The sequence below is a fragment of the Cupriavidus sp. DF5525 genome (assembly GCF_040149425.2).
Lineage (GTDB): Bacteria > Pseudomonadota > Gammaproteobacteria > Burkholderiales > Burkholderiaceae > Cupriavidus > Cupriavidus pickettii_A.
In genome coordinates, this window is sequence record NZ_CP168267.1 from 740,650 (window position 1) to 797,498 (window position 56,849).

Genomic DNA, 56,849 nt, shown 5'->3' on the forward strand with positions numbered 1-56,849 from the left:
CTTCGCATCCAGAGCCAGATGCACCTTGCGCCAGGTGCGCCGCTTCGAATATCCGTGTTTGCGCACCTTCCATTCGCCTTCGCCGTACAGCTTTACGCCGGTGCTGTCCACCAGCAGGTGCATCGGCTCGCCGGCGTGCATGGCGGGCAACTTCACCGCGAGCTCCTGCGCACGACGGCTCAGCGTCGTGTAGTTGGGTACCGGCAGGTCGGGGAATGCGAGCTCGCGCAGGCTACACGCGAAGCCCTGAAGAGCCCGCAGAGGCAGATGGAAGACTTGCTTGAGCCCGAGCAGCATCTGAATCGCTGCGTCCGAGTAGACGTGCGGGCGCCCCCGCCTGGGCGATGTGTCCTCGGGCGCCGTGCGCAGTACGCTTTCGTCAATCCACATCGTCACGTCGCCTCTCGCAATCAAGCCAGCGTTGTAGCTCGCCCAGTTCCTGACACGATAGACACCTTTCGGCTCGCTTCGCTTGTGTTCGTCCTTGCGCATCTTCTCGGGAAAAAGTCGAGAATCTACGCAAGTCCCCGGAAAGTTAACAGACGTGCCGCCCTGGCTGTTGCGCGTAAACGTCAGCGAGCACACCCGGATTTATGCAACAACGCCCTCGAGATCTTTGGGATCGGACTACGCACTCCTGTGATAAGGTGAGGGCAGTTGTGCATTCCAGTTTTAATTCACACTGTCTTCTCTCAGACCTAAGAAAGGAAGAATCGTATGGCTACATATAAGGAGTTGATGGCCCAGAAGCGGGCGCTCGAAGGCCACCTGGAAGAAGTGCGTGCCAAGGAAGTAGCAGGTGCCGTCGAGCAGATCCAGACTCTGATGGCGGAGTATGACCTGACAGTCGAGGACATTACCAAGCGCCGGCGCGGACGCCCGGCGGGGAGCGGTGCAAGCAAGTCGAAGTCCGAGCTGCCTCCGAAGTATCGTGACCCCAAGACCGGAAAAACCTGGTCGGGTCGGGGCCGTGCGCCCGCCTGGCTGGGTAAGAACCCGAACCGGTTTCTGATTGCAGAAGAAGCTTAACTGCGCTCGACGCACGACTCGGTAGAATGCATTCGCCCCTGGACAGCTGCAGGGATATCGCTTTTTGAGAATAGCGTCATGTCCTTTGAAGCGATTCACGCCGAAATAATGCTTGCCCGGCCATATTTGATTCCCCGCGAGCGCACGGACAAAGGGATAAGGAACGGGTATTCGTACTGGCTGAAAGTTCCGCCCAGCAAGGAGTTGCGGGTTATCCGACTTTCGCAAGAGGGCGACAGCTATGAACTCGTGCGTTCGGCCAGCGAGCGAAAATCGCTTCAACGGGTACGACAGCGCTTCTTCGGCTCAATGGCTGAGCTCCTGGCCATCATCGATGAACAAGTAGAGATCATCCGTGAGCATGGGCCTTAGTTTAGCAGGCTGCTGAAGTACTCCCCGCACAAACGGTATGCTTTCCGCCTGTGCAGGTAAGCACTGCTTGATTTCACAATCCGAAAGCTACGCGCCCCTGAATCGAGTTTTTCGGCTGTTGGGCGCCCATTTCCGGCCTTCTTTGCCCGCTTACTGCAACTGCGGACGGATTTGTCCCAGCGAACGCATGCGCACGAGGTTGTAGGCGGCCATGCTCAGCACGAACATCTGGTCGACTCGCTTCAGTCCGCGCACCATCACCTGGCGCATGCGCCCAACCGTCTTGACCCAGCCGAAGCCTTGCTCGATCAGCTTGCGCTTTTGCTGCGAGATGGCATATCCCTCGCTGCGGGCAATGGCATCAGGAACCGCCGAGCGCCGACCCGAGGTGTTTTGCGCCACATGCGGCGTCACCTTCATCTCCAGGCAGGCCTCAATAAACTCCTGCGCGTCGTAGCCCTTGTCTGCGCCCACTGTGATTTCGGTGTCCGGATTGTCCGTCACCTGCCGGGCATCGTTGAGCATGATTTTGGCAGCCTCGCGCTCGGCGTGTCCATCAGCGGTGCTCACCAGGGCGCTGACCACCAGGCCGTGGCGGTTGTCACTCAACGTATGCCCCATGTAGCGCAGTTCACTGCCAGTCTTGCCTTTGCGATAAAGCTTCGCATCTGGATCGGTACTGGATTGATGCGTCTCGTTGCTGCGCTGGTGCCCCCTGAAGTTGCCGCTATCGTCGTCGCCGTCGCTTCCATCCTTGCGGACAAAGCTCTTGTGGCCTGCCCACGCCTGAATCAGCGTGCCGTCCACGCTGAAGTGCTCGCCCGACAGCCAGTTCTTCTTCTGCGCAAGGGCCAGCACCTCGTTGAAGAATTCGATTACCGCGTCGTGTTGGATCAGACGCGCGCGGTTCTTGGTGAATACCGTGGGCACCCAGACTGCGTCGTCCATCGACAACCCGATGAACCAGCGAAACAGCAGGTTGTACTGCGTCTGCTCCATAAGTTGGCGCTCGGACCGAATGCTGTAGAGCACCTGCAGCAACATCGCTCGCAGCAGCTTCTCCGGCGCGATGCTCGGGCGACCGCCCTTGATGTCGGCCTCATACATCCCCGCGAACAGCCGATCCATCTTCGCCAAGGCCTGATTGACCATGGTGCGGATCGGGCGCAGTGGATGGGACTTGGGCACGAAATCGTCCAGCCGCCGCATGGTGAACAAGCTTTCGGTGAAGGTGTCTGCGCCGCGCATGCGATGTCGGAGAGTGAAGTCGGAGAGTGAATCGTGTTGAGTTCTCAGATCAACGTTTCTACCTGTCGATGCGCTGACTCGGGGTCGAGGTACTTCAGCAGCCTGTTAGATTAGGCGAATCCATTTGGTGCTTGGGATTGGCGTCACGCTCGCAAGTCATTTCCTCTTGCACAGCACCGTCGGTCCCGTCCGCGGCGGGACCAGAGCGCGGATTTTAGGTTAGAATGCGAAGCTTGAAACGATTTCCGAGCGTATGGGGCTTAAGCGAAGGCAAATGTCTCTGCGAGAGTTGGAAGCCCTGAAATCCCGGACGCCAGGCAATATTGTTTCTCCCCAGCCGACGTGGTGAAATTGGTAGACACGCTATCTTGAGGGGGTAGTGGCGAAAGCTGTGCGAGTTCGAGTCTCGCCGTCGGCACCAAACAACTTAGAAGCAGGATGCAGACGGTCGCGGTTCTGGATTTTGAAACGACGGGATTGTCGCCAAGTCTCGGTGACCGAGCCACGGAAATTGCTGTCATCTTGCTGCGCGACGGCGAGATTGTCGACAGTTATCAAAGCTTGATGAACGCTGGAAGGCGTATCCCCCCGCAGGTTGTAAGCCTGACCGGAATCACCAATGACATGATCGCAGATGCGCCTGCCGCATCGAAGGTCATGAGTGAAGCGGCCCGGTTTGTCGGCAGACATCCGGTGGTAGCCCACAATGCCGGATTTGACCGAAGGTTTTGGCAAGCCGAGCTTGGGCTTCTGGACATCGCAGCCAATCAGCACTTCGCGTGTACGATGCTCACCTCCAGGCGTATCTACCCACACGCTCAAAATCACAGGCTATCAACACTCGTCGATTTGCTGCAATTGCCCAAGACCGGGCGCGCGCACAGAGCGATGGCCGACGCTGAAATGACCGGTCATTTGTGGCATCGACTGCGACACGATATCGCTCAGACGTACGGAGTGAGGCAGGTCGATTACGCGCTCATCGCCCATGTTCAGGCAACCAGCCGCGCGAAGGTACCGACGTTCCTTCGTTCGCTGGGCGAATAAGGCGGAAATTGTTCGCTGGTCGGCCCGACACTGATCGGCATGGTGCTGCCGCTAGACAGACAGCCTGGCGTTTTCCCGCTGAGCGCCGCCCGCTTCCTATCCGCATCGTTTATCGTCTATCGCCTCGGCATCGAGACTCGCGGCAAGTCGCTTGAGGCGATCTCGGCCCATTAGTCGGCGCGATGGGCCCGGCCATCGCACGCGCCGGTCCGCCTACAGACAAGCCCTGCTTTTCGCCGATATGCGTTCGATCGCCGACAAGAGGAAAGCCCTCGGCCAATTGGTCGAGGGCTATGAGTATTGACGGGTTGTTCGCAGACCTGTCACCGACATCATCACATTTACGCTCCATCCTGGGCTCCCCCTATTGGTGGGAGACCGAAACCTGCGCATAACGACACGGCAGCATCCTTTCGCCCCGGCCCGGCCAGCTCGGCTGGTGCCGACTGCACAATGTCTACCATCACGGTGCTGCTGTCCAACGACGACTGCCGGACGGTCACTGCCGTTGTGCTTTCGCCATCCTTCGACCCTATACAAGCGAGGGCGTACGTAGGGACGGCGTTGCCGGAACGCGGCGATAGACCAAGCTCGGAAAGACTTACCGAATGCTTCGGACGGCCTCGAGCATCGAATGTCCTTGGCTTGTCAGGCGGGGATAAGCATTGTCGCTATCATGCCCGTGTTCCATCGTGACCAGTTTGTGAGCCAGCAAGCCGTCCAGTTGTTCCAGATCATCGATATCCGGTGCATCGCCGAGCAGTAGTAATGCAGCGATTTCGTGCGGACTTAGCATGGTGGCCTCCTTTGCCGGGGTCGGAAAATGGAACCTACGACAGCTGGTCCGTGGATCGAATTCCACGAAGAGTGATGAGAACGGCAATCAGCGCCGCGGTGCGAGGGACGCGCGGGGGATGCGCACACCGATCCGTTACCGTAAACTTCTTTGCCACCGAGGGCGCGCTAGGTCTATGCTGCGTCGCAGCAGCAGCGGTATCAGGCAAGGGCCGGGCGCTGCGAATGCAATGGAAACAAGGCCGTCAAAGTCGTCCAACTCGTATCTGCCAACTGGCTGATGCGATCGGAGGCAATACCCGTGTGCGACCGCATTCTCAGAGGGAAAAACCGAGTAGCGTTCTTTGCCAGTGCTACAACGGCTTAGTCGCGGGTCCTCGGCTTACTGCGAAGAACACTGCAACGGCAAGCTTAACCGCTTGACCCAGCCTCGCAGCTCGGCTGCATGAAAGGATTGGAATTTCCCCGAGACCGCCAACAGAAGGTCCGTCTGGGATGTACCAAGAAGGGTAGCAGCCTGCGAGACCGTCAGCCCGGCACCTCGAATCCGGTCGGTGATGTCTTTCACAATGCCCGCCTTAAGCGGGATTTCATCGGCGTCCGCAAAGCCAAGCTGCGCATAAACATTGCTCGTTCCATACTCGAAGCAAAACATGTGGACACTCCTCTGTTCGTGGACGACAACGTCTCCCTGCACCGGCGTGATGGCGGCTGAGGGCGCGATTATTCAGGGAAGGCAATGTGAAGGCAACTTCGGGGAAATACCGAGGATCCCCAGGCGCCCTAGCGACTGTTGTGCCATGAATTTGACACAGAACGCGCGTCCGTGACTTGATCCACCGCAAGATCAAACAGTCGGTCCAGCCGCAAAAGCAAGGCACGCAGAAAATCGGGCCCACGACAAGACCATTGGCTCTCCAGCCGTCCAAATCGCCATGTGTTAAACAGGGGGAGGTGTGGCCTGAGACAAAAAAGCCTTTAGCTATTCATGGCTCTGCACCCGATGCCCATCGGCTTAGCGCGATGCTGCATTGCTGCAATCTCTGGTACCCGGCATCCCCGTTTCTGCGAGTCTGAGAACAAAGCAAATCGGTACAAGAAGCGACCGACTTTACTTCAGAACGCCATCCCCTTCACTATGTTCTTCGCCTTGACGCGCGCAAAGAAACCACGTTCGAATACAGCGTGCCAAATTGCATTCGGGGCCGACTTTAGACAGTGAATACCTTGCAGGTCTTCTTTGAAATGCGTATAAGTTAATGGTGATCGAAAAATTGGAGGCAAAAATGGCAACGTATCAGCAACTGCTGGAGCAAAAGGAAGCTTTGGAAGCGCAGATCGCAGAGGCGCGTTCGACTGAGGTCGCGGGCGTTATCGAACAGATTCGCGAATTGATGATTCGGTATAACCTCTCGCCCGAAGATGTGGCGCCTCGGCGTCGTCGTGGCCGGCCTGCCGGTGCAGCATCCGCTGGCACGGAGAAAACCCCGCTCCCGCCGAAGTACATGGATCCTAAGACCGGGAAAACCTGGTCGGGTCGCGGCCGGACGCCGGCGTGGCTGGGCAAGCGGCCCGAGCGCTTTCTTATCGAGCAGGCTTGAGCGAGGACACGCGCCCGAGCCGTTGACGACTACGGCGGGTCCGTCATGGGGTCTGCCCATGTCTCGTCTCCGGCGATCGGCGCGGAAAAAAGGCGGCTCTCGAGCCAGTAGCAGAGAGCCGCGGAACGTCCATGAAGAAATCGGGCAATGGTTGCATTACCCGCCCTCAGTATGACTCCGTCGCACCTTGCTAGGCAATCGACCTGCCCAACGGCTCGCCTACGTTCTGCCTTACCAAAAAAATGAGCCCGCATGCCGAGGGACGGTGAATGCGGGCGGTAGTAGGACTGCCCAGCAATCATAGAGTGTCGCGGTCAAAGAGAATGGTCTGCGGTGCGATCATCTGCACGCTGCCACGGCGCATTGCCGGTTTCACGCCGGCCGCCATGGCCAGCGGCGACGCCAAGTGCACGCGCTCCTTGTCCAGGACAGCAACCGCCAGCTCAGTGGACCAGTTCGGCCGAAAGACTTCGAGTGGCAGGGACGACAGGCGTAGGCAGATCCACAGGCGCAGCATGGCGATACAACTGAACGGGGGAGGGCTGCAGCGCCACGTCAAGCGGCGATTCCTGCTGCGGGCCTCGACGCTTAACGAACTGCACACGAATTCCGTCCGATGCGGGCTCCAGCGTGAGGCGCAGCGGCGCCGGCGAGGCATCGCGTGCACAGGCCGTCGGACGAACAACGAAGAAAAGGACATCCGAGGCTTGGGCAGCAAGATGCAGACGCCGAAGCGCATCGTTACGCAGGTGCGACTGCCAAAAGACGAGCGCTCCGCAGGTCCCCGGTGCGCAAGATCTGCTCCGCGGCCCACAAAGCATCAGCGGTGTTCCGGGTTTCGACCCAGAGAATCTGGGCGGGCGCGACACTCCAGTTGGCGAGTGCCAACGCTTGAGGCGCGTGCGGCGGCGCCAGAAACGCGACAGGGCGGTTCGCGCGCGCAACGAGAGCAGGGCGTAACAAGGGCAATTCGCCGATCCGGTTGACGCTGCAGCAACTCCGTCAGGCAACTGAGCGGCCAGCCGCCGCCCGGCAGCTCCTTGTCGAGCGACGGATACCCGGTCGGAACGGTGCGTGCGCTACCTCGGGCAAGCTGTGAGGCAAGCCATAGCGATGGATGAATGGATTCAGCGGCGACGGTTAGCATGGTGAGCTCCTTCCACCAGTGCACTGTATACCCATACAGTATTCACCTGTACGGAACGCCAGGCAGCAACCGCCTCCCTCGTCGCCGCTTCACAAGAAGCTCAAAATGGTTACGGACAAGAGTCGCACTTAGCCGTCGTCAGTTGTCACGTAACAATCGAAAACTGTGAAGGCGTGGCCAAAAGCGCGACAGGGCGGTTTGAGCGTCAACGAGAGCAGAGGCGACTCGCCCATACCCGGCTGGCGCTGCAGCAGGTTTCTTGGGCGACGGTTAGCATGGCTAACTCCAGTCGCCGCTGTAAAATGAGGCGAATAGTTAATATCTAGGATGCGGATGGTATGATATGAATGGGCGGTTTGTAGGGCGTGACTCTGTCCACCGCACCTAGGCCATCGCATCGCTCTAGAGCGATGCCAATTTATTGGCACGGCCAGCCCTGCTGCGGGAAGCGCATCAGGCCTCTTATAATTGGGGTGTTGCAGGCAAGCGCAGAGCTTGTAGAGGTCGTCGAAAGACGGCAGCCCGTCTTGGGTGGGATCCTCGAATCCGGGGCCTGCAACCGTCTTATTCTTAATTGTCGCGAACCGCGGCAATCACACGTTGGCGCTCAGCATCTTCTGTGTCGCCGCACCAGAACTTCAAACCATACCCGTCCACCTGCCCGTTGCGCCGGCACAGATTGCGCGCGAGCATGCGCAGGTAACGGTCCTCCGTCTGTGCAGTGAGCTACTTGTCGCCGTAGTGGTAGCGGCAGGCGGCGATGTAAACCGCGTCGTCGTCAGCCGTGTACACGAAGCGGTTGGCGTCATCGATGCGGCGTGACCAGACACCAGACAGGTTGCCCTTCAAGGGCTCCGGCTTTCCGATGCCCTCAAAGGGGTCGCGCTGGCACTCGACGATGAGTTGGTTGATGCGCTTGAGGATCTTCTTGTCCTGGGTCTGCCACCAGACATATTCCTCCCAGGCGTGCGGGGCAAAGATGACTTTGCGCGTCATTCAGCGTCCGGGTCGATCAATTGGCGCTCCACGCCCTTACCCTGGCGCAGCTGCGCGAGCGATTCCATCAGGCGCTGGGCGTTGGCCGGATTCGACATCAGGTACATTGTTTCCATCCAGCTGTCGTACTGCTCTTGCGACATGATGACGGCGTTGGGCGCGTCGCGGCGCGTGATCAGCACGGCATCGTGGTCGTCGATGGCTTGGTCGATGACCGCCTTCAGGTTGTTGCGGGCATCGGAGAAATGAACGGTGCGCATGCGCCTCTCCCAAAAGAACTTGTTCAACTACTGAGACAAGTATAGCAAACCTGCGCGCAGAAGGACGGGTGGATCTGCGCGCAGCCTGGGAGCGCGCCGGGAGGTGGTCAGACGGCCCAGAGCTGCTTAACGGCCCGAAGGCGCAAAATATTTAACATAACGATTATTATGCGTCTTTTGTTTGTTATGAATGAATGAACACACGCAAAAATTCGCTCTACGGGCGTTATGTTCAACCGCCTCTTGGCCCGCCCTCAGTTGGGCCCATCTGCCAAAGCGCAACTGAACTTTATGAATGAGCCGGCTCGCCATGCGCAGGACGGACCGCCAAGCGCATTCCCATCGCTTTGAGGATCGCCGAGAGATTGCTCAGTACGGGATTCCCGGTCGGAGACAGCGTGCGATAGAGTTGGGTCGGATTCAAGTGAGCTTGCTGAGCTACGGCCTGGACACCGCCGAACGCCTTGGTCAGCTGACGAAGCGTAATCATCAGTTCGGCTTGATCACCATCCTCGAGAATGGCGTTGAGTGTCTCTAAGGCGAAGGCCGGATCCTCGCGGAACATTTCGGCCATCGCGTCATCGTGGTGTCGGTCTTTCATTAGTTGGCCCTCCGTTGCCAGTCTTGCCAATACGCGCAAGCACGGTCAATGTCAGCGCTCTGCGTGCGCTTATCACCACCGCACAACAGCAGAACGATCTGCCCCTTTGCGATGCCGTAGTACACGCGATAGCCGGCACCCACGTCGACACGCAACTCCCAAACTCCATCTCTGCAAAACTTGTGATCGCCAAAGTTGCCCTGCTCGGCTCAAGCGGCGAACGACGGAGACCTTGGCGGTGCTGTCTTTCAAGCCACTAACCATTCGTAGAAGATGTCACGCTGATCCGGAGTCAGGTAGTGTCGAATCTCATACATAATCTATTTTCGTCTATAAACGAAAAAAGGTCAAGGCCGCTCGTTGCCTGCCCCACTATCGGCGCCAAGCAGCCGGTACCGCTCCAAGAAGGATACGCCCGTGGCAAGGTGCTTTTACTTCACAATGTGCGGCCACTGACTGCCTCTTTTGCTGTAACAGGCCTCGAACCGGGATACCCATCCCTCTCCACAGCGGCCGAGGGCTTACAGCAACTCCGGCAGTTGGTGCGGCTGTGCCGCCGACCTTGCCCAGTTTCGGCAACGCCCGCCGCAGGCTGGCTCGGCGCACCCTGAAGGCGGCCCCGTTCCGTCGAGAATTGGGTACTCCGTGCCACGAACTGCCAGCCGGCCTCACCAAACTCCCCCTCCCCGGGGGCGGCGCGTCGCCGCTTGATAAGCACAACGTTATCGAACCTTATTGCCGCGCCCTGGCAACGCCGGCGTCACGTGGATCCTGTCTACGCGCATGCGAGTTTGGAGGGAGCGCAGCGGCAGCAGCCGGCCAGGAAGCGACGGTCGACAGCACGCCCCGAACGGCGGCTCTACGCTTAGCTGCGGCCATCCAAAAGATCCTTCCTCATGTCCAGTTCCCGACCTACTTCTGCGCGACGTTCGTTCCCCGGAGCGGACATCCGACTGATACGTACGTCAAAGAACGCCTGAGCCTTCGCAGACGTCCTTGCAAGCTCCGGGTGTTCAGGAACCAGGTCGATGTCCGAGTTATGGCTCCATTCCTTCATCGTAGTGGGCGTGCACCCCTATTCCTTCGGTCTCCCGGCGCGTTCAGAACTTGTGCCTGACGCCGACCGCCACCCCAAAAATGTGATCCTTGTCTGTACCGAGGTAATAGCCGCTTGTGTAGCCGATCGCGGCGGAATAAATGTTCAATGCCGCATTGCGCGTGTACGCCGATACACATCGGTCCGCCTAGAGAAGCTGTAGTCCGCGATGAACATCCGGCCACGGATGACCGGTTGCTGGAAGCTGATATGGAATCGGACCGCAGGGGTCCGGGACAATCCGAGGTGGGTGGCCGCTGAGGTGCTTACTCGACGACGATCCCGCGCTCCTTGATCAGCGTTGACAGCCGCCTGCTCTCGTCAGTCAGCAGGTTTCGGAAAGCTGACTTGTCCAGTGCCACCGGTTCGGCGCCGAGTTGCGCGAACCGTTGCTTGAGCACTGGCGAGGCCAATACCTTCTTTAACGCCGCAGAAAAGCGCTCGCTGATGTCGGCCGGGACCTTATTCGGTGACCAGACACCGAACCAGACATCAAGACTCGCATTGCGGATGCCCAGGTCCGCGTATGACGGTGCGTCCGGAAAGAACGGCGACCTGCTCTCGCTCGCCACTGCCAGCAGCTTGACCTTGCCACTTCGGATGTGGGGGAAGCCAATCCCCGGGTCGAATACGACGTCCGTCTGACCGGCCATCACATCCTGCAGCGCAGGGGCGGAGCCTTTGTATGGCACCTGCGTGATCGACGTGCCGATGCTCTGGTTGAATAGCTCGGCGGCGAGATGCGGTGCCGTCCCGGTTCCGGCCGACGCGATGGTGATCTTGCTCGTTGCGACTTCGCCAAAGCGATGAACTGCTTGGCGTCCCTGGCCTCAAGCGTTGGACGGGCGACCAGATACATCTGGGCGCGTCCGATCGCCATGACGGGCGTTAGATCCCGGGACGGGACGAGATTCGACTTGAACAGATATGGGTTGGCCGTCTCAACCGAGGTGGGCGCAATCAGAAACGTGTACCCGTCCGGCGCCGCCCTCACGACTTCGCCGACCGCCAGGTTGCCGCTCGCCCCCGGCTTGTTGTCGACGATCACTGTCTGCCCTAGTGCTTCATTCAGCAACTGTGCAATCGCACGCGCCATCACGTCCGTTCCGCCGCCGGGAGCGAAACCCACCACTAGGCGGATGGGCCGTGCCGGCCACGCGGGACTCTGGCTCGCGGCCGGAAACGCTGCACCAGCCAGCATGACGGCAGCCAGCGCCAGTACCGCGCGGCGTGAACGGAAATGAGAAATGGGGCTGAAGCGGTGGGTCATGGTGGTTGTCTCCTGGGTTGTCTTTGCGGTCGGAAGCGACCGTCGGATCGAACCATAGACGGAGCGCTCGATGTTGTAAATAGGGTTTCATGGTTATCCATAGGATAATTTTTTCGGGGAGCGCCCCTTGCGTCACCTCTACAATAATTATCCTATGGATAACGCTTACACCCTATTTACAATCTCACTTCGATGTTCTACCGTTCGGTTCATTGGCAGCGGCCCTGCGCCGGTCGGCCTGCCGCAACGCAAATCAACGAGAGACAACGTGCTTGAAAAGAGACAATTCCATATCGATGGGGAGTGGGTCACGCCCGCACGTCGCCAAGACCTGGCGGTGATCGACCCATCCACCGAGCAACCCTGCGCGGTGATATCTGTCGGCGATGCGCTCGATGCCGACCGCGCGGTGCAGGCGGCAAGGCAAGCCTTCTCAGGCTGGTCTCGTACCAGCCCGGGCGAGCGCCTTCGGCTGGTAGAGCGCTTGCTGGAGATCTATGAACGACGCGCCGCGGAAATGGCGCGGATGATCAGCCTTGAGATGGGGGCGCCCGTCGACATGGCGCGGGCCGAACATGTCGGTGCCGGCGCGTATCACATGAGGAACTTCATTGCCGCGTTTCGCACGTTCTCGTTCGAACGTTCCCTCGGCACAGGTGCACCCAACGATCGGATCCTGATGGAGCCGATCGGCGTCGCCGGCCTCATCACCCCGTGGAACTGGCCCATGAATCAGGTCACGCTGAAAGTCGTGCCCGCTTTGCTGGCCGGATGCACCGTCGTGCTGAAGCCATCCGAGATCGCGCCGCTCTCCTCGATGCTCTTTGCCGAATTCATCGAGGACGCCGGCTTTCCGAACGGTGTGTTCAATCTCGTGAACGGGGACGGCACGGGAGTCGGCGCGCGCCTGTCGTCCCATCCCGATATCGACATGATCAGCTTCACGGGCTCGACCCGTGCCGGCATCGCCATATCAAAGGCCGCAGCCGAAACGCTCAAGCGAGTGGTGCTCGAGCTCGGCGGAAAAGGGGCCAACCTCGTCTTTGCCGACGCGGATGCGGATGCGGTCAGGCGCGGAGTGCTCCATTGCTTCAAGAACACCGGCCAAAGCTGCAACGCCCCTACCCGCATGCTGGTCGAGCGCTCGGTCTATGCGCGCGTAGTCGACGAGGCCCGGGAAATCACCGAGAACTTCGCGGCCGAGGCGGCGCGCGCGCCGGGGAAGTTCTTCGGCCCGCTGACCTCGGCGGCGCAATTCAGGAAAGTCCAGGAGATGATCGAGACAGGCATGGCGGAGGGCGCGCGACTTGTTGCAGGCGGCCCCGGGCGTCCCGAAGCGCACGAATGTGGCTACTTCGTGCGGCCAACCGTTTTCGCCGACGTAACCAACCAGATGACCATCGCCCGCGAGGAGATCTTCGGCCCTGTGCTCTCAATCATTCCCTTCGACACCGAGGAAGAGGCGATCGCCATCGCGAACGATACGCCGTATGGGCTGGCCAATTACGTGCAATCGACTGATGACGAACGATGCCGCCGCGTCGCGGGCCGGCTGCGTTCGGGCATGGTGGAGATGAATGGCAGGCCGCGCGCACCGGGATCTCCTTTCGGTGGCATCAAGGCGTCCGGACGTGCCCGCGAAGGCGGGATCTGGGGCATTGAGGAGTTTCTTGAAGCCAAGGCGGTTTCCGGCTGGACGGATCCTGCCCGTTCGCGCTGCCCCCACGCGAACCACCTTCATCGAACCGGAGAACACACAACATGAATGGCGCCGAAAGTCTGGTCACCACACTGCTCGAGTCGGGCATCGATACCTGCTTCGCCAATCCCGGCACCAGCGAAATGCATTTCGTCGCGGCCCTGGATCAGATTCCAGGTATGCGGTGTGTGCTGGGGCTGCAGGAGAACGTCGTTACCGGCATGGCCGACGGCTATTTCCGCATGGCTCGGAAGCCCGCGAGCACGCTATTGCATTGCGGCCCGGGACTTGCCAACGGCTGGGCGAACCTTCACAACGCTCGCCGCGCTAATAGCGCGGTCGTCAACATCGTGGGAGATCAGGCGACCTATCACCGCCCGTATGATGCGCCCCTCACTGCCGATACGGCCGCGCTTGCGGGCGCAGTATCGGCATGGGTCCGCACGAGCCAGTCCGCAGCCGACGTCGGTCGTGATGCGGCCGCCGCGGCAGCCGCTGCGCGCACCGCGCCCGGACAGATCGCCACACTGATCCTGCCTTCCGATACGTCCTGGGATGCGGGCGGCGTTGCCGCGCGCGCATTGCCCGTACCGTCAGCGCCATCGATCGATACATTTGCCGTCGATAATGCGGCGCGCATTCTGCGCCAGAACAGCAATGACGTGCTGATCCTGCTTGGCGGCGAATGCGCGCTGCCCGAAGCGCAGGCGCTCGCCTGGCGCATTGCCAGCGCGACGGGCGCGACCCTGAAGTACGAGTACGTGATGGGGCGGGTCTCGCGTGGACGAGGCCGTCTGCCGATCGAGCGGGTGCCCTACAACACCGATCAAGCCATCACGATGATGGCATCGTTTCGGCACATCATCCTGGTCAACGCCAGGCCACCAGTCGGATTTTTCGCCTACCCCGGCAAGCCGTCCCTCCAGTATCCGCGCGAAGCCCAGATCCATCATTTGTCGCGCGTCGACCAGCATCCCGAAGCGGCCCTGCTCGCGCTGGCGGAGGCGCTGAACGCGCCAGTGGTCGATATGCCGCCCGCGCAGCCCTGCCCGGAGATCGTTACCGGTGCACCCACGCCGGAAGGGCTGGCCCAGACGATCGCCGCCTTGATGCCGGAGAACGCGATCGTATCGGACGAAAGCATTTCGTATGGCCGCAGCTTCTACCGATTCACCCACGCTGCAGCACCACATGACTGGCTCTCACTGACCGGCGGTGCCATTGGCGACGGACTCCCGGTCGCAACCGGCGCGGCGGTGGCCTGTGGGGGCTCGAGACGGGTTATCAGCCTGCAGGCTGACGGCTCGGCGATGTATTCGCTTCAGTCGCTTTGGACGCAGGCACGTGAACGACTCCCCTGTACGACGATTCTGTTGGCCAACCGCAAGTACAACATCCTGATCGGCGAGTACAAGAACGTCGGAGCATCACCGGGACCCACGGCCATGAGCATGCTCGATCTGTCGAATCCCGATCTCGACTGGGTCAGGCTCGCCAACGGCATGGGGGTGGAGGCCGCACACGCAACGACGCTCGAGCAGTGCGCCGACCTCATGAAGCAGAGCTTCCGCCAGGACGGCCCCTTCCTGATCGAACTGTTGATCTGAGTGAAGGCCGGCACTGCAACGCTACCCGAAGCACACCGCACGCGGCACCAACTGGTAGACGCGGTGCGCGGAAATCTACCCAGATACGGAGACATACGAACGTGAGCGAGATTACCCACGTCGGCTTTTTAGGCCTTGGCAACATGGGTGCCGCGATGGCAATGCGGCTTATTCATCCCGGGTGCCGACTGCACGTCTACGACCCTAACGCGGAAGCCGTGTCGCGACTTGTGGACGCTGGCGCGGTGGCGCATGCCAGTCCGCGTTCGGTGGCGGATGCCGCCGCCATCGTCATGGCCTGCCTGCCAAGCCAGGCGGTATGCGAAGCGGCGATTTTCGGCCAGGACGGCGTGGCGGCCGGCAACGCGCTGCATACGTACGTCGAGATGTCGACGATCGGTCCGACTGCGGTGTCCTCCATCGCACAGAGACTTCATCGTCAGCATATCGCCACGGTGGACGCGCCAGTCAGTGGTGGGCCGTCCGCCGCGCGTGCGGGCACGCTGTCCATCATGCTGGCCGGCGCGAGCCATGACATTGCGCGCGCCATGCCCTCGCTGGCTCGCATCGCGAAGACGATTCACAACCTGGGCGATCAGCCCGGCCAGGCACAGGCGATGAAGCTGGTGAACAACATCATGCTGGCCGCCAACATGGCCGTTGCATCGGAGGCGTTGGCGATGGGCGCCAAAGCAGGCCTGAACGCCGACGCCATGGCCGACGTCATCCGATCCAGCACCGGCCAGAGCGCAGCAGCAGACATCCTTGCTCGCTTCGCCCTCCCTGGATCGTTCGACTTCGGGGCACACATGTCAATCCTCGCTAAGGATGTGGAGCTCGCCATCACAGAGGCCCGCAATCTGGGCGTCCCGGCGCGCGTTCTAGAGCAGGCCCGGGGCGTCTGGCAAACGGCAATGGAAGAAGGACGCAGCCAGGACGATTTCACTTCGATCATCAAGAGTGTGGAAGAACGCGCCAACGTGCTGGTACGCGGGGCACCACGGCGGCAACCCGCCAATCAGCAAATTTAACAACGACAACACCCACGGAGCAGACCATGGACTCATCCACCGAACACGTTCATTCCGCCACGTCGATTGCCGACGCCGAAGCGCTTGCGCAAAGGCTTTCCTATGCCACGCCCGAAACGGCGCCACTGGTGCCGGGACGCCGCTCATTCTTCAAGTATCGGGACCTGGGCGTGACGACTGCCACGGATGGCCGCATGCGCGCGCAGATAACTCTTGCAACGGGCGAAATGCAGCAAACCGGCTGGCACTATCACCTCTGCGATTCGCAGTTCATTTATACGCTGCGCGGCTGGGTCGACCTGGTCTTCGAGGACGGCCGCCATATTCGCGTCAGCGCGGGAGAATCGCTCCTGATCCCTGGCGGACTCAAGCACAACGAGCTGGCGATCTCACCAGACCTCGAGCTTCTCGAAGTCTCGATTCCGGCAAAGATGGGAACGGTGGCCTGCGACCCTCCAGGGAACTTCACCTCATCCTTCTGACGGGAGACGAAATGACGAAAGGTTACATTTTTGCCGAGGTAGACATCCATTCCCCCGGCGCGGAGTGGGATGAGTACGCCAGCAAGGTCCAGCCCACGCTGGATTCCTATGGCGGCGTGTTCCTGATTCGGGGAGGCACGCCCCACGTGCTCGAGGGCAACGCCAAAACCGGGACGTTCGTGGTTCTGGAGTTCGAGAGCCCCGAGGACGCCACGGCCTGGTACACCTCCACAGACTATCAGCGCATTTTGCCGCTCCGCCTGCGCAATGCCGATGCGCGCGTCATCTGCTTGCCTGGAGCTGGCTGAATTCCCGTGTCATCGCCCGTGATAAACTTAAAGGCCGTTCGCGCACCCTGAATCCGAGGTTCGCCCCTTCCGAGAGGAGTATCGACGGCTTTGACAGAAGCAAAAAAAACCATCGCAAAACCATCGGCGGTGTCGACGGACGACCCGCCGCCGACTGCTACCGGCAATGGCGGAGGACGACGCCGGATTCAGTCGGCCGACAAGGCAACGGAGGTTCTTCTTGCGCTTGTCGAGGCGGGTAAGGCGACACCCCTCCGCGATCTGGCGCGCGCCATCGGCATGCCAAACAGCCTCGCGCATCGCTACCTCGCGAGCCTAATGGCAAGCGGTCTCGCGGTACAGGATGAAGTCACCGGTCTCTACGACCTTGGGCCGACGGCGGTACGCATCGGCGCCTCCGCCCTCGCGCGTGTTGATCATCTGCGCCTCGCCAGTGAAGCGATGCCACAGCTAGTTTCTAGCACGGGATTGCCCGCCCTCCTGTGTGTGCTCGGCGATCGCGGCCCCACTATCGTGCGATGGGAACGCAGCTATGTGCCGTTCATTACTACGTTGTCGGTGGGCTCGACATTCCAATTGACAAATTCGGCCACGGGTCGCGTGCTGCTCGCCTTCACCCCCGATCAGGTCAGAGATGACCTGATCGAGTTGGCCGTTTCGAAGAACCATGAACAGCCGCCAGTGAAGTTGCTTGAGCGTCTTTCGACGATCCGGCGAGCCGGATACGACGAAGCAGAATCGGTTCTCATCCCAGGACTGTCAGCCATGAGCGCGCCGATTCTCGATGTTCAGAACGAGGCAGTCGCGTGTCTGACGCTAATCGGCGCAAGCCCTGATGTCCGGCGCATCAAGACAAAGGCAATCAAAGCGCTGGTCGAGGCAAGCGTGAGCATCTCGCGATCTTGCGGGAGCAACCTGTCGTTCGCCCCGTCATTGGCCGATCCGACAACATAAGCCTGATCTCCTGCATTGCCGCCTGATCGTCTGCCAAAACCTGGCATCCAACTTGCGGGCGACGGTCGCAACACCGACCCGGGCGACCGCTCTTGTCGCGACTTCAGTCAGAACAATTGGACCGGCCGACCGGCGGAGAAGGGTCGATCAGCGACCACTGGCAGAGGCGCAGACTGGTTTCCCTTCACCCGAAAGGAGACCATCATGGAAACAACCGCTCTCGACCAAACGCGTCACGTTCCATGGAACAAAGGGAGGCTGACGGGCCAAAAGCCTCCACTGAAGTTGAACGAGATATGGGCGATACGAACTCGGCTTCAGCTTACGACGAATGTTCGCGAACTGGCGATGTTCAACCTTGCCATTGACAGCAAGCTCCGAGCGTGCGATCTGACCCGCCTGCGCGTGCAAGACATCTGCGTGGGCAACCAGGTTGGCACTCGCGCAACGGTCATGCAGCAGAAAACTCAGCGGCCAGTGCAGTTCGAAATCACCGAACAAACTCGCCAAAGCGTTCAGTGTTGGATTCATGCTCGCGGACTTAAGCTGGGCGACTATCTCTTTCCGAGTCGCTTGCACGCATCGCCGCACCTGTCAACGCGACAGTACGCGAGGATCGTTCATCGCTGGGTCGCCTCCATTGGCCTTGACGATTCAGCTTACGGAACGCATTCCATCCGGCGCACCAAACCATCGCTGATCTACCGGCGCACGAAGAATCTGCGAGCCGTTCAACTGCTTCTTGGGCATACCAAACTTGAGAGCACGGTGCGCTACCTTGGCATTGAAGTGGACGACGCGCTCGAAATGGCAGAGCAGACCGAAGTGTAGTTAGGGAGCGTGGCCGGCTCGCGGTCGCTTGCCGGCCACAAGGCGCGACTGGCCAGACTGCGTGATCAGCTTCACCATCCCGACCGTCAACGCGCATAGCCCCACCCGCTGCTTCGCCGGCTTCACGCGCCCGGCAAGAAGAACCAGCCCGACCGAGGCAGGCCGGGCTTCAGGGGATCGCTGCAGCAGGATCAGGCGGAAGCTGAAGTCTTCTTCGAGGTGGCACGAGCCGTCACGCCGACTTGCTGTGCGGCATTGGTTGCCACCGTGGCAGCGGCCTGGATGTTGGATTCAGCAATTTCCACGGCCTGCGCCGCGGCCTTCTCCACCGACTCGTAGGCGTTGTCGGCGGCGGTAATAGCCGACTTCACGATCGCTACGGCCGATTCCGTGCCGGCCGGGGCATTCCTGGCGAGGTTGTCGACAGCCTCCCGCAGGTTCTGCGAGCCCTCCGTCAGCATGGCCTTTGCCACTTTGGCGAGTTCTTTCTGGGTTTCCGATGTGATCTCATAGAAATGGCGGGCGTATGCCATAGCCTTCTCGCCAGCCGGCTGCACCAGCGACGCGTGGACCTCGAGAAATTCCCGCGGATCTTTGGCGGAGAGCGCGCGCCTGGCGCCGTCCAGATTTTCCGTCAGCGCCTTTCTCGCGACCTGCATATTCAGCTCAACGAGCTTCTCGAAGCCTTCGATGGCCTTGGATGTCAGGCTGTACAGGGATTCGAGGCTGCATTGCTGTACCGACAAGATTTGTTCCTGAGTAAAGATCACGCTGCTCTCCGATGGTGAATGATTTATCGCTCTACCGACACGCGTCTGTACGCTCAGTCGTCTTCCTAAAAGGCGGGGGACTGATGATGGATCGCGTGCGAAGTAGATCTCTACGTGCTCCCACGATCCGGAGTCGCAGAGGGGGCAGAACCATGTTCCGCCCCGTCAGTCATTGCATGTGCTGCCCGCCGTTGATCGCAATATTGGATCCGGTCACGTAGCCTGCATCCTCGGAGCACAGATAAGCAACCAGGGCAGCCACTTCCTCCGGCTTGCCGAGCCGCCCCACCGGAATCTGAGGCAGGATCTTCGTATCCATGATCTCCTGCGGCACGGCGGTGACCATCTTGGTCGCCAGGTAGCCGGGAGAAATGGTGTTGACCGTCACCCCCTTGCGAGCGACCTCCAGCGCCAGCGACTTGGTGAAGCCATGCATACCCGCCTTCGCGGCTGCATAGTTGGTTTGGCCGAACGCACCCTTGGAGCCATTGATGGACGATATATTGATGATGCGTCCCCAGCCCCGCTCCACCATGCCGTCACACAGAGGCTTGGTCACGTTGAACACGGAATCCAGGTTGGTGCGAATCACGGCGTCCCAGTTCACCTTGTCCATCTTCTTGAAGGCCATGTCGCGGGTAATGCCGGCGTTATTCACCAGAATGTCGACCTGGCCGACCTCGGCAAGAATCTTTGCCACCGTTGCCTGGCAGGCATCGTAGTCCGCAACGTCCATCGCGTACGCACGGAGATTGCGGCCGGCAGCCTCCATGGTGGCGAGCCAGTTGTCCACATTCGGGTTGCCTGGCGTATGCGTCACGACCACGTCGTAGCCGGCGTCGTGCAGCCTGAGGCTGATGGCCTCCCCCAAACCGCCCATACCGCCAGTCACCAATGCAATGCGTTTCGTCATCCTGCTTGTCTCTCACAAAGTTTGTTTGACCCCTGTCTTCCGGTCGTCCCGATTCTGTGTTCGGCTTTCGACCACTACCACCACGTATGCACGTGGCGCCAACAAATAGCGCTGCCGCGCCAGATTAGCGCGGTGATTTTTCAGTTTTGTGTCATTCGCCTGTCTGGGGCACCGAATGGTGCTGGATACCGGCTTGGCCGGACAACCCTCTTCGGGGTGATGGCGCTGCAATCACCACAACCGCGAGCTAAGGCGCGCGAGCCAACCGCGCAACTCCTCTGCGCCGATGTCTTGAAACTTGCCGCAGAGAACCAGGGCGAGATCCGACGGAAGTGTCCCGAGCATGGCTGCAGCGTCGGACACGGTAAGGCCCGCGGCTCTTATACATGCCGTCATGTCCTTCACGATTTCCGCCTTGAGCGGAATTTCCTCGGCGTCCGCGAAGCCAAGCAGTGCGTAGACATTGGTCGCCCCATACTCAAATCGAAACACGCGGGCCTCCTCCTATCTTGTTGTTCTTGAACATGGCCCTCGAGCGTCGATGCGCCAATATGGTGCCGGCAGAGGGCAGGATTATTGGTGCATACATTCGATAAGACAATCGGGGAAACACTAAGACGCTTATGGCCACAGGTAGACCACGGACCCTACGCGATTTCATCACCTCGTAACAAGGACAAGGGGGTGGAGGCAGCCAATCTGGCCGGGCCAACCATCCAGAAGTTGCGTGGAGGACGCTGTTTGATGTGGTCGCGACCTGCGCTGGCCAACCAGCGAGGACTGAGCTCAAAGGGCGCGGACAAAAAACCGGAGGGTGACGGAGGCGTCGGTCCGGTCCTAGGCAGCGGCGTACAAGTGGTGCAGCACGATCCGCTGCGGATCTGTATTAAACCGCGTCGAAATCTGATATTAGCGTCATGAATGTCACCTCCCGTAATGCGGCAACGACTGTCTGTGCAGTTGGATCTTGCTGAAACCGGATCGATTGAGAGTGGATTCCGGACACAGGATTCACCGTCATCATCACGTGACCAAGTTCTTGCTCGCTCCAAGGAGCGCGCTATGCGTGAAGGAACGATAACCGCGGATCGGCTGACTGCATTTTCAGACGCGGTCTTCGCGGTGATCGTGACCATAATGGTCCTGTACTCGTGCGGACGCTACGCAGATGTCCGCACGACGGATGCGGCGTGTCGCGAGGCGCCGATCACTTGCTGTCCTTGCGGGCTTCACGACCGCAACGCTGGTTGCGCTCGTCGCGCCGCGCCTAGGCTTCGGTCTCATATGCGCGGCGTTGATACTCCACACTCGACCAGATGTCTCAGGCAATCGGTCGTGGCGAAGCCGACCAGACCCCGGAGGCCGAGATGATCTGGGCGCATCTCTGCGCTGACATTGAAGATCACTCACCGATCTTCCGTCCGCACCATCGCCTTGCAGGTTTGGTCGTGCGCTATCGAGAGATAGTGCGGCTTCGCTACGCCTCCCTGGGCGTGGCTTACGTCTGCGCCAGGGCGCCGAAGCGGCGGCAAAAGCTGACGTTCCCCCGAGAAACGCCGAACGATCGAGTAGGGTCCGATAGCGGGTAACTGGCTTGCTACCGTCCCGCCCTCTCCCGACAGATTTCGACTGACTTTCCGACGACTGGCATTCCCAATCAACATCTCTTAAGATTTCACTTACTTGTGCTAGGCGCAGATTGTTGCCCTAAGGAAGGAAAGCCCTATGTCTATCGAAGCTTATCGTGGATACATCGCAGAAGGCTTCGCAAGCCCCAATGGCGACGGTGGCTTTGAGGCACAAGGGCGCGTACGTTTGCGGGAGCGAATAGTCCAAGAGTCGGAATCATTGGGTCATTACGAAAATAGCGAAACCGCCCAATATCGAGGGCTCCTTTGGGCTCGCAAACTCATTGAAACTTTGCCCTCTTCCTCGTTGATGCAGGACGCGATGTTCAGCAAACGGTGAGTTTCCCAGCCGTACGCGTAGCATAGCCTCAACGGGCAATAGTCGACGGGAAGGCGTGGTTGTTGGTGCAACCAAATAGTCGAAGAGGCAGCGCACTTGACGGACAAGTGCGTCTGAGCAGAGCTTGCGGCGGCGACAAGAGCCGCAGCGGCAATACCATTCCACTTCGTTACGAAATTCCTTCAATGCGAAGCGCTCGCGGACAACCTATGATTCAATGCCCACCTCCTGCTCCAATTCGGCGAACCCGAGGAGGCGAGATCGAGCCTGCTTTACCTTGGATATCGGGATTTCGTAGCCTCGCGTCGTAACAGTGGTGTCGCGTAAGATTGTAGGCGGGCTGAAGGCTCACGCTACCACGTCTGCCCTCGCAAGTTCTACCCAGGCTAGTGCCTTGATTCCCAACCAGCCAGATTGATTGATCTCGGCCCGCCGATCCCTGCTTTGGGGGTAATCTGTTTTGCTTCCTTTCCAAATACGCCATATGGCTCATACCGTGCACTGTTGCAATTTCGTAACCTTCGCGATACAGCCCGCCGATGGGGGACCGGGGCTGGAAGTGAATAGCGAGGTCGGAGCACAGGGTTTCCAGAAATTGCCTCCTCTTGGTCGCTCGTTTCACATATTCACTTCCAAGCAATGGCGGCGGGCTGTACCTTTACTATGGGGATTTCGCAGTGGAGTTGCTGGTCGATGGCCGCGACGGGATGGCACCATGCGATCCTCCTAAGATCTGAACGCCTCGCACCGACCGCTTTCTGACGCCACTGCACACGCCGAGCGGCACGACTCCGAAGGATCTGGGGTGTTTGCGTTGGCCCTCTGTGCCAGCTACTGCTTCATCCATAATGTAAATCTGCCCTTCGAAGCCAAGACGCCGCATTTGCTCGCTCATAGCCGCGATGTCCATATCAGCATGCGAAATTCCTTCTGCAAAGACGTGCGAACCTACAGAAGTGATGCAATGGCGCGACGCCCGCCCCTCTTAAGTAGGGATATGCTACCGAGAACATAGATGGGCAATATCGACCCTGTCGAATGCGCTCCCCCATTCGGCTTTCACGACGCCCGCTCTTTGTAGCGGACTCCTTTTATGGGGGCGACCTGCGACGCCGCGGCGGCCCACGAGCTCCAGGAGAGATCAATGCTCGCGCGAAGCATCCGCGTCGTACCTGCCGAATGTGGCTGGGCCCTCCAGGTAGACCACCTGCGAGAGCCCCTACGCTTTGCCACGTTGGAAGCAGCGATCGCTGCGGGATGGGACTACGCACAGCGAGAGAGGGCTGAGCTGCTGATACATACACTTGACGGCCATGTGCGTCTGCGCAGTGCTTGAAGCGACGACCACCAAGAGCCACAGCGGTAATAATCAGAACTTGTACTTGACCCCGGCGTAAAACGCTCGGCCCACACCGGGATAGAACACCGAGGTATTGGCCGTTCGCGCGTCAGCGACCGTGCTGAAGTCGCTGACATAGCGCTTGTTGGCCAGGTTGCGTGCGTCAAGGAACACCGTCACGCCACACTCGAAATTCGTACCTGGCTTCGATCCCGAACAGCACATAGGACGGCACCTTCAGCGTGTTGGCGTAGCCCATGTAGGCGCCGGTCGGCACCCAGTCGATTGGGCCGGCCACACACGCAGCCGCGATGCCGGGGAGCATGACACACTCGGCTAAACGCTGCCGGCGTGGCGACGAATTGGCGAATGATCGAGTTTGGCAACAAACTTCGGTCGTTTGGGGGCACGGAGCGCTAACGGCCGATAGCCAACCGGCTCGCGACCGGCGGAGGTCGCTTGGCGGCCAGTGGATAGGGGTAGGAAACGGCTTTCGCCGTCCCCTCCCTCCGAACCCGGTGTGCGGTTTTCCCGCGACGGGCTCTCCAGTCAGTTGTTTCCACATCGGGATTGGCGCGCCAATTGATGAGCCTCGTACATCGTGAACAGCCCAAGATTGGCGAAGAAGGCATTTGGCCATTGACTGTGATCGCGAAAGCATCGGCCCTGACCTGGACGATGTAGCTGTCGGCGCAGGACCGCTCGCAGTCGACGACGAACAAAGCCGTCGACGGACGAGAAGGTGTATCGGTGGGCATGCCGGAAGTATCCGAACCAGCCCCGCAGGATCGGATTGATCGACGCGATGATGCTCTCGATCGAATCGCCCCGGTGGCGCTTGGTCAGGGCACGGATTCGATCCCGCAGCCCCATCAGACTCTTCTTGCGCACCCAGCGTTGGCCCGCCTCGAACCGGTAACCCAGAAACTCGAAGCCATGACCCTGCAACCGGCAGTCCCCAATGTGGGTCTTATCGGGATGCAGTTTCAAGCCGTTAGCGTCCACCCAAGCCCGCAGGCGAGTGAAAGCAGCTTCTGCTTCCTCACGCGTACGGCATAACACCACGGCGTCATCCGCGTAGCGCACCATGACCAGCCCTGCCTGGCGCATTTCTACGTCAAGTTCGTGCAGGTACAGATTTGCCAACAGGGGGCTGACAACCGCCCCTTGCGGACTGCCAGAAGTCGGCGTCCAACGCGTCATGTCTTCCATGATGTCTTGCTTGAGAAAGGACTGGACGAGCTCCAGAACTCGGCCGTCCGCGATTCGCCCGGCCACTCTCGCGAGAAGGGGCAGGTGTGGGATCGAGTCAAAATAGCTTTGCAGGTCAGCATCGACCACCCAGCAGTAACCCGCTTTCACATGCTGGTCAACTTCTCGGAGCGCCTCCTTGCATCCCAAGCCCGGGCGGAAGCCGTAGCTTCTTGGCTCGAACTCGTGCTCGAAGATCGGCTCGATGACCAGCTTCAGGGCCGCTTGAACTACGCGGTCCTTCACAGCGGGTATACCGAGCGGGCGACGTCCTTTACCTTTCGGTATGTAGACGCGCCGCACCGGCTGCGGGCGATAGCTACCGTCCTGCAATGCATGCGCCAGTTCAGCAAGATAGCGGTCCCGCGCTTGCGCGAATCGCTTCACGCTCATGCGGTCCACTCCCGCCGCCCCGGCGTTCTTCTCGACCTGAGCCCATCCCAGCGCGAGCGTGTCCAGGCGAAACACCTTGTCAATCAGACTGTGCCATTTACCTCCCTTAACTCCGTTTTGTAGAGCAGCCAACATAGCGTCCGTCCAGATTGAAGCTGACGCGAATTTCCGCTGCACGCAGCTTCCCAGCGCGTTTGCATCTCGTCTAGTCGTTTCCGACACTGGCGATGCTTCGATCTTCATCTCTGCTTCCTTCCGGTCTTTTGCTATCAACTTTCCTGCCCCGCTTCCCTAGTGCGCCTTTTGCTCTGACGCAGGTCTCCACGGCTTTACCCTTCCGTGTGCAGTACTATCGGGACTCTGACTCCTGCCAGCGTTCACCTCGCCGGCAGGTCTCCCCGCTTGCTTCGTGCTACCGTCCTATCGTTCCGTCCTCAACCACGTGGTACGCCACCGCACCGCTTTATCCGCCACGACAGCGTGCTGTGTTGCTTCCAGGCTTCGCCACTTTAGTGCAGGCTCGCCGCCATACCCCGCCGAAACAGGTTCGTTAGCCTACGGACCGACAGTTCGCTTCCGGTTACTCCCCACCCCGCCTCGCGACGACGCAGTTACCTTCAGCTACGGAGCTGTGGCCAACTCCGGCGGGGACTTTCACCCCGCAGATCGCACGCTCTCACGGGCGTACACTAAACCGCTCGCGCGGTAACCCTCCGGCCATCGCGCAAAGTGACTGAACCGCCTGTGCTGTTCCCTATGTTGAGGACCGAGGCAATTGGCCTCGATTCTCGACAGGAGCACAGCCATGTCAGTCGCGACGCCTACCATCAGCCCGCTGCGCCAGCGCATGATTGAGGACATGCGGATGCGCAAGCTCGCGGACAAGACTCAGACCCACTACATCCGCGCCGTGTGCCAGTTCGCAGCCTTTCTCGGCCGCTCGCCGGACACGGCCAGCACCGAGGATCTGCGACGCTATCAACTCCATCTGGTCGATCACGGCATCTCACCGACCTCGCTCAACGCCGCGATCAGCGGACTGAAGTTCTTCTTCGAGGTGACTCTCTGCGACGTCGACCGGATGGCCAGGATGCGCCCGGTGAGCGTGCCGCGCGTCCTGCCTGTCGTGCTCAGCCCCGACGAAGTCGGCAGGTTACTGGCTGCCGCCAGCAACCTGAAGCACCAGACCGCGCTCGCGGTCGCCTATGGCGCAGGCCTGCGCGCCAGCGAAGTGGTAGCGCTGAGGGTCAGTGACATCGACAGCGAGCGCATGACCCTGCGGATCGAACAAGGCAAGGGTCGCAGGGACCGTTACGCCATGCTCTCGCCAGTCCTGCTCGAACGCCTGCGCGTCTGGTGGCGCGTGGCTCATGCTCAGGGCAAGATGCTCGATGGTGGCTGGCTGTTTCCGGGCCTCAATCCCATCGAGTCACTCAGCACCCGGCAACTCAACCGTGCCTGCCACGCAGCCGCGCAGGCCGCAGAGATCGACAAGCGCGTATCCATGCATACGCTACGCCATAGCTTTGCGACGCACCTGCTGGAGCAGAAGGTCGATATCCGCGTGATTCAGGTGCTGCTTGGACATAAGAAGCTCGAGACGACAGCGCTCTACACCCAGGTCGCCACCGATCTGCTGCGCGAGGTGATCAGCCCGCTCGAACACCTGCGTTCCGACTAGGGATCCTGCCACCGAGCTCATTGTGCTCGAGGTCGCGGATATCTTCCGCCTCCACGGGCCGGCCTGGCGACAGACTGCACACCTGAGCCTGAGTCAGTTGCAAGTCATGTCGGCCATTGAACGGTGTCGCACCGCGGCACTGGGTGGGCATGTGCTGCGCTGCTCCGGCTGCGCCAAGCTTGAGGTTGCCTACAATTCCTGCCGCAACCGCCATTGCCCCAAGTGTCAGGCCAATGCTGCCCGGCGCTGGCTCGACGCACGCAGCGACGACCTCCTCCCCATTGAGTACTACCACGTCGTATTCACGCTTCCCGCAAACATCGGCGCCATCGCCTGGTACAACAAGGCGGTGATCTACGGACTGTTGTTCGATGTCGCCGCCGACACCCTCCGGACCATCGCCGCCGACCCGAAGCACCTCGGAGCGCAGATCGGCGCCACCCTGGTGCTGCACACCTGGGGATCGGCACTCACGCATCATCCACATGTACACGGCATCGTCCCCGGCGGCGGCCTCTCACCGGATGGCGAACGCTGGGTGGCCTGCCGCCCGGGCTTCTTCCTGCCAGTCCGCGTGCTCTCCCGCCTGTTCCGGCGGCGCTTCCTTGAGGCACTCCAGACAGCACACGCGATGGGGCAACTGCAGTTCTTTGGCGAGTTCAGTTCGCTCACCGACCCGGACGCGTTCGCGCAGTGGTTGGCGCCACTACGCGTCACCGAATGGGTCGTCTACGCCAAGCGACCATTCGCTGGACCGGAAGCGGTACTGGCCTACCTGTCACGCTACACCCACCGTGTGGCGATCTCCAACACACGCCTGGTCTCGCTCGATGAACGTGGCGTGACCTTCCGCTGGAAGGACTACCGCGCCAAGGGACGCACGCGCTATAAGACCATGACGCTGGATGTCGGAGAGTTCATGCGGCGCTTCCTGCTGCACGTGCTACCGGGCGGCTTCCATCGCATCCGCCACTACGGTCTGCTTGCCAACCCCGTGCGCCGCGCGAATCTGATCAAGGCACGCGAGCTATTGAACGCCGTGCCGACGGTGACCGCTCCGCCTGACGACACCGATGTCGCTACACGTCCGTCCTTCCTTTGCCGGCACTGTGGCGCACCGATGCTCATCATCGAGGTCATCCCGCGCAGTCCCTGTATCCGCGGACCGCCACCGCAGCGAGCCCTCGCATGAGCCCGCACGTCCCACATCTCCCACTCAACCGACGGCGCTCCGGAATCCGGCGCCGCAAGCGGACAGTTGCGCTCGCCGACTTGCTCGACCATGTTGCATGCTCAGCCTATCCACACAATCCTGATCTACCCCGACCGTCGCGCCATGACAGGAGCCGACTGATGCCCTGCCTCGCCCTTCCAGCCACAGCGCTACGGATCGGCCGAACCCATCAATCGCCATAGCCCGCATCACCGGCATCGCCGGACTCCGCGGTTTCCTCCCTTGAGGTTTGTTCAACGCCTGCCCTCATGCGCCTGGAGTTCTGCAGCCAAGGGCAGGCATCAAACAAACCTAAACAGGAGCGGACGCTCGAGACGATCCTATTGAACGGCAGGACTTGGGGTTAGAAGCGACGCGGACATCTTTGCCTACGTTCGCGGCCAGAGGGTATACGAGCCTACCAGGCTAGTGTCCTGTTCCGTTGTTAACCGATCTATGTTTGCGTAGGATGTTGGTATCAACGGAACGGGAGATACCAGCATGCCAATGGGCCGACCGAAGGTAGAACTGGTGTTGAGCCAAGACGAACAGTCGCAACTTGCTTCGATGGCGCGTTCGCGCGCTATCCCGGCTGCGCTGGTGACGCGCGCGCGCATCGTCTTGGCGGCGGCTACAGGCGAGCCCAACAGCGAGATCGCCAAACGGCTGCAGCTCACGCGTGCCACTGTGGGCAAATGGCGCGCTCGGTTCCTTGAACGGCGCATCAATGGCCTGTACGACGAATTGCGCCCGGGCAAGCCGCGCACAATCGACGACGAGCGCGTGGCGGAACTCATCAAGACGACGCTGCATACGAAGCCTGCTGACGGGTCGACACACTGGAGTGTGCGGGCGGTGGCGGCCGAGACATCTATTTCGCCTACCAGCGTGCACCGCTATTTCAAGCTGTTGGGGCTGCAGCCGCATCGTAGCGAGACCTTCAAGCTGTCCACCGACGCGTTCTTCATCGAGAAGCTGCGCGACGTGGTGGGTCTGTACCTGAACCCGCCCGAGAACGCGTTGGTGCTGTGCGTGGATGAGAAGAGCCAGTGCCAGGCACTGGAGCGCACTCAGCCGATGCTGCCCATGGGCCTGGGCTATGTCGAGGGTGTCACCCACGACTACGTCCGTCACGGCACAACGACTCTGTTTGCCGCGCTGAACGTACTCAACGGTGCGGTGCTGGCCGAGTGCAAGCCGCGTCATCGGCACCAAGAGTTCCTCGCCTTCTTGCGTTCGATCGACAAGGCCGTTCCAGCCGAACTCGATGTGCATTGCATCGTGGATAACTACAGCAGCCATAAGCACCCCAAGGTCAAGGCGTGGCTGGCAGCCCGTCCGCGCTGGCACATGCATTTCATCCCCACCTACAGTTCCTGGTTGAATCAGGTCGAGCGCTTTTTCTCGATCATCACCGGCAAGGCCATCCGTCGTGGCTCGTTCACCTCGGTCAAGGAGCTCGTGCAAAAAATCGATCGCTTCGTCGCTCACTACAACCAGAATTGCAAGCCATTCAACTGGACGGCCACCGCGGATTCGATTCTCGCCAAGCTAAATAGACTTTGTGAACGAATCAGCGGAACAGGACACTAGCTGCGACGATACTAGCGCGCAAATGTGCGAATCTGCATTTTGCGTTTTAGTCGCTCGTGGCTGCATACCGCGCGACGGAATATGCGGCATTGCTGTCCGCCATCTGCAATAAGAGCGGATGTTGGAAGTCGCGACCTGTGGCTACCGCAGTGCTACGCAACGCTACATACTAGGGCGATAGCCCATCAAGTTGTTCCAAGTATTTTCGCAAGGCCGACACAGCATCTGCGGGTCGACGCGAACGACAATGCGCCACAATCGCTCCCAACATAAGAAGCGGAATACCGTGCAGACGATGGGAGGGTGGCGTCGAACCTCTTATCGCGTCATTCAGAACCATCACCATGGCTCGATTGGGATGCGTTGAAATGAAGGCTAGTTGCAAGGCCACCTCCAACTCAGTGCATCGGGCCGGTTCCATCGTCGAATTTGCCAAGCTGCACAGCAGTTCGAACAGCGCCTCGATTCCATCCAGATCGGCCGGTGACATCAAAGGCACCGCCGACCCTAGCGCACGGCACTGAAGCACCCTACGCAACTCAATCCAATCGCGGCGCAACGTCTCGTCGGGTCCCACAACGGTCGCACCACGGTAGCGCTCTTGGCGAACCAGTCCTTCCGCCGCTAGCAGCAGTAACGCCTCGCGGACTGGCATCCGGCTCGACTGAAACCGCTTCGAAAGCGCATCCTGTCGCAGCACTGTTCCGATCGGCAACTGCCCGGTCCGTATGTCTTCTCTCAACCGAGCTACGATTTCTGAACAGCGCTGCATACTGCGGGCGATTGGAAGATCAGTCCATGTGCGGGTAGCGATAGCCCGCTGCAGGTACCCAGGTTTCCTTGATCGTCCTCGGCGACGTCCAACGCTGCAGGTTCAATACCGAGCCTGCCTTATCATTGGTTCCACTGCGGCGCCCTCCCCCGAACGGCTGCTGCCCCACAACTGCGCCCGTCGGCTTGTCATTGAAGTAGAAATTTCCTGCGCTGAACCGAAGGTGCTGGCTAGCCTCCTCCATTGCCTGCCGGTCATTAGCAAGGACCGCACCGGTAAGAGCATAAGGACTCGTACTATCCACAGTCGCCAGAATCTCCTTCCACGCGTTGTCCGGGTAGACCATCACCGAAAGCACTGGACCGAAGATTTCTTCACGCATTGTGACCGCCTGCGGATCCTTGACTTCGATAACAGTTGGCGTGACGAAATAGCCGTAACTATCGTCGCACGTACCCCCGGCCAGGATGTTCTCGCCCGCCGAGCGAGCATTTTTGATATAGCCTGAAATTCGTTCGAAAGCTTTCTTGTCGATGACAGCACCGATGAAGTTCTCCAGATCTTCAACATCACCCATACGCACGGTCGCCAAGTCGTCGAGCAGTCGAGCTCTAACCCGCGGCCAAAGGGAGGCGGGAATATATGCGCGCGACGCGGCACTGCACTTCTGGCCTTGATATTCAAAGGCGCCCCGAAGGAGTGCGACGGCTACCGTCTCCGGATCGGCAGACGCATGCGCAAGCACAAAGTCTTTCCCACCGGTTTCCCCCACGAGTCGAGGATAGCCACGGTAGTCCGGCAGTCGTCGGGCGACTTGTTGCCACAGGGAATCAAACACCTCCGTAGAGCCAGTGAAGTGCAACCCCGCAAAGTCCGGCGAGGCCAAAACCGCCTCCGATACAGTCGCTGCTGATCCGGGTACGAAATTGATGACCCCAGGAGGCAGACCTGCAGCCTCAAGCAGTTCCAGAAACAAGTAGTTGCTCAGTGAAGCCGTGAACGCCGGCTTCCATACGACGGTGTTGCCGAGCAGTGCTGGCGCCGTGGGCAAATTTCCCGCGATCGCAGTGAAGTTAAAAGGCGTCACTGCGTAAACAAAGCCCTCTAGCGGCCGATAGTCCATGGCATTGCGCATGCCCGGGCCGGAAATCGGTTGCTGCTGCAGCATGTCACGCGCGAACGAAACGTTGAACCGCAGGAAGTCGATCAGTTCACATGCCGAATCAACTTCGGCTTGAAATACCGTCTTGCTCTGGCCCAGCATCGTTGCGGCATTGAGCCTTTGTCGCCAAGGTCCAGCGAGCATGTCTGCCGCACGCAAGAAAACCGCAGCACGCGCCTGAAAAGGCATCGCGGCCCAGTCACGCTGCGCACAAACAGCGGCGGAGATCGCCTGGCTTACTTCCTCGGCACCGGCTTGACTGACCGAAGCGATCTGGCGCCGGTGATCATGGGGTGCATGCAGTGACTGCTTGCGGCGACCGTTATACCGCTTCCCGCTGATGACAAGCGGGATGTCTTCAACCACACCGCTGCGCTCCTGGAGGGCAGCGATAATAGCTGCACGCTCGCGGGAGGAAGGGCTATAACTGAGAACGGGTTCGTTCTGTGGAAGGTCGTACGTCATAAAGATTCCTGTTTGGATGGACAGAATTGTGATGCGGCTACTTGGGTTTCTAGTCTCGACTTAATCGACTCAGTATCGATCTAGTTCAACGGATGTAAGTGGCAGGCGAACGTGATCACTTGGCTGATCTGAACAGTCGCGCCGCCATTCCGACCAGTCCTTGCCGAAAAGTCAGAACACATACGATGAAGATCAGGCCAGTAACCATGGGCACAGATTCACCCAGCGTCTCAAACCACGTAAAACCCGTCGAACTGGCCAGGAACGCGCCGACATCCCCCAACTTGTTTTCGATCGCAACGATCACGACAGCACCGACAATTGGACCGGTTAGGGTCCCGAGTCCCCCCACGAGCGTCATCAGAATGACCGCCCCCGACATAGTCCAATGCACGTCCGTAAGGGTTGCGAAACCCAGTACCAGGGCCTTAAGTGTTCCCGCAAGTGCAGATAGACCCGCTGAGATCACAAATGCAATGAGCTTGAATCTGTCGGTGTCATAGCCAAGGGAAATTGCCCGCGGCTCGTTCTCCTTGATCGCTCGCAGAACTTGACCGAAAGGCGAATGCACGGTTCGAACGACTAAAGCGAATGCCGCCACAAGTATCGCGATAGCAAAGTAGTAGAGCGCCAAATCGCTGTCGAGGGAGAATGTGCCAAATAGTTTTCCTCGCGGGATACCTTGCAAGCCGTCCTCTCCTCCGGTAAACGGCGCCTGGAGAAAGATGAAGTACAGCATTTGAGCCAGAGCGAGCGTGATCATCGCAAAGTAGATGCCTTGTCTACGAATCGCCAGCGATCCCACCACATAGCCTAGTGTCGCCCCTGCTGCCGCCCCCAGTAAAAGGCCGAGCTCCGGCGGTAGGCCCCACGCCTTCATTGCATAACCGGCCACGTATCCGGCTCCACCAAAGAATGCTGCATGTCCGAATGACAGCAGCCCCGTGAACCCGATCAGCAAGTTAAACGCACAGGCGAACAATGCGAAGCAAAGAACCTTCAGCACCAGTACTGGATATGCGCCGTAAAAAGGTGCCAAGGTCAACGCCGCAAGCACAACGACACATGCGATGGCCCGTCCCTTCCACTGAGATTGCTCAGGCTCCGCTGATCCCGCCGAAGAATGCCTTACCTCGATCACTTGTCCTGTAGGTTCATTCATTATTTGTCTCTCCCAAACAGTCCGGCAGGACGAAGTAGCAATACGATTACCATGATGAAAAAGACGACGGTGGAAGACGCTTGGGGGTAAAACACCTTTGTTAGACCTTCGATGACACCGAGCGCCAGACCAGTGACGATCGACCCCATAATCGACCCCATGCCGCCAATCACAACCACTGCGAACACGACGATGATCAGGTTCTGCCCCATCAGCGGCGACACCTGGATCACCGGGGCGGCTAGCACGCCTGCAAATGCGGCCAGCGCCACGCCGAAGCCATAGGTCAGCGTGACCATCAGCGGCACATTGACGCCAAAGGCTTCCACGATCTTGGGGTTCTCGGTGCCCGCGCGCAGGTAGGCGCCGAGCTTGGTCTTCTCGATCGTGAACCACGTGGCAACGCAGACCACGACCGAAGCCCCGACCACCCAGGCACGGTAATTCGGCAACACCATGAAGCCGAGGTCCGTGGCGCCTTGCAGCGCGTCGGGCGGCGAGTAGGGCAGGCCGGAGACGCCGTAGGTGGAGCGCATCACGCCTTCGAACACCAGCGTGATGCCCAACGTCAGCAGCAGGCCGTAGATGTGGTCGAGCTTGTAGATGAAGCGCAGCATCGACTTTTCGATGGCCACGCCGATCACTGCCACCACGAGCGGCGACAGCACCAGCATGACCCAGTAGCTTAGGCCAGCGTATTCCATGCCGGCCCACGCCAGCACGGCACCGAGCATAAACAGCGCGCCGTGCGCGAAGTTGATCACGTTGAGCAGGCCGAAGATCACGGCCAAGCCCAGGCTTAGCATCGCGTAGAACGCACCGTTGACGAGCCCCAGCAGCAACTGGGACAGCAGCGCGGGCAGGGGGATTCCAATATCGAAGTTCATGTGAAGCGGGTTCCCTCGTTGTGCCGGCTCATACGCCAAGCAGTTCGTTCAGCACCGGCATCTTGGCCTGCAGCTCGGCGGCGGCAAAGCGCTCGACGATGGCGCCGTGCTCCATCACGTAGAAGCGGTCGGCCAGCGGCGCGGCAAAGCGGAAGTTCTGCTCCACCATCACCACGGTGTAGCCCTTCTTCTTCAGCATCAGGATCATGCGCGCCAGCGCCTGTACGATCACCGGTGCCAGGCCCTCGGATATCTCATCGAGTAGCAGCAGGTTCGCGCCGGTGCGCAGGATTCGGCCAACGGCCAGCATCTGCTGTTCGCCGCCCGACAGCCGCGTACCCTGGCTTTGCTTGCGTTCCCGCAGGTTCGGGAACATGTCGTAGATCTCGGCCTCGCTCATGCCCGGCGTGTCGCCACCCTTGGCGCCCTTCAGCACCGGCGGGAGCAGCAAGTTTTCCTCGCACGACAGGCTGGAGAAGATCGCCCGCTCTTCGGGGCAGTAGCCGATGCCGTAGTGCGCGATCTTGTGCGTCGGCAGGCCGATGGTCTCGTTGCCGTTGATCCTGATCGATCCCTTCCGCGTGCCGGTCAGGCCCATGATCGCGCGCATGGTGGTAGTGCGCCCGGCGCCATTGCGGCCCAGCAGCGTGACCACTTCACCACGGTTCACGGTCAGGTCCACGCCATGGAGGATGTGCGATTCCCCGTACCAGGCGTGCAGGTCCTTGATTTCGAGTGCAGGGACGTTGGATGCGGTGGATGCGTTTGCGCTCATCTCAGTGCGCTCCCTGCAGCTCGGCGTCGGCGGTGCCCATGTAGGCTTCCATCACGCGCGGGTCCTTCGACACTTCGGAGTACGGGCCTTCGGCCAGGATGGCGCCGCGCTGCAGCACCGTGATTTTGTCGGCGATCGACGACACCACGTTCATGTTGTGCTCGACCATGAGGATCGTGCGGCCGGCAGCCACCTTCTTGATCAATTGCGTCACGCGGTCCACATCCTCGTGGCCCATGCCCTGCGTGGGTTCGTCCAGCAGCATCAGCTCGGGCTTCATCGCCAATGTCGTGGCAATTTCTAGAGCTCGCTTTCGACCATAAGATAGATTTACTGTCGCGGTTTCAGCGAACTCCGCGAGCCCCACTTCTTCGAGTAGTTCAATCGCTCGACGATCTAGTACCTTCAGCGTCTTCTCGCTTCGCCAAAAGTGATAGGACGTGCCAAGCTTTCGCTGTAGTGCAATGCGCACGTTCTCGAGCACGCTCATGTGCGGAAAAACCGCAGAGATCTGAAACGATCGGATGATTCCTCGTCGGGCAATCTGAGCCGGCTTGTCCCTTGTAATATCCACACCATCAAAGAGAATGGTGCCTGCCGATGGCTCGAGGAACTTCGTGAGCAAGTTGAAACAAGTCGACTTGCCTGCGCCGTTCGGCCCGATCAAGGCATGAATGCTTCCCTTCCGGACGCATAGATTCACGCCATCAACCGCGCAAAAGCCATTGAAGCGCTTTGTCAGCCCCTCAACCTCCAAAACATTCGACGACATTGACGTACCTGATATGTTTTCTGGCCCTCCAGCTTCTGGCGGCCATGACGGCAGAGCCGCGTTCGCGACCCTGCTACCTGCTTATCGCTGCTTACGGGACGGGCCGAGATAGTTTCGGGCGTAGTCGGGGGTTGTGATGCCGGGCTTTAACCGCGCATCGTCTTGAACATCCCCTGGCACGATACTTAGGGGAATCACGCCTGCCCAAGCGTCAAGTTCGTAGTCGGACTCGACATCCTTCACCCCGATATCGCGGACTTTGGCGGAAACCTCCTCGAGAGGAAACTTCAGGACCAAGGTTGCGCCTATCTCGCTATCCTTGTGCTGACGCACGCGGTGCCCAGGCAGAACATCGTCGATGACGGCGTAGAGCAACTTGGCCTTCTCCGCCGGATCGTCAACGACGACTCCCTTGCCGAAGATCACCACCGATCTGTAATCGACGCTGCATCCGAAACCGGACCGTCCAGCGACGATGCCGTCGACATGGGTAATGGAGATGCATGCGGGCACACCTTGGGCGAGCGTTGTCAACATGCGATTCTGAGGACTACCGTGCAGGTAGACGTTCTCATCCACACGAAGAATCGTGGTTGGAATGATTCGTGGTGCACCGTCCGCTACGAAGGCGACGTGGCACACCAACGCTTCATCAATGATCGCGTGCACGAGTTCTCGATCATATTGCCCGCGCTCCGGACGCCGGTGGATGCGGGTATTTTCGGTTACCTGATAATCTGACACGGCGATTACCTCAGGCTTCGGCCTTGTGCGGGCCTTTGATCAGGTCATCACCTTCATAGGCATTCCGCTTGCCCGAGTATTGGCCTGTGCTGTACTCCAGGAGTTGCTCATACAGCGCGGTCGGCACAGTCACACCCTCAACGGCGGTGCGCTTGCGCGCCTCATATCGGCGGTCGGAAGGCAAGCGTGTACCCTTTTGCTCAAGGATCTTGGTAAACAGGCGTTCACTATGCGCGAGCTGAGCGGCACGGTCGCCGTTTTGAAGGCAGCGAACCGGGTCGATGGCAATGATAAGTTCGCCGCCACAAGGCGCGCCGGTGTTTGCCACGTCCTTCTCCCCGGCTTCAAAGCTGAGCAGGTCACCAACAAGCGGACCTGCTAGCAGCTCGACCATCATGGCGATCGCTGCACCCTTGACGCCCCCGAATGGCAACTGGGCGCCGGCGAGCGCAGTTGCGGGATCGGTCGTCGGTTGTCCGTCCGGACCAACCGCCCAGCCTTCCTCCAACTGCCGACCGTCACGCAGCCGCACCTGAATCTCGCCGCGAGCGCTCGCGCTCGAAGCCTGGTCGAAAACCACCGGCGGGTGATTTGCGCGCGGCCAAGAGAAGGCCATTGGATTTGTGCCATAGAGCGGCTTGGTGCCGCCTGCAGGCGCGACGTACGGACTGGCGGCAACAAAGGCGAACCCCACGAGTCCCTTGTCTGCGAGTCGCTCTACCTCCGGCCAGAGTGCGGACACACTCAACGCGTTGTTGATTGCCACGGCAGCAATGCCGGTCTCTTTGGCCAGCTCTGCGAGGGGCGCGTCGGCAACTTCCAGTGCAAGCGGGGAGAAGCCATAGTGCGCGTCGACTTTGATCACCGCCGGCGCCAGCCGGGATACCGTCGGTTCGGCATCGCCCGACGCTTGGCCTGCGCGAAATGCATTGACGTAGAACGGGATGCGGAACAGTCCATGATGACGGCATTCATCGCGTTCCGCCGCGGTCACGGTATTGGCGATAGCCGTCGCATGGCGTTCATTGAAGCCTTGCGCCAGAAGCAGACGTTTTGCAAGCGCGTGGACTTCTTCAAGCTTCAACTGGATATCGTAGTGCACAACTGTTCTCCTGGATCGGATAGGTGGAAAGAAGTTCTGGTGTCTCGATTACTTGCGCACGAGAGGACATGCGCTATCCGAGAGAGGCTGGAATGCCTCCTTGGCGGGCACCGTTTCGATGACCTTGTAGTAATCCCACGGGGCGTTAGATTCGGTGGGCTTCTTGACTTCAACGAGGTACATGTCGTGCATCACCTGGCCGTCTTGACGGATCCAGCCGTTGTCGGTGTACATGTCCTTAATGGGAATTTCGCGCATCTTCGCGGCGACCGCTGCTGCGTCGTCCGATTTCGCTGCTTCGATAGCCTTGAGGTAATGACGCACTGCGGAGTAGACGCCTGCCTGCGTCATGGTCGGCATCGACTTGCGGCGCTCGAAGAATTTGCGCGACCACGCACGGGTCGCGTCATTGCGATCCCAGTAAAAGGCCGTCAGAAACTGAAGACCCTGTGCACTCTTCAGCCCCATACTGTTCACATCAGTGATGAAGACGGCGGGCGCAGCCAAGGACTGTTTGCGCGTGATGCCGAATTCAGCGGCTTGCTTCACAGTGGAGGCCATGTCGCTGCCTGCGCTCGCAGAGACCACCACCTTGGCCCCCGAGTTCTGCGCTTGAATAAGGTAGGAACTCAGGTCGGGCGAATTGAGAGGGAATTTCACCTCCCCCAGAACCTTGCCTCCAGCGTCCGTAACTGTTTTGCGGATGTCTGCCGCAAACGCATGGCCGAAAGCGTAGTCGACGGTCATCAGGTACCAACTGTCATATCCTCGCTTGGTGAGCAGCTTCGCGAGGCCGTGTCCATTGCTGTACGAGTTGTAGACCCACTGAGTCGAGTATGGGGAACATGCCTTGCCGGTGAATTCGCTGGAAGCCGCAGCAACGAGCGTGATCTTCTTACGCTCGGCGGCAAGTCCCTGCACGGCCAGGCCGACACTGGAGTTGGAGAAGTCGGCAATCGCGTCTACGCCGTCGCGGTCAAACCACTGGCGTGCTTTCGTCGCACCAACGTCAGCTTTGTTCTGATGGTCCCCAACGACGAGTTCAACCTTACTTCCAGCAACCTTCCCCCCAAACTCCTCGATTGCAAGCCGTGCCGCTTCAACGGAGCCCTTACCAGCCAAGTCGGAATACGGGCCGGATTGGTCATTGAGAATGCCGATCTTGACCACGCCATCGGAAATCTGTGCATGTGCACTGAACGAAACCAACGCTACGGGCATAGTTGCCAGGAGATTGCGTGCTAAGAGCTTTACGGCCTGCTGGATTCTCGACATGATGGGTTCCTTGAACGTGGGCAAGTGCAAATTGCGTGTGGTGCAAATCTTATTGCATCGTACACACTATTGCCTGCTACGAAATGTTTTTTCGCATGAGACAACATTGCGCGGGGATGTGTTGTCAAAGTGGACGATCAAAGAAAAGCTGTATGACGAAATTTCTGGCCACATTGGCTACAATTCTGAGGCGGACTCGCCTTCATTCTTCGAATTTTCGGCAGAAGTGAGCGGGCCTCATGGTTTTCCCTAGCATTCCTTCCGAGGCAAGTCGGCATACACGGCCGGCGCGCGTACGCCTTTGTTGTGCATTACATGTACAATTTTGTGCATGACATGCACTTTTTTGATACTTCCCTATGAACGTTGAGCAACGCGTGGAAGCGGTCTCGCGGCAGCTTGGAAGGCGCATTCGTGCCGCCAGGAAGGCTAAGGAGTTCACACTGGACGCCCTGAGCGAACAGACGGCTCTGTCCGCGGGGTTTCTGTCGCGCTTGGAACGCGGCGAGACCAACGCGTCAATCTCCAATTTGATTGTGATTGCGGACAGACTGGGAATTCCGCTTCGCGACTTTTTCGAAGGGTCCGGCGAGGAGGCGCAGCCCGACTTTGTTGTCAGTCGAGCAAGCGAAAGGAGTCGTGGCGCCCCCCTGGAAGGCAAGGGGTACACATATCGACTGACAAGCGGTACCCTGCCCGACCAACAGATGAGCGCCTTTGAGTTGAGCTATATGCCCGGCGAGTCGCTACCCAACGAATCGCTCGTTCACAAGGGGGAGGAGGTTTTGTATCTGTTGGAGGGACGACTCGAATTTGAAATTGATGGTCACGTCGCCGTCCTGGAGCCAGGTGATTGCGTGCACTTCAACTGCGAAAAACCCCACCGGGGAAAAAACGTGGGCGAGTCAGTAGCAAAACTACTGATGGTTGTAACACCCGTCGATTCCTTAGCTAGCTAGAATCCCGACCGCCAAACATGTCGGAATTCCTCCCCCGCCGCATCGGCTGTTAGCCCTCCGTCGGCAGGAATGCAGATGTTCAACTGCGGGTGTGTGCTCTGGCTTGCCTAAAGGAACGGAGCATCGTCGTCCGGAACGATAGGGCGTACACGAGTACAAGGATCAAGGCATCATGATCTATGTCTAGTCGAGATGGTTGGCGAGGCATAGGGCTCGGAACCTGCCGGGTTAAGCGACCGCTTGCACGCGTTCGATTTCCGCGATGACGGCGTCTCCCATTTCTGACGTCGAAAGACAGCGTCCCCCCGACCCAATAACGGCCGTCCTCGCCCGCGACGCAGCGCAGCGGCCACGGCACCCACAAGCACCCTGGCTTCCGTTTCGCGAAGGAACGAAAACCGCAACATCATCGCAACGCTCAATATTGATGCGAGGTGATTGGCCACACCTTTCCCCGCAATGTCAAGTGCGCAGCCGTGAACTGGCTCATAGAGAGCCCGGTTGGTCTACAGTGGCGCGCGTCACCTTTGCCCGAAACACCGCGGCACTGGCATCGCTTGCCTCCCCTGTACTGCAGGACCCGTTTTCGACGGTCTACGCTCGACTCATCGTTCTGGGCGCGTCGTTAAGGCTATTGCTGTGTCTCCGATGAGGCGGCTACTCACGGACTATCGGCGATCGAAAAACAAAGGATCGCATTACAACTGGATGGCTGATTGTCGTTCAGCACCGGCCGCTCGGCCCCACGCAGTTGGACGGCTGCGATGGGTCGGGAGCGGCCGTCGTCGTAGGCGTGTTAGCAAGTCCTTGCAAACAGAATCGGTAAGTTTCGGTCACTCGCCGGCGCTGGCGTCGCTAGCCGCGTTGGGGCGCGAACGGGGCAAGGTGGTGCGGGCGTCGCTCCAGCCTTGAATCATTCAAGCTTGTCTATCTTGGACTTCTTCCATTCAAAACGGTGCTATGTCTTGATTTGTCGGCACTTTTTTTCACTTGGCATGGGCCTTGCGGTAGGCTGATGCCTTTGGCCGTCGGGCCCCAGGCGCGCGGGCGAAGCCGAACTCAATACGGATCACGCGACCACAATCGCCGCTGGCCGGCCGTTTGATCAGTGCCTTACTTGTCGGCTGCTGATCCTGCCGGCGCGGACATGCGGCAATCGCGGCTGGTCCTTGGCCCGAATAGATCTCGGCCAATTCGGCGAACGATGGGGAGATCTAATTTGGAACGCCGACTCGAAATTCTTGCCTTTGCGCTCCTTACAGCTTGGAGTTCCGCTCACGCCGACGACGGGCTCGGGTTGGCCCGCGGCGGTAATCCCAACGATGTCACCATTTCGGGAGTTTCATCTGGTGCTGCCATGGCCATTCAGTACGCCGTAGCGCATTCCAGTTCCGTCCAGGGAGTGGGCTCCATTGCAGGCCCCGGTTGGGGTTGTGCCGATGGTCGTATATCGGTGGCGATCAATAACTGTATGTGCGGCCGACAGTCCCCAGTCCCTAACGTTGCCGCGGCCCGCACGCTGGCAGGTAGAGGGGCGATCGACAGATTGGCTTCAGGGAGACCGCAGGCACTCAAACGTTCCTATGTCTTCCAGAGCGGAGCAGACCATACAGTGGTGAAGCAATCCGGGCAGGCAAGCATCGACTTCCTGACTGCGTTCATCGGCCAGACACCCGCAGTAGACCGAGGGAACGCCGTCGACGGCAGTGACCGGGCCGGTCATGGCATCGTGTCTCCCGATGGGATCGATTCATGCCAGTTCGACGGAAGCGAAAAGTCCTACGTTCGCCGCTGCCGCGCCGAGGACAATGCCGGCAAGCTCTTCCTGGCGCTCTACGCTCCGGACTCAGCCTACGATGCGAACAAGCGCGTCAAATACATTCCCGAAACCGAGGTGTGGAAGTTCGGACAACAGCCGATCATCGACAAGATTGGAAAGAGCGACGCCAAGGTCGCCGGAGACGCTATCTGGGGTCTACCCTACAGCACTGAGCGGCGCAAGAACTTCGATATGGCGGATACCGGATATCTTTACGTTCCGTCATCCTGTCGAAGTAGTGGGAGTCGTTGTCGCATACACATTGCTCTTCATGGCTGCAACCAGAACGCAAAGGAGTTTTCCAATACTGCCGGCTACAACAACTGGGCGGACTATTACCATGTCATCGTCATCTATCCTGCGCTCGAACCGGTAGCGCTCCCTAGTGAAGAGGTGTGCGCAATGCCTCCGGCCTTTTCCATTGCCGACTCAAGTTGGGTGAAGCCGAACCTCAACGGGTGTTGGGATTGGTGGGGCTATCTGGACAACGAGCGACCCCAGGCTAAACGTTACCTGACCAAGAAAGCGCCGCAAATCCGGGTGATTGAAAGCATCATTGACGAAGTCACACGTTAGCGCCGACCGATGGCCCTCCTTCCAATCGCCGCTCTGACTTGGTGTGGAGAGCGGAATTTTAGGAGCTGACTCAAATGACAATTGAGTATTTTGCAGAGAGCAATCCCGTCACACGAACCTTGCCACGCTCGCTAGCGACGAAGGCCGGCGACTTTGTATTTGTGTCCGGTCAGGTAGCCAGAGACGAAGACGGCAGCATCGTTGTCGGCGGGATAGAAGCTCACACCCGCCAGACGCTGAAGAACGTCGCTCACGTACTCGCCCTCGCAGGTTGCACGCTCGAGGACGTAGTGAAGATAACAGTCTGGCTTGAAGACGCTCGCGACTTTGATGAATTCAATCGCGTTTACGGAGAATTCTTCCGCGAAAGCAAGCCGTCACGGTCGACATTACAAGGGAAGAACATGGTCGGCACCAGGGTGGAAATCGAGGCGATTGCTTATAAGCCTTGACCCTCCGCGCAGCGGCTTAGGTGCTCCCTGGGATTCGCTCTCACTCCAATCGACCGCCTGCAGCGGGTCGGTCGGAGACGGCCGCAGTTTCGCGGCGCGCATCCGCCCAAGACCGGCCACGAACCGCCCTTGGTTGAGGGTTGGAGTAACCGTTCGAACGACGGCTTCGAAAGGCACAAGCAGCCGCTGGTGTTCTGAAGGTCGGATGTCTCAGACGGTCGACTAGAGACGACCGTCGACTGCCCGCGGGGTCCATCGTCACAACCCAATAATTTCGTGATCGTGAAACTATTCATTGGGATCCGGGGCTGAACACGGCGGTGCCGACAAACGTCCGCCCTGCCCCGTTCAACATAACCTCCTGGCAACCAGAAAAATTTCTGAGTACGGTCGTTATGTTGAACGAGCAATCCAGCTTACTCATGACGGGGCAGTCCAAGCTTCGGCGAAAGCCGAAGCCCTGCGGGATCGGAGCCACGCCTTGAGTTGGGCAACGATTTTCCACCTATCTCAAGCAAGGCGACCAATCTCACTCTGGATCGCCCTCCTCCGGCCGGACATCCAACTCCAGTTCTTGTGTCAATGTTTCGACGCTCGGCAGGCTTTCCTGCAACTCAGCGGGGAGTTCCGCAACGAATTGGTACTGGGCCACGCCGATCGGATTGCCCATACCGCGTAGTGCGTATTCCACCACCAGCCGATTGTGCTCCTGGCATAGTAGCAGCCCAATGGTCGGATGGTCGCCCTCGGTTTTCATCTGCGCATCGACCGCGGATAGATAGAAACTGATTTGACCAGCATACTCAGGCTTAAAGGCGCCAGTCTTCAGCTCAATGACGATATAGCAGCGCAGCTTGAGGTGATAGAACAGTAGATCAAGATAGAAGTCATCGCCTCCAACTTCGAGGTGAACCTGCCGGCCGACATAGGCGAAGCCGGCTCCAAGTTCGAGAAGGAAACGAGTTATATGATCGACCAGTGCTGCCTCCAAGTCTCGTTCGGTCGCTTCGGCACGCAGACTCAAAAAATCGAAGACGTAGGGATCCTTGAGCGTGGCCCGCGCCAAATCAGACTGTGGCGATGGCAACTGAGCAGCGAAGTTATTCGGCGCCTGCGCTGCGCGGTCGATCAGCCGCGTCTCGATCTGCGCCAGCAGTACTGCTCGGGACCAGCCATACGTTAGCGCCTGCTGTGCATACCACTCGCGCTGCTCGACCGACTTGAGCTTCTGTAACAGCACCTGGTTGTGCCCCCAAGGCAATTGTCCAACAAGCTGTTGGACAATTGCCGCATCCGGCCACGCCTCCGCAAAGGCGCGCATTGCCATCAGATTGGAGCGCGACAGCCCGCTCATATCGGGGAATGCTTGCCGTAAATCTTGCGCCAGACGCTCGATTACTTTAGCGCCCCACCCCTGTCTCGCCTGCCGCTCAAGGATTTCATTGCCGATATCCCAGTACAGGGCAACCAAGGCTTGGTTGACGGCAAGAGCCGCGCGTTGCTGGGCGCGTCCAATTCGAGATTTGAGCGAAGCGAGCCAATCGATGTAGTCGGGAGGCAGAAGTAACGAAGCCATGGCAGAGCTGCAAGGAGGCCTAATCGAGCAGTATAGAGCACGTGCTTACTAGGTGGCCAAGATCCAATGTAATGCGCTTTATTGTGCACTTAAAGCGTTGCCTGCCCGCCCAGCCAGCGACCCACGACAAGCAGAACGTTATCGAACCTTATCGCCGCACCCTGGCAACGCCGGCGTCACGAGCATCCTGACCGCGCGCGCAGCAGCTCCCCTTGTTTGCGAGTCCGGCGAAACGCAACGGCAGTAGCCGGCTGCCAGTTCCCGCCGCTCCGAGCCAGCTTTCCCGATATGAAGGTATTCTCACCGCGCAACCTCAAATACAGCGCGCCCTAGACTGGCTGGACGTCGAATTTGTGCAGCAGCCTGCTGCACAATTACCGTTTCACCTCTGCACCTTGCTAGACAAGGTGAAGAATACGCCGCTTCGCGAATGGTATGCCGCTCAAGCGCTCGCCCATGGTTGGTCCCGCAACCTGTTGGTGATGCAGATAGAGACCCGATTGCATGACCGCCAAGGTCAGGCCGTCCTTGGATGCTGATCGCGCACAGGATTGAACTAGACCCTACCCGAGACCAAGAGACGAACCGGGCTGCCGCAGTCCATGTGGCTAACTTTGGCGAGATATGAACGTAAATTGTCATTCGTGCCACTAGTTCGTTCAAGCCGCGCTCCCTATCCTGTGCTCGGTGGATCGTGGCCCGACAGGGGCAGAGTCCGCCAGAAACTTCAACTTACTGTGAGATAGAAATTGAAAGACAAGCTACTGATGCTCCGCCCCGATTTTACTCAAGCCTCGGACACAGCCAGCTAATGGACATGGACCGCTACGACAAACAAATCCTTGACATCCTGCAGGAAGACGCCACTGTCTCCGTAACGGAAATTGGGGACCGCGTCGGCCTGACCTCGACGCCGTGCTGGCGCCGCATCCAAAAGCTGGAAGAGGCCGGCATCATTCGCAAACGGGTTGCATTGCTGGACGCAGACGCGTTGAACGCCGGTGTCACAGTCTTTGTCTCAGTGCGTACCAGCCAGCACAACCTGAAATGGATCAAGCTGTTCCATGGATTGGTGACATCGATCCCGGAGGTGACCGAGTTTTACCGGATGGCCGGCGACACCGATTACCTGCTGCGCGTGGTAGTACCGGATATCGCGGCCTATGATCGCGTTTATAAGAAGCTGATCCAAGGGGCGGAGCTTGCCGATGTTAGCTCCAGCTTTGCGATGGAACAGATCAAGTACACCACTGCGCTACCATTGGATTACGCGTAAGCGGGCACCGGTCATCCTGGACTGGCGAAGAAACCTACTATCTCACGCGTATAGGTGGCTCGGTTGGATGGACACCCCGTGCCACCATAAAAGAGCGCAATGGCAACTGGGCTCCGCCATTGGCCGGAATCAATGCAGCGCAGATGTACTGAAATGTCGTCTGTAGTGTCCGGGACTTGTTCCGAGCCGGATCCGGAAGTGATTGCGCAACGTGGCTGCGGCGCCGAACCCCACTTGCACCGCGATGTCATCCACGGATGCATCGGTCTCTTCGAGCAAGACCCTCGCTCGGCTTAAACGCTCTATCAGCAACCACTCGCCAGGCGGCATACCCATCATACTGACAAAGTGCCGCTGGAACGTGCGGGCACTCATTGCGGCTTGCCTTGCCATCCTGGCAATCGGCCAGTCTTCGTCCAATGTTGCGCGCACCGCGTCCACCAAGGGGGCCAACGAAGCACTGCTGCGCTTCGAGACCGGCTCGGCAATGTACTGGGCTTGGCCGCCTTCACGGTGTGGCGGCATGACAAGTCGGCGTGCGACCTGATTGGCCGCGCGAGGGCCAAAGTCCCGGCGGATCAGATGCAGGCACAGATCGATTCCTGCTGCACTTCCGGCCGACGTCAGGACATCGCCGGCATCGACGTAGAGGACATCTGCCTCCACCCGAATTTCCGGATATCGCTCCGCTAGTGTTGCCGCGTGACGCCAGTGCGTCGTCGCGCGCTTACCGTCGAGCAATCCTGCGGCGGCCAATACAAAGGCACCCGTGCAGATCGACATGATTCTCGCCCCTCGCTTGTTCGCCTTTCGCAAAGCGCGGCAGAGCTCCGGTGGCACAACCGCTTCAATATCCCGCCAGCCCGGGATGATGATCGTCTTCGCCTTCGACAGAAGTTCAAGGCCACCGTCAGCCTGTACTTGGATGCCACCCGGCCCGCGCAACGTCCCGAACTCGGCCGAACACGTCGCAAAGCGATACCACGTGCTTCCCATTTCCGGTCTGGGCAAACCGAACACTTCAACGGCGCAGCCGTATTCAAAGAGGCTCAGGCCGTCGTAGACGACGACTGCGACAAGTCCCCCATTGGCGCCCGATTTCGATTCGTTTCTTGGCACGATGCAGATAGAAATAGGCATTGATGCCATCTCGCCAGATTTTGCGCCCTCTGCCTCGCGTCTCGCAAGCGTCGAAACGGGTCAGTTTGACAGCGCCGGGAGCATGCCAGCCTGCTCGCAGGCGCTGTGGGCATCATGCGGCGCACTTCGGCATGATCGAGACGAAAAGTGTCGTTCGTGCCTCTAGTGCGTTAAACGCTCGCTCCCTATCCATTGCTTGGTGGATCGGCGGTCCGACTTTTTTCGCGAGACTCCATGTGCTTCGAAAAATGGTCTTCACCCCGGCTTGTGCCGGTCAACGGCGACACCGGCGGCGCGTCGAAGGCACGAACCTCCGGCGGTTCTCCGTTGGACCACGGCGCGATCTCGACCAGTGCGGAATGCGCGCTGCACCCTTGGGCCAGGCGGGACGTGCCGCGGTCCATTGTCAGGACGTTGGGATTGCCGTGGCGCTCAAGCGAACTGTTGCTCGCATCGAACCAGGCACCGGTCGACATCACTACGACTCCTCGTATCAGCGTATCGTCCAGACGGGCGCCGGCCAGGCATGCCCCGCGCTCGTTGAACACGCGTACGATCTCGTTCTGCACAATGCCGCGCTCTGCCGCGTCCAGCGGGTGTATATGGACTGCCTGCCGGCCTCTGACCTTCAGTGACACGGAGTGGCTACCCGCGTCCAGCTGGGAGTGCAGCTTGTCCGCCGGCTGGGACGTGATGAGGTGCAAAGGCCAGCGCTGGGCTGCGGCATCTCCAAGCCATTCGGCAGGTGGCAGCCAGGACGGATGAGGAGGGCAATCCTGATAGCCGAATTCTCCAATGCGCCGGGAGTAGAGCTCGATCTTGCCGCTGGGTGTGCTCAGGGGACTGCCCTGTGGATCGGCACGGAAGTCCGAGAACAGCACGAACGGCGTGCCCGGCTCCGGCAAGCCGGTGTACCCCTCCTCCCAGAACTGTTCAAACGGCGGCGCTTCGAAGCCTGCCTCGGCCCAGCGTTCCACCATACTGTCGTAGATATGGCGAATCCACGCGAATTCGTCGCGGCCTTCCGTAAACGCGAATTCGCAGCCGGCGCGCAATGCCAGGTCTCGATAGATGTCGAAGTCGTTGCGGCTGCTGTACTGGGGCGGTAGCGCCTGATGCATCGCCAGCACGTACCGGTCTCTTGAGGAGCCCCCGATGTCGTTGCGCTCCAGCGTTGTCGTGGCCGGCAGAACGATGTCCGCGCGCCGCGCGGTCGGCGTCCACCAGCTGTCATGCACCACGATCGTCTCCGGCGCTTGCCAGGCGCGCACGAACCTGTTCAGGTCCTGATGGTGGTGGAACGGGTTGCCGCCGGCCCAGCACACCATGCGGATATCCGGATAGATGCCTTCGCGGCCGTTGAAGTCGTAGCGCTGCCCTGGATGGAGGAGCATGTCCGAAATACGCGCGACGGGGATGCTGCTGCGCGCGGGATTGGCACCCGCGCCCATCTCCGGCGCCGCAACGTCGGGCCTGGGCGTTCCGGCGCCGTTGATGGAGCCATGCCCGAACGCAAAGCCACCGCCCGGCAGCCCGATCTGCCCCAACATCGACGCCAGCGCGATGCTGGCCCAGTAGGGCTGTTCGCCATGATGCGCGCGCTGCAACGACCACGTGCAATTCAGCATCGTGCGCTGCCGGGCGGCTTCCGTGGCCAGTTCGATGATGGTCCCGGCCGGCACCGCGCAGATCGATTCCGCCCAGCGGGCGTCCTTGGCCTGGCCATCGTCCCGGCCCAGCAGATAGGCCGCGAACGCGTCAAAGCCCTCGCAATGGCTCGACAGAAACTCCGCGGCGTGCAGGCCGCGCGTCAGCAGGGTGTGCGCGATGCCCAGCATCAGCGCGGTGTCGGTGTTGGGCCGGATCGGCACCCATCGGGCCTGCAGGCCGTCGGGTATGTCAGCGCGCGTCGGGCTGACTACAACGAATTTCACTCCTGAGCGCTTTGCCCGTCCGATCCACTCGTGCGAGCTGTGCGCACCCGCGCCGCCGGAAGTGATCTGGGTGTTGCGCAAGGGCAGGCCGCCAAAGGCGATGAACAGCTCCGTGTGTTCAAGAACGCTGCGCCAGTCGGTTACTCTTCCCGTGACTGGCTTGTAGGTGCCGATCACATGAGGCAGCAGGAACTGCGCAGCGCCCCAACTGTAGTTGCCCGCCTGCGTGGTGCAACCCCCGCCTGCGAACAAGAAGCGGTGCGTCAGCGTGCGGGCATGATGCAGGCGCCCGGCGGAGGACCATCCGTAGGAACCGCCAAAGACGGATGCATCGCCATGGTCGGCGCGCACCCGTGCCAGCTCGCCGGCCACCAGATCCAGCGCGGTGTCCCAATCCACCTCGACGAACTCATCGTTGCCCCTCTCGCTGCGCTCCGCGTTCTCGCGCTTGCGCAGCCAGCCGCGCCGCACCGAAGGCCTGCGGATGCGCAGGGGCGAATGCACCATGCCCGGCATGGATTGCAGGATTGGTGAAGGTGCGCTGTCGCAGGGAAACGGCTCGCACGCGACGAGTTTTCCGCCTTCTACGACCGCCGTATATGCGCCCCAGTGCGAAAGTGTGGGAAAGCGGCTGCGAGTATTGGCTGCAGCAAGCTTCGTTGTCATGTTGGTCTCCTCCACCGGAATACAGGCGCCCGCTACGGGCGGCACAAGCACCCAATGTTGGGCGGGCCGCGCGAGCATTTTTTTCTCTTTTGGAGGGGATACGCCGATTAAATGAGATGAATTTGCTCAGGACGCATCCCTAAGCTGGTCGACATTCCAGCGGCAATCACGAACATGAAAGCCGCACCGCTCAGCCACGGAGATCCGATGAAAGAAAGCACTCAGTTAGTTTGCGCTGGCCGCCACCCGGAGCGGTTCGGCGGGGTCGTCAACACGCCGATCTTTAGGGCATCGACCATTCTCGCCGGGTCGATGGCCGAATGGGAGGAAATGAAGCGCGCCCGCGCTGCGGAAGAGTCTGGCGCGACGACCTACGGACGCTATGGCACGCCCACGACCCATGCGCTAGAAGAAGCCGTTGCCGCGCTGGAAGGTGGATACCGGTCGCTCGTGTTTCCATCCGGCCTCGCGGGGATCAGCACCGCGCTGACGGCGCTGCTTTCGGCCGGTGACCACGTGCTGGTCACCGACAGCGCCTATTCGCCCACACGTTCGTTCCTGGAGCGAGTCCTGACGCGCTTCGGCGTCGAAGTCGAGACCTACGATCCTGCCGGCGGCACGCCGATCGAAGCATTGTTGCGGCTCAACACGCGTGTCGTGTACGTCGAATCGCCAGGTTCGGAGACGTTTGACATCCAGGACATCCCGGCCATTTCCGCCGCCGCACATCGACATGGCGCCGTCGTAGTCATGGACAACACGTGGGGAACGCCGCTCTACTTCAAACCGTTCTCCCACGGTGTCGACGTTTCGATCCAGGCCGCCACCAAGTACATCGTCGGCCATTCCGATGCCATGCTTGGCGTGGTCACGTGCAATCGGGATACCTGGCCGCTAATCAAGCAGACCACGCAGGACATGGGACAGACCGCGGGGCCGGACGATGTCTACCTCGCACTGCGCGGCCTGCGCACGATGGCGGTTCGGCTCCAGCGCCACTGGGAATCCGGGCTGCGCGTCGCCCAATGGCTAGAGCGCCAGCCGCAGGTCGAGGCAGTGCTGCATCCCGCACTGCCGTCCCATCCCGGCCACGTGCTGTGGAAGCGCGACTTCACCGGTGCCTGCGGCCTTTTTTCCGTAGTGCTGCGCACGAACTCGAAAGCCTCGCTCGCTGCCTTCATCGATGCACTGGAGCACTTTGGCCTGGGGGTTTCGTGGGGCGGCTATGAAAGCCTCGCCATCCCGTTCACGCCGGGAAAGAACTGCACCGGCGCGCGCTGGCCGTATCAAGGGCAGGCCGTGCGCCTGCATGTGGGTCTCGAAGACCCGCAAGACCTCATCGACGATCTGCAGCGCGGCCTGATGGCGCTTTCCGCGCATGGTTCCACCCTGGAGGCATTGCAAGACGCCCAGGCCGACCAGGCTTGCCCGACCTGAACGACAACGCAGCCTAAGCCGGGTTTTCCCGGCACTTACCCCTACACGAATCCACGACGGAGACAGACATGAGCAAGATGAAGATTGAAGGGTCCTTTGTTGCCCTGATCACCCCCTTTGCCAAGGACGGCAGCCCGGACTTCGGCGCCTTTCGCGAACTGCTGGATTTCCAGGATCGCCACGGCACCTCGGCGGTGCTGATCATGGGATCCACAGGCGAGGTATCGATGCTCTCGCAAAAAGAGCGCGAGGCCATCATCGTGGAAACCGCGAAGATGAAGACCGGCAAGATGAAGCTGTTCTATGGCTGCACCGGCAACAACACCCAGACTACCAAGGACTATCTGCGCTTTGCCAGGGCCAACGGCGCGGATGGCGCCATCATCGCCGCGCCCGCCTACATCTGCGCGCCGGAGGCCGACATCGAAAGCTACTTCCTGGAAGTGGCCGACGAGACCGACCTGCCCCTCGGCATCTACAACAACCCGCCGCGCGTGAAGACCGACCTGAATTGGGACAGCCTGCTGCGCATCTTCAAGCACCCCAACTATGTCGTCCACAAGGAGTCGACGACGCGCGTCGGACAGGTAGCGCAAGTGCTGCGCGGCGCGCCGGATGTCTCCGTGATGTGCTGCGACTCGCCCAACCTTGGCCTAGTCGTTCCAACCATGAGCCTGGGCGGCCATGGCACCGCAAACATGACCGGCAATATCGCCCCGGCGGAGCTGACGCAGATCTCCCGTCCGTGGACATCCCCCGACACCGCGGCCAGCTTTCACAAGGCCTACCTGCAGAACCTGCAGTTGCTGCACTATGCCTACTCGGCCATCAACCCGGTGGCGATCAAGTCGCTGATGAAGGCAGTGGGCCTGCCTTCGGGCGAACTGCGCAAGCCGCTCACCGGCCTGGAAGGCGAGCCCCTGCTGCGCGGCCTGCGCGTCATCAAGGAGCTCGAACTCGACCGGAAGTACGGCTGGTCGTCGCCGATGCTCAAGGCCGTTTGAACCGAACCGGGAGCAATCAATGGACCTCGGCATTGCAGGGCGCCATGCACTCGTCTTCGGCGGGAGCAAGGGCATGGGGCGCGCTTGCGCGCACCAACTGGCGGCGGAAGGCGTGAAGGTATTCATCGCCGCCCGCACGGAGAGCACGCTGGCCGCGGCGGCAGCGGAAATCGGCGCCGCGACGGGTGGTGATGTCAGCTACGTGGTAGCGGACATCACCACGGACGAGGGGCGCGTCGCCGCGCTGGCGGCATGCCCTGCCCCCGACATCCTGGTCAACAACGCGGATGGTGCCCCGCCCGGTGATTTTCGCCAGTGGACACCGGCAGACTGGCACGCCGCGATCGATGCCATGATGATCGGGCCGATCGACATGATCCGGCGCACCGTGGACGGCATGATCGAACGCCGCTTTGGCCGCATCGTGAATATCGTCTCGCGCAGCGTGAAGACGCCGCAGCTGGAACTGGGCCTGTCCAATGGCGCGCGCTCTGGCCTCGTCGGCTTCGTCGCAGGGCTTGCGCGCCAGACGGTTCGCCACAACGTCACGATCAACAACCTGCTCCCGGGCGTGTTCGCGACCGATGCCCAGCGCCACCACATCGAAGGCATGCTGGAATCGACTGGCAAGAGCTTCGAGCAACTCTGGAACGAACGCGGCGCCAACAACCCGGCTGGCCGCTATGGCCGGCCGGAAGAGCTCGGGGCACTCTGCGCCTTCATCTGCTCTGGGCAGGCGAGCTATATCTGCGGTCAGAACATCCTGATCGACGGCGCAGCTTACCCCGGCACCTTCTGAGCCACCAGCTTCACCGAAGCCATTTCAAGGCAGCGCCGCCCGCCGCGCCCGACGTCATCGCGCGCGATGGCGCTGCCTTCCCTTGTCCAGCAAGTTACGTTGATCCGGCCATGCAACTACGCCCACTTACCAAGATCCGTTCCCGCCACATGCCCGTCGTACGCTTGGGCATCTTCCTCCTGTCCGTTCTGACGTCCGCGGGCGTCGCAAAAGCGGACTCCAGGTCTGACAGCCCCTACCCCGATCGTACGATCACCATCGTCGTGCCGCATGCGCCTGGCGGCTCGGTGGACGGCCTTGCGCGCGTGTTCGCGATGAAGCTCGGCCAGGAGCTGAAGCAGACCGTCATTGTCGACAACCGGCCGGGTGCATCGGGCCTTGTCGGGGCCGGCATCGTCGCCCGCGCGGCAGCTGACGGCTACACCCTCTACATCAATGCATCGATCCACAACATCAATCCGATGCTCTATCGGAAGACCATCAAGTTCGATGCGGTCAAGGATTTCACGGCGGTCAGCATGCTCGCGCAAGGCGCGCTGATCTTTAGCGTGAATCCGCAGGTGCCGGCGAACTCGCCGCAGGCACTGGCGCGCGCCGTGAAAGCCAACCCCAAGCTGTACAACTTCGCGACCAGCGGCAACGGCTCCGCCGGCCACCTGGCCCTGTCCCAGTTCATGTATGACAGCGGCATCGCGGACCTGCAGGTGCCCATTGCCCTGTACAAGGGCGGCGGTCCTGCGCTGACCGACCTCATGAGCGGCCAGGCCCAGGGGATGATGGATCCCATGCTCTCGTCGCTGCCCGGGGTCAAGGCCGGCAAGCTGCGCGCGATCGCGGTGACCGGGCGCACGCGCAGCCCGTTGTTGCCGGATGTCCCGACCATGCAGGAAGCGGGATTCAAGAACTTCGAGTTCTACTCCTGGTACGGCCTGTGGGCGCCGGCCAAGCTACCCGATGGGATCAGGAAGAAGCTCGACAGCGCCTCGGCGAAGATCATGTCGTCGCCAGACATCAAGGATCGCCTGTACGGACTGGGATTCGAGAGCGCCTACAAGGATGGCGGCGAATTCGAGCAATACATCGACAGCGAAACCAGGCGCTATCGCGCGATCATCGATCGTGCACACATCACGGCCGACTGAATCTTTGGAACGGGGCAGCAGACATGCGCGTACTAGTGCTTGGCGCCGGCGTCGCCGGCGTATCCGCCGCCTACCACCTGTGGCGCGACGGCCATGAGGTGACCGTGCTGGAGCGGCAAGCGAGCCCGGGGATGGGATCGAGCTTCGGCAACGCAGGCGGCCTTTGCCCCGGCTTTGCCGGACCGTGGGCGTCGCCGGGCATGCCGTACAAGGTGCTGCGCATGGCCATGCAAAAGCATGCGCCGGTGCGCTTTTCGATGATGCCGGATGCCGAACGCCTGCGCTGGCTCGCCAAATGGCTCAAGGAATGCAATGCGGAGCGCTTTGGCATCAACAAGGCGCGCATGCAGCGCTTGGCGCACTACAGCATGCGCTGCATGCAGGCCTTGCGTGACGAAGTGCCGGAGCTCAACTTCGGCTTTCACCGCGACGGCACGCTGCAATTGCTCCAGACTGACCAGGAAGTTGAACTGGCACAGCTGGCCACGCGCACACTCAGTCAGTTCCAGGTGCCATGGCGAATGATTGGGCGCGACGAAGCCATGGCGCTTGAACCCTCGCTGCGGGCGTCTGCCGCAGCATGGCAAGGCGCATTGCATCTGCCGGACGATGCATCAGGCGACAGCGCAAGGTTCTGTGCAGGCCTCGCCGGCTATCTTGCCCGTCGCGGCGTGTCTTTTCACTACGGCGTTTCGGCAACCCGCCTCGTCCATGCGCACGGCCGCCTTCGCAGCGTCGAGATCACGCATGGCGGGCAGACGGATCAGCGCCAGGCCGATGCCTGCGTGGTGGCGCTCGGCTGCCAGGCGCCCGCGCTACTCGCTGCTGCAGGCCTGCGGATCCCGATCTATCCGCTCAAGGGCTATTCGATCACGATCCCCATTGCCGACACCGGGGCTGCACCGCGCATGGCGATCATGGACGAGCACAACAAGATCATGCTGACCCGCTTGGGCGACAAGTTGCGCGTCGCGGGAATGGCCGAGTTCGTCGGATACGACCTGTCAGTGCGCCGGGTCCGCACGGAACTGCTGTCGGCACTGACGCGACGGCTCTTTCCACGCGGGTTCGACTATGCCGCGGCCACGTCGTGGGCCGGGCTTCGTCCGATGACGCCGGACGGGCCGCCCATCCTCGGCGCGACACCGCTGCAGGGCCTCTACCTGAATGCTGGCCACGGCTCCAATGGCTGGACACAGGCATGCGGCACCGGCCGGCTTGTTGCCGACGCGGTCACCGGCAGGCCGCCAGAGATCGACATGGACGGACTTACCGTCGAGCGCTTCGGCATGCACCGCGCCGGACGCGCGCCGGCTCGCGTGGCCTGATCCATTCACTTGCACGGGCGCCGCTGCCGGCGGCCCCGTTCGCGCCGAGTGCCATCGGCGTGGATGGCAGCGCCTGCGTGACACGCACGGCCGCCCGCTGAATAGCCATCGCCGCATCACCAGCTATCGCCGCATCGCCCGTTCTCGGGCTGTGGCGAGCGCTGCCCTGCGCGGGCATCAACTCAAACATACATACGGAGGAGAACGATGAAAACATCAGGAAAGTGCGCCATCGCGGCATCAGTGGGGTGCCTGCTTGCCGCGACGACACAGGCGCAGGCACAGGCGCAGTCGAGCGTCACGCTATACGGCGTCATGGATGCCGGCGTGGAATATGTCAGCCATGCCGGCACGAATGGCTCGGGGTCCGCATACCGCGTCACCTCCGGAAACACCGCGGCATCGCGGTGGGGCATGCGGGGCAAGGAGGCACTGGGCGCGGACATGAGCGCGATCTTTGTGCTGGAGAGCGGCTTCCTGACGGACACCGGTATGGCCGGATTTGGCGGCCGCCTGTTCGGCCGGCAGGCATTCGTCGGCATCGCGGGGCCTTGGGGCCAGGTCACGCTCGGGCGCCAGAACAATATCCTGTTCGATTTCTTCATCCCCTTTGACACAAACCGCTATGCGCCGTACTCCGTGCTTGCCCACGATGCGCAGTTCGCGGGTCGGGCAGACAATGCCATCAAGTACACGGGCAACTTCGGCGAACTGACCATCAGCGGGCTGTACAGCGCCGGCTACGACTCGACCATTGCCAACGGCGGCGAAGTCCCCGGCGCGCCCCGCGTCGGCCAGGAGATCGGCGCCGGCGCCTCGTACACCATCGGCAAGTTCGGACTGGCCATTGCCTATGACCAGCGCCGCGGCACATCCACGGCCACGGCAGGCAACATTGAACGCCGCTACGCGGCGGGACTTCTCTACACCAGCGGCCCCTTCACGGCCGAGGCCGGATACCGGTTCCTGCAGAACGGACTGGGCGCGCCCGCCAGCCGCTCCCATCTCTACTGGCTGGGCGGTGCCTATGCGGCAAGACCGGCACTGACGCTGCGCGCCGGTATCTACCGGACGGATAACCGCGCCTCGGCTGACGACGCCATCAGCTACGTGCTGCAGGCGGCGTACAACCTGTCGAAGCGCACGGAGCTTTATGTCAACGCGTCCTACATGGACAACGCGGGCCGCTCGACGCTGGGCGTGGCGAGTGCGACCAAGGTCGCGCCAGGCGTCGGACAGACCGGCTTGGCAGTGGGCATGAAGCATATTTTCTAGTCCCACACGCGGGGCGCGATAGATATCCCCGGCCGCCGCGACCCAACATCGATCATCATCCAAGGAGACAGAGATGTACATAGGTATCCCGCGCGAGACGCGGGCCGGCGAAACTCGCGTCGCCGCCACCCCCGAGACGGTCAGGAAGTACGTCGCCCAGGGCCACAAGGTGGTCGTCCAGGCCGGCGCCGGCTTGAGCGCAATCCAGCCCGACGGCGCGTATGAAGCGGTCGGCGCCACCATCGGCACTGCCGCCGAAGCGCTGGGAGCACAACTGGTGCTCAAGGTGCGCGCGCCGGACGACGCGGAACTGGCACAGATGAAGCCGGGGGCCGTACTAGTGGGCATGCTCAATCCCTTCGATGCCGAGAACAACGCGCGCATGGCGGCGGCCAACCTGACCGCCTTCGCGCTCGAGGCCGCACCGCGCACCACGCGCGCGCAGAGCATGGACGTGCTCTCGTCGCAGGCCAATATCGCCGGCTACAAGGCCGTGCTGGTGGCCGCGCACCACTACCAGCGCTTCATGCCGATGCTGATGACCGCCGCCGGCACCGTCAAGGCCGCGCGCGTGCTGATCCTTGGCGCCGGCGTCGCCGGCCTGCAGGCGATCGCCACCGCCAAGCGCCTGGGCGCGGTGATTGAAGCGTCCGACGTGCGCCCCGCGGTGAAGGAACAGATCGAATCGCTCGGCGCCAAATTCCTCGACGTGCCGTTCCTGACCGACGAAGAGCGCGAGATCGCGCAAGGCGTGGGCGGCTATGCGCGCCCGATGCCGCCGGACTGGATGAAGCGCCAGGCCGAGCTGGTGCACCAGCGTGCGATCCAGGCCGACATCGTCATCACCACCGCGCT

General features: G+C 60.5%; 54 protein-coding genes, 1 tRNA gene and 4 pseudogenes (2 of these 59 only partly in view). 29 read left to right on the plus strand and 30 right to left on the minus strand.

Annotation, left to right across the window (positions count from 1 at the left end; translation table 11 throughout):
• Positions 1-492: the 5' portion of an IS5 family transposase gene (locus ABNX08_RS37875; RefSeq protein WP_022538159.1), read on the minus strand. Its footprint begins 468 nt before the window's first position; the window shows 492 of its 960 coding nt (coding positions 1-492); the start codon lies at positions 490-492; its stop codon lies beyond the left edge, outside the window.
• Positions 493-717: 225 nt separating this feature from the next.
• Here ABNX08_RS37875 and ABNX08_RS37880 point away from each other — a divergent pair, with 225 nt between their 5' ends.
• Complete coding sequence (locus ABNX08_RS37880) at positions 718-1,029, plus strand: H-NS family nucleoid-associated regulatory protein (RefSeq protein WP_022540224.1); 312 nt, start codon at positions 718-720, stop codon at positions 1,027-1,029.
• A gap of 78 nt (positions 1,030-1,107) precedes the next feature.
• Positions 1,108-1,401 (plus strand): hypothetical protein, encoded by a 294-nt coding sequence (locus ABNX08_RS37885; RefSeq protein ID WP_022540225.1) that lies wholly within the window; start codon positions 1,108-1,110, stop codon positions 1,399-1,401.
• A gap of 150 nt (positions 1,402-1,551) precedes the next feature.
• On the opposite strand, the gene ABNX08_RS37890 is transcribed toward ABNX08_RS37885, so the two are convergent.
• Positions 1,552-2,649: an IS5 family transposase gene (locus ABNX08_RS37890; RefSeq protein ID WP_374063806.1), complete on the minus strand. Its 1,098-nt coding sequence runs from the start codon at positions 2,647-2,649 to the stop codon at positions 1,552-1,554.
• Positions 2,650-2,985: 336 nt separating this feature from the next.
• Here ABNX08_RS37890 and ABNX08_RS37895 point away from each other — a divergent pair.
• Together ABNX08_RS37895 and ABNX08_RS37900 are read left to right on the plus strand one after the other, a co-directional pair.
• A tRNA-Leu gene (locus ABNX08_RS37895) sits at positions 2,986-3,070 on the plus strand.
• Between the two features lie 17 nt (positions 3,071-3,087).
• A complete protein-coding gene (locus tag ABNX08_RS37900) occupies positions 3,088-3,696 on the plus strand; it encodes a PolC-type DNA polymerase III (protein WP_022540227.1) in 609 nt (202 codons plus the stop codon).
• 601 nt (positions 3,697-4,297) lie between these two features.
• Here the strand turns inward: ABNX08_RS37900 and ABNX08_RS37905 are convergent.
• The gene (locus tag ABNX08_RS37905) at positions 4,298-4,492 is read right to left on the minus strand and encodes a hypothetical protein (RefSeq protein ID WP_022540229.1); all 195 of its coding nucleotides are present in this window, start codon (positions 4,490-4,492) and stop codon (positions 4,298-4,300) included.
• A gap of 381 nt (positions 4,493-4,873) precedes the next feature.
• Entirely contained in the window at positions 4,874-5,146 is a 273-nt protein-coding gene (locus ABNX08_RS37910) for an XRE family transcriptional regulator (protein ID WP_022540230.1), read from the minus strand.
• Positions 5,147-5,777: 631 nt separating this feature from the next.
• Between ABNX08_RS37910 and ABNX08_RS37915 the strand changes: the two genes are divergently transcribed.
• Positions 5,778-6,092, plus strand: a complete 315-nt coding sequence (locus ABNX08_RS37915; RefSeq protein WP_022540231.1) for an H-NS family nucleoid-associated regulatory protein — start codon at positions 5,778-5,780, stop codon at positions 6,090-6,092.
• A gap of 298 nt (positions 6,093-6,390) precedes the next feature.
• Here the strand turns inward: ABNX08_RS37915 and ABNX08_RS37920 are convergent, their stop codons facing one another.
• From ABNX08_RS37920 to ABNX08_RS37955, 8 genes and pseudogenes are all read right to left on the minus strand, one after another.
• On the minus strand, positions 6,391-6,609 hold the full coding sequence (locus ABNX08_RS37920; RefSeq protein WP_022540232.1) for a hypothetical protein: 219 nt from the start codon (positions 6,607-6,609) through the stop codon (positions 6,391-6,393).
• A pseudogene (imuA, locus tag ABNX08_RS37925) lies at positions 6,536-7,239 on the minus strand (translesion DNA synthesis-associated protein ImuA). The gene ABNX08_RS37920 and the pseudogene imuA overlap by 74 nt, the downstream one beginning before the upstream one ends.
• 726 nt (positions 7,240-7,965) lie before the next feature.
• The gene (locus tag ABNX08_RS37930) at positions 7,966-8,235 is read right to left on the minus strand and encodes a Txe/YoeB family addiction module toxin (RefSeq protein ID WP_022540233.1); all 270 of its coding nucleotides are present in this window, start codon (positions 8,233-8,235) and stop codon (positions 7,966-7,968) included.
• Positions 8,232-8,495, minus strand: coding sequence for a type II toxin-antitoxin system Phd/YefM family antitoxin (locus ABNX08_RS37935; protein ID WP_022540234.1), 264 nt, complete (start codon positions 8,493-8,495; stop codon positions 8,232-8,234). The genes ABNX08_RS37930 and ABNX08_RS37935 overlap by 4 nt, the downstream gene beginning before the upstream one ends.
• A gap of 289 nt (positions 8,496-8,784) precedes the next feature.
• On the minus strand, positions 8,785-9,096 hold the full coding sequence (locus tag ABNX08_RS37940; RefSeq protein WP_022540235.1) for a DNA-binding protein: 312 nt from the start codon (positions 9,094-9,096) through the stop codon (positions 8,785-8,787).
• A pseudogene (locus tag ABNX08_RS37945) lies at positions 9,096-9,413 on the minus strand (type II toxin-antitoxin system RelE/ParE family toxin). The gene ABNX08_RS37940 and the pseudogene ABNX08_RS37945 overlap by 1 nt, the downstream one beginning before the upstream one ends.
• Positions 9,414-10,458: 1,045 nt before the next feature.
• Positions 10,459-10,971: a tripartite tricarboxylate transporter substrate binding protein gene (locus tag ABNX08_RS37950; protein ID WP_349604519.1), complete on the minus strand. Its 513-nt coding sequence runs from the start codon at positions 10,969-10,971 to the stop codon at positions 10,459-10,461.
• Between the two features lie 71 nt (positions 10,972-11,042).
• A pseudogene (locus tag ABNX08_RS37955) lies at positions 11,043-11,462 on the minus strand (Bug family tripartite tricarboxylate transporter substrate binding protein); the annotation flags it as partial.
• A gap of 268 nt (positions 11,463-11,730) precedes the next feature.
• Between ABNX08_RS37955 and ABNX08_RS37960 the strand changes: the two are divergent.
• The 7 genes from ABNX08_RS37960 (at position 11,731) to ABNX08_RS37990 (ending at position 18,374) form a co-directional block, all read left to right on the plus strand.
• Positions 11,731-13,227, plus strand: a complete 1,497-nt coding sequence (locus tag ABNX08_RS37960; RefSeq protein WP_022540241.1) for an aldehyde dehydrogenase family protein — start codon at positions 11,731-11,733, stop codon at positions 13,225-13,227.
• Positions 13,224-14,768, plus strand: a complete 1,545-nt coding sequence (locus ABNX08_RS37965; protein ID WP_022540242.1) for an acetolactate synthase large subunit — start codon at positions 13,224-13,226, stop codon at positions 14,766-14,768. The genes ABNX08_RS37960 and ABNX08_RS37965 overlap by 4 nt, the downstream gene beginning before the upstream one ends.
• Positions 14,769-14,869: 101 nt before the next feature.
• Complete coding sequence (locus ABNX08_RS37970; RefSeq protein ID WP_022540243.1) at positions 14,870-15,799, plus strand: NAD(P)-dependent oxidoreductase; 930 nt, start codon at positions 14,870-14,872, stop codon at positions 15,797-15,799.
• Between the two features lie 26 nt (positions 15,800-15,825).
• Positions 15,826-16,281: a cupin domain-containing protein gene (locus ABNX08_RS37975; protein WP_022540244.1), complete on the plus strand. Its 456-nt coding sequence runs from the start codon at positions 15,826-15,828 to the stop codon at positions 16,279-16,281.
• 11 nt (positions 16,282-16,292) lie between these two features.
• Positions 16,293-16,589, plus strand: coding sequence for a DUF1330 domain-containing protein (locus tag ABNX08_RS37980; RefSeq protein ID WP_022540245.1), 297 nt, complete (start codon positions 16,293-16,295; stop codon positions 16,587-16,589).
• A 90-nt stretch (positions 16,590-16,679) separates the two neighbouring features.
• Entirely contained in the window at positions 16,680-17,543 is an 864-nt protein-coding gene (locus ABNX08_RS37985) for an IclR family transcriptional regulator (RefSeq protein WP_022540246.1), read from the plus strand.
• A 204-nt stretch (positions 17,544-17,747) separates the two neighbouring features.
• On the plus strand, positions 17,748-18,374 hold the full coding sequence (locus ABNX08_RS37990; RefSeq protein ID WP_022540247.1) for a tyrosine-type recombinase/integrase: 627 nt from the start codon (positions 17,748-17,750) through the stop codon (positions 18,372-18,374).
• Between the two features lie 191 nt (positions 18,375-18,565).
• Here ABNX08_RS37990 and ABNX08_RS37995 read toward each other — a convergent pair whose 3' ends face one another.
• The 3 genes from ABNX08_RS37995 to ABNX08_RS38005 all read right to left on the minus strand — a co-directional run bounded on the left by ABNX08_RS37995 (position 18,566) and on the right by ABNX08_RS38005 (position 20,549).
• On the minus strand, positions 18,566-19,144 hold the full coding sequence (locus ABNX08_RS37995) for a phasin family protein (RefSeq protein ID WP_022540248.1): 579 nt from the start codon (positions 19,142-19,144) through the stop codon (positions 18,566-18,568).
• A 169-nt stretch (positions 19,145-19,313) separates the two neighbouring features.
• Positions 19,314-20,057, minus strand: a complete 744-nt coding sequence (gene phbB, locus ABNX08_RS38000) for an acetoacetyl-CoA reductase (protein ID WP_022540249.1) — start codon at positions 20,055-20,057, stop codon at positions 19,314-19,316.
• A 231-nt stretch (positions 20,058-20,288) separates the two neighbouring features.
• A complete protein-coding gene (locus tag ABNX08_RS38005) occupies positions 20,289-20,549 on the minus strand; it encodes an XRE family transcriptional regulator (RefSeq protein ID WP_022540250.1) in 261 nt (86 codons plus the stop codon).
• Between the two features lie 1,233 nt (positions 20,550-21,782).
• Here ABNX08_RS38005 and ABNX08_RS38010 point away from each other — a divergent pair.
• Together ABNX08_RS38010 and ABNX08_RS38015 are read left to right on the plus strand one after the other, a co-directional pair.
• Positions 21,783-22,025 (plus strand): hypothetical protein, encoded by a 243-nt coding sequence (locus ABNX08_RS38010; protein WP_349604514.1) that lies wholly within the window; start codon positions 21,783-21,785, stop codon positions 22,023-22,025.
• 1,144 nt (positions 22,026-23,169) lie between these two features.
• The gene (locus ABNX08_RS38015) at positions 23,170-23,361 is read left to right on the plus strand and encodes a DUF2188 domain-containing protein (RefSeq protein WP_022540251.1); all 192 of its coding nucleotides are present in this window, start codon (positions 23,170-23,172) and stop codon (positions 23,359-23,361) included.
• A gap of 33 nt (positions 23,362-23,394) precedes the next feature.
• Here ABNX08_RS38015 and ABNX08_RS38020 read toward each other — a convergent pair.
• A pseudogene (locus ABNX08_RS38020) lies at positions 23,395-23,662 on the minus strand (TonB-dependent receptor); the annotation flags it as partial.
• A gap of 251 nt (positions 23,663-23,913) precedes the next feature.
• On the minus strand, positions 23,914-25,251 hold the full coding sequence (gene ltrA, locus ABNX08_RS38025) for a group II intron reverse transcriptase/maturase (RefSeq protein WP_349604517.1): 1,338 nt from the start codon (positions 25,249-25,251) through the stop codon (positions 23,914-23,916).
• Positions 25,252-25,813: 562 nt separating this feature from the next.
• Here ltrA and ABNX08_RS38030 point away from each other — a divergent pair.
• From ABNX08_RS38030 to ABNX08_RS38040, 3 genes are all read left to right on the plus strand, one after another.
• Positions 25,814-26,689, plus strand: a complete 876-nt coding sequence (locus ABNX08_RS38030; protein WP_022540237.1) for a site-specific integrase — start codon at positions 25,814-25,816, stop codon at positions 26,687-26,689.
• A gap of 22 nt (positions 26,690-26,711) precedes the next feature.
• Positions 26,712-27,881 (plus strand): IS91 family transposase, encoded by a 1,170-nt coding sequence (locus ABNX08_RS38035; RefSeq protein ID WP_022540238.1) that lies wholly within the window; start codon positions 26,712-26,714, stop codon positions 27,879-27,881.
• 522 nt (positions 27,882-28,403) lie between these two features.
• On the plus strand, positions 28,404-29,495 hold the full coding sequence (locus tag ABNX08_RS38040; RefSeq protein ID WP_022540255.1) for an IS630 family transposase: 1,092 nt from the start codon (positions 28,404-28,406) through the stop codon (positions 29,493-29,495).
• A 169-nt stretch (positions 29,496-29,664) separates the two neighbouring features.
• On the opposite strand, the gene ABNX08_RS38045 is transcribed toward ABNX08_RS38040, so the two are convergent.
• The 9 genes from ABNX08_RS38045 to ABNX08_RS38085 form a co-directional block, all read right to left on the minus strand.
• Complete coding sequence (locus ABNX08_RS38045) at positions 29,665-30,267, minus strand: GntR family transcriptional regulator (protein ID WP_367576173.1); 603 nt, start codon at positions 30,265-30,267, stop codon at positions 29,665-29,667.
• A gap of 19 nt (positions 30,268-30,286) precedes the next feature.
• Positions 30,287-31,894, minus strand: coding sequence for an L-glutamate gamma-semialdehyde dehydrogenase (pruA, locus tag ABNX08_RS38050; RefSeq protein ID WP_349607656.1), 1,608 nt, complete (start codon positions 31,892-31,894; stop codon positions 30,287-30,289).
• Between the two features lie 115 nt (positions 31,895-32,009).
• Positions 32,010-33,056: a branched-chain amino acid ABC transporter permease gene (locus ABNX08_RS38055; RefSeq protein WP_022540257.1), complete on the minus strand. Its 1,047-nt coding sequence runs from the start codon at positions 33,054-33,056 to the stop codon at positions 32,010-32,012.
• Entirely contained in the window at positions 33,056-33,943 is an 888-nt protein-coding gene (locus ABNX08_RS38060; RefSeq protein WP_022540258.1) for a branched-chain amino acid ABC transporter permease, read from the minus strand. Before ABNX08_RS38060 ends, ABNX08_RS38055 begins: the two co-directional genes overlap by 1 nt.
• Before the next feature lie 28 nt (positions 33,944-33,971).
• Positions 33,972-34,718: an ABC transporter ATP-binding protein gene (locus tag ABNX08_RS38065; RefSeq protein ID WP_022540259.1), complete on the minus strand. Its 747-nt coding sequence runs from the start codon at positions 34,716-34,718 to the stop codon at positions 33,972-33,974.
• 1 nt (position 34,719) lies between these two features.
• Positions 34,720-35,490, minus strand: coding sequence for an ABC transporter ATP-binding protein (locus tag ABNX08_RS38070; RefSeq protein WP_022540260.1), 771 nt, complete (start codon positions 35,488-35,490; stop codon positions 34,720-34,722).
• Between the two features lie 81 nt (positions 35,491-35,571).
• Positions 35,572-36,234: a pyridoxamine 5'-phosphate oxidase family protein gene (locus tag ABNX08_RS38075; protein WP_022540261.1), complete on the minus strand. Its 663-nt coding sequence runs from the start codon at positions 36,232-36,234 to the stop codon at positions 35,572-35,574.
• A 10-nt stretch (positions 36,235-36,244) separates the two neighbouring features.
• Entirely contained in the window at positions 36,245-37,336 is a 1,092-nt protein-coding gene (locus ABNX08_RS38080; protein ID WP_022540262.1) for an Ldh family oxidoreductase, read from the minus strand.
• 48 nt (positions 37,337-37,384) lie between these two features.
• Positions 37,385-38,557, minus strand: a complete 1,173-nt coding sequence (locus tag ABNX08_RS38085; protein ID WP_374063821.1) for an ABC transporter substrate-binding protein — start codon at positions 38,555-38,557, stop codon at positions 37,385-37,387.
• Between the two features lie 413 nt (positions 38,558-38,970).
• On the opposite strand from ABNX08_RS38085, the gene ABNX08_RS38090 reads away from it, so the two are divergent.
• Positions 38,971-39,570 carry a helix-turn-helix domain-containing protein gene (locus tag ABNX08_RS38090; RefSeq protein WP_022540264.1) on the plus strand — a complete coding sequence of 200 codons (600 nt, stop codon included), beginning with the start codon at positions 38,971-38,973 and terminating at the stop codon, positions 39,568-39,570.
• A gap of 170 nt (positions 39,571-39,740) precedes the next feature.
• Here the strand turns inward: ABNX08_RS38090 and ABNX08_RS38095 are convergent, their stop codons facing one another.
• A complete protein-coding gene (locus ABNX08_RS38095; RefSeq protein WP_349607651.1) occupies positions 39,741-40,016 on the minus strand; it encodes a hypothetical protein in 276 nt (91 codons plus the stop codon).
• A gap of 773 nt (positions 40,017-40,789) precedes the next feature.
• Here ABNX08_RS38095 and ABNX08_RS38100 point away from each other — a divergent pair.
• Both ABNX08_RS38100 and ABNX08_RS38105 read left to right on the plus strand, forming a co-directional pair.
• Positions 40,790-41,965, plus strand: a complete 1,176-nt coding sequence (locus ABNX08_RS38100) for a PHB depolymerase family esterase (protein ID WP_349607649.1) — start codon at positions 40,790-40,792, stop codon at positions 41,963-41,965.
• A gap of 74 nt (positions 41,966-42,039) precedes the next feature.
• Complete coding sequence (locus ABNX08_RS38105; RefSeq protein ID WP_022540266.1) at positions 42,040-42,417, plus strand: RidA family protein; 378 nt, start codon at positions 42,040-42,042, stop codon at positions 42,415-42,417.
• A gap of 529 nt (positions 42,418-42,946) precedes the next feature.
• Here ABNX08_RS38105 and ABNX08_RS38110 read toward each other — a convergent pair.
• Positions 42,947-43,993 (minus strand): PDDEXK nuclease domain-containing protein, encoded by a 1,047-nt coding sequence (locus ABNX08_RS38110; protein WP_349607646.1) that lies wholly within the window; start codon positions 43,991-43,993, stop codon positions 42,947-42,949.
• Between the two features lie 212 nt (positions 43,994-44,205).
• Here ABNX08_RS38110 and ABNX08_RS38115 point away from each other — a divergent pair, with 212 nt between their 5' ends.
• Together ABNX08_RS38115 and ABNX08_RS38120 are read left to right on the plus strand one after the other, a co-directional pair.
• Entirely contained in the window at positions 44,206-44,532 is a 327-nt protein-coding gene (locus tag ABNX08_RS38115) for a DUF1016 N-terminal domain-containing protein (protein WP_374063807.1), read from the plus strand.
• Positions 44,533-44,810: 278 nt separating this feature from the next.
• Entirely contained in the window at positions 44,811-45,269 is a 459-nt protein-coding gene (locus tag ABNX08_RS38120; RefSeq protein ID WP_041682405.1) for an Lrp/AsnC family transcriptional regulator, read from the plus strand.
• Positions 45,270-45,398: 129 nt separating this feature from the next.
• Here the strand turns inward: ABNX08_RS38120 and ftrA are convergent, their stop codons facing one another.
• Positions 45,399-46,409 (minus strand): transcriptional regulator FtrA, encoded by a 1,011-nt coding sequence (gene ftrA, locus ABNX08_RS38125; protein WP_022540292.1) that lies wholly within the window; start codon positions 46,407-46,409, stop codon positions 45,399-45,401.
• A 185-nt stretch (positions 46,410-46,594) separates the two neighbouring features.
• Entirely contained in the window at positions 46,595-49,009 is a 2,415-nt protein-coding gene (locus tag ABNX08_RS38130) for a molybdopterin guanine dinucleotide-containing S/N-oxide reductase (RefSeq protein WP_349607643.1), read from the minus strand.
• 207 nt (positions 49,010-49,216) lie between these two features.
• On the opposite strand from ABNX08_RS38130, the gene metC reads away from it, so the two are divergent.
• The 7 genes from metC to ABNX08_RS38165 form a co-directional block, all read left to right on the plus strand.
• Positions 49,217-50,446 carry a cystathionine beta-lyase gene (metC, locus tag ABNX08_RS38135; RefSeq protein ID WP_022540290.1) on the plus strand — a complete coding sequence of 410 codons (1,230 nt, stop codon included), beginning with the start codon at positions 49,217-49,219 and terminating at the stop codon, positions 50,444-50,446.
• Between the two features lie 68 nt (positions 50,447-50,514).
• Positions 50,515-51,450: a 4-hydroxy-tetrahydrodipicolinate synthase gene (locus tag ABNX08_RS38140; protein ID WP_022540289.1), complete on the plus strand. Its 936-nt coding sequence runs from the start codon at positions 50,515-50,517 to the stop codon at positions 51,448-51,450.
• Positions 51,451-51,469: 19 nt separating this feature from the next.
• Positions 51,470-52,249 (plus strand): SDR family NAD(P)-dependent oxidoreductase, encoded by a 780-nt coding sequence (locus ABNX08_RS38145; RefSeq protein WP_022540288.1) that lies wholly within the window; start codon positions 51,470-51,472, stop codon positions 52,247-52,249.
• A 110-nt stretch (positions 52,250-52,359) separates the two neighbouring features.
• Positions 52,360-53,391, plus strand: coding sequence for a tripartite tricarboxylate transporter substrate binding protein (locus ABNX08_RS38150; RefSeq protein ID WP_022540287.1), 1,032 nt, complete (start codon positions 52,360-52,362; stop codon positions 53,389-53,391).
• Between the two features lie 23 nt (positions 53,392-53,414).
• Positions 53,415-54,719, plus strand: coding sequence for a D-amino acid dehydrogenase (locus tag ABNX08_RS38155; RefSeq protein WP_349607640.1), 1,305 nt, complete (start codon positions 53,415-53,417; stop codon positions 54,717-54,719).
• A gap of 207 nt (positions 54,720-54,926) precedes the next feature.
• Entirely contained in the window at positions 54,927-55,994 is a 1,068-nt protein-coding gene (locus ABNX08_RS38160) for a porin (protein WP_022540285.1), read from the plus strand.
• Positions 55,995-56,067: 73 nt separating this feature from the next.
• Positions 56,068-56,849, plus strand: the 5' portion of a protein-coding gene (locus ABNX08_RS38165; RefSeq protein ID WP_022540284.1) for a Re/Si-specific NAD(P)(+) transhydrogenase subunit alpha. The gene runs 337 nt beyond the window's last position; the window shows 782 of its 1,119 coding nt (coding positions 1-782); it begins with the start codon at positions 56,068-56,070; the stop codon falls past the right edge of the window.

Coding starts and splice junctions, on each gene's coding strand:
- ABNX08_RS37880 (WP_022540224.1), top strand. CDS start 718: ATGGCTACATATAAGGAGTTGATGGCCCAGAAGCGGGCGCTCGAAGGC.
- ABNX08_RS37885 (WP_022540225.1), top strand. CDS start 1,108: ATGTCCTTTGAAGCGATTCACGCCGAAATAATGCTTGCCCGGCCATAT.
- ABNX08_RS37890 (WP_374063806.1), bottom strand. CDS start 2,649: ATGCGCGGCGCAGACACCTTCACCGAAAGCTTGTTCACCATGCGGCGG.
- ABNX08_RS37900 (WP_022540227.1), top strand. CDS start 3,088: ATGCAGACGGTCGCGGTTCTGGATTTTGAAACGACGGGATTGTCGCCA.
- ABNX08_RS37905 (WP_022540229.1), bottom strand. CDS start 4,492: ATGCTAAGTCCGCACGAAATCGCTGCATTACTACTGCTCGGCGATGCA.
- ABNX08_RS37910 (WP_022540230.1), bottom strand. CDS start 5,146: ATGTTTTGCTTCGAGTATGGAACGAGCAATGTTTATGCGCAGCTTGGC.
- ABNX08_RS37915 (WP_022540231.1), top strand. CDS start 5,778: ATGGCAACGTATCAGCAACTGCTGGAGCAAAAGGAAGCTTTGGAAGCG.
- ABNX08_RS37920 (WP_022540232.1), bottom strand. CDS start 6,609: ATGCTGCGCCTGTGGATCTGCCTACGCCTGTCGTCCCTGCCACTCGAA.
- ABNX08_RS37930 (WP_022540233.1), bottom strand. CDS start 8,235: ATGACGCGCAAAGTCATCTTTGCCCCGCACGCCTGGGAGGAATATGTC.
- ABNX08_RS37935 (WP_022540234.1), bottom strand. CDS start 8,495: ATGCGCACCGTTCATTTCTCCGATGCCCGCAACAACCTGAAGGCGGTC.
- ABNX08_RS37940 (WP_022540235.1), bottom strand. CDS start 9,096: ATGAAAGACCGACACCACGATGACGCGATGGCCGAAATGTTCCGCGAG.
- ABNX08_RS37965 (WP_022540242.1), top strand. CDS start 13,224: ATGAATGGCGCCGAAAGTCTGGTCACCACACTGCTCGAGTCGGGCATC.
- ABNX08_RS37975 (WP_022540244.1), top strand. CDS start 15,826: ATGGACTCATCCACCGAACACGTTCATTCCGCCACGTCGATTGCCGAC.
- ABNX08_RS37980 (WP_022540245.1), top strand. CDS start 16,293: ATGACGAAAGGTTACATTTTTGCCGAGGTAGACATCCATTCCCCCGGC.
- ABNX08_RS37990 (WP_022540247.1), top strand. CDS start 17,748: ATGGAAACAACCGCTCTCGACCAAACGCGTCACGTTCCATGGAACAAA.
- phbB (WP_022540249.1), bottom strand. CDS start 20,057: ATGACGAAACGCATTGCATTGGTGACTGGCGGTATGGGCGGTTTGGGG.
- ABNX08_RS38010 (WP_349604514.1), top strand. CDS start 21,783: ATGTCTATCGAAGCTTATCGTGGATACATCGCAGAAGGCTTCGCAAGC.
- ABNX08_RS38015 (WP_022540251.1), top strand. CDS start 23,170: ATGCTCGCGCGAAGCATCCGCGTCGTACCTGCCGAATGTGGCTGGGCC.
- ltrA (WP_349604517.1), bottom strand. CDS start 25,251: ATGAAGATCGAAGCATCGCCAGTGTCGGAAACGACTAGACGAGATGCA.
- ABNX08_RS38030 (WP_022540237.1), top strand. CDS start 25,814: ATGTCAGTCGCGACGCCTACCATCAGCCCGCTGCGCCAGCGCATGATT.
- ABNX08_RS38040 (WP_022540255.1), top strand. CDS start 28,404: ATGCCAATGGGCCGACCGAAGGTAGAACTGGTGTTGAGCCAAGACGAA.
- ABNX08_RS38045 (WP_367576173.1), bottom strand. CDS start 30,267: ATGCAGCGCTGTTCAGAAATCGTAGCTCGGTTGAGAGAAGACATACGG.
- pruA (WP_349607656.1), bottom strand. CDS start 31,894: ATGACGTACGACCTTCCACAGAACGAACCCGTTCTCAGTTATAGCCCT.
- ABNX08_RS38055 (WP_022540257.1), bottom strand. CDS start 33,056: ATGAATGAACCTACAGGACAAGTGATCGAGGTAAGGCATTCTTCGGCG.
- ABNX08_RS38060 (WP_022540258.1), bottom strand. CDS start 33,943: ATGAACTTCGATATTGGAATCCCCCTGCCCGCGCTGCTGTCCCAGTTG.
- ABNX08_RS38065 (WP_022540259.1), bottom strand. CDS start 34,718: ATGAGCGCAAACGCATCCACCGCATCCAACGTCCCTGCACTCGAAATC.
- ABNX08_RS38070 (WP_022540260.1), bottom strand. CDS start 35,490: ATGTCGTCGAATGTTTTGGAGGTTGAGGGGCTGACAAAGCGCTTCAAT.
- ABNX08_RS38085 (WP_374063821.1), bottom strand. CDS start 38,557: ATGCCCGTAGCGTTGGTTTCGTTCAGTGCACATGCACAGATTTCCGAT.
- ABNX08_RS38090 (WP_022540264.1), top strand. CDS start 38,971: ATGAACGTTGAGCAACGCGTGGAAGCGGTCTCGCGGCAGCTTGGAAGG.
- ABNX08_RS38105 (WP_022540266.1), top strand. CDS start 42,040: ATGACAATTGAGTATTTTGCAGAGAGCAATCCCGTCACACGAACCTTG.
- ABNX08_RS38110 (WP_349607646.1), bottom strand. CDS start 43,993: ATGGCTTCGTTACTTCTGCCTCCCGACTACATCGATTGGCTCGCTTCG.
- ABNX08_RS38120 (WP_041682405.1), top strand. CDS start 44,811: ATGGACCGCTACGACAAACAAATCCTTGACATCCTGCAGGAAGACGCC.
- ftrA (WP_022540292.1), bottom strand. CDS start 46,409: ATGCCTATTTCTATCTGCATCGTGCCAAGAAACGAATCGAAATCGGGC.
- ABNX08_RS38130 (WP_349607643.1), bottom strand. CDS start 49,009: ATGACAACGAAGCTTGCTGCAGCCAATACTCGCAGCCGCTTTCCCACA.
- metC (WP_022540290.1), top strand. CDS start 49,217: ATGAAAGAAAGCACTCAGTTAGTTTGCGCTGGCCGCCACCCGGAGCGG.
- ABNX08_RS38140 (WP_022540289.1), top strand. CDS start 50,515: ATGAGCAAGATGAAGATTGAAGGGTCCTTTGTTGCCCTGATCACCCCC.
- ABNX08_RS38145 (WP_022540288.1), top strand. CDS start 51,470: ATGGACCTCGGCATTGCAGGGCGCCATGCACTCGTCTTCGGCGGGAGC.
- ABNX08_RS38150 (WP_022540287.1), top strand. CDS start 52,360: ATGCAACTACGCCCACTTACCAAGATCCGTTCCCGCCACATGCCCGTC.
- ABNX08_RS38155 (WP_349607640.1), top strand. CDS start 53,415: ATGCGCGTACTAGTGCTTGGCGCCGGCGTCGCCGGCGTATCCGCCGCC.
- ABNX08_RS38160 (WP_022540285.1), top strand. CDS start 54,927: ATGAAAACATCAGGAAAGTGCGCCATCGCGGCATCAGTGGGGTGCCTG.